This is a genomic window from Streptomyces sp. URMC 124, from assembly GCF_051386455.1.
Lineage (GTDB): Bacteria > Actinomycetota > Actinomycetes > Streptomycetales > Streptomycetaceae > Streptomyces.
The window spans coordinates 1-41,559 of sequence record NZ_JBPQTS010000049.1 but is presented as its reverse complement, the minus strand read 5'-3'; the positions used below and the strand labels follow the sequence as shown (position 1 = coordinate 41,559).

The 41,559-nt window shown below is 71.7% G+C and carries 38 protein-coding genes and 1 pseudogene; 6 read left to right on the top strand and 33 right to left on the bottom strand.

Annotated elements, in window-relative coordinates; translation table 11 throughout:
* The 12 genes and pseudogenes from ACSNOG_RS13390 to rpsD all read right to left on the bottom strand — a co-directional run.
* Positions 1–215: pseudogene (locus ACSNOG_RS13390) on the bottom strand (hypothetical protein); the annotation flags it as partial.
* A 197-nt stretch (positions 216–412) separates the two neighbouring features.
* Positions 413–868, bottom strand: coding sequence for a type II 3-dehydroquinate dehydratase (gene aroQ / locus ACSNOG_RS13385; protein ID WP_436752847.1), 456 nt, complete (start codon positions 866–868; stop codon positions 413–415).
* A gap of 14 nt (positions 869–882) precedes the next feature.
* Positions 883–1,974 carry a 3-dehydroquinate synthase gene (gene aroB, locus ACSNOG_RS13380; protein ID WP_436752846.1) on the bottom strand — a complete coding sequence of 364 codons (1,092 nt, stop codon included), beginning with the start codon at positions 1,972–1,974 and terminating at the stop codon, positions 883–885.
* Between the two features lie 7 nt (positions 1,975–1,981).
* Positions 1,982–2,527 carry a shikimate kinase gene (locus tag ACSNOG_RS13375; RefSeq protein ID WP_436752845.1) on the bottom strand — a complete coding sequence of 182 codons (546 nt, stop codon included), beginning with the start codon at positions 2,525–2,527 and terminating at the stop codon, positions 1,982–1,984.
* Positions 2,524–3,708, bottom strand: a complete 1,185-nt coding sequence (gene aroC, locus ACSNOG_RS13370; RefSeq protein WP_436752844.1) for a chorismate synthase — start codon at positions 3,706–3,708, stop codon at positions 2,524–2,526. The genes ACSNOG_RS13375 and aroC overlap by 4 nt, the downstream gene beginning before the upstream one ends.
* Before the next feature lie 195 nt (positions 3,709–3,903).
* The gene (locus ACSNOG_RS13365; protein WP_436752843.1) at positions 3,904–4,746 is read right to left on the bottom strand and encodes a shikimate dehydrogenase; all 843 of its coding nucleotides are present in this window, start codon (positions 4,744–4,746) and stop codon (positions 3,904–3,906) included.
* Positions 4,746–6,434, bottom strand: coding sequence for an endolytic transglycosylase MltG (gene mltG, locus ACSNOG_RS13360; RefSeq protein ID WP_436752842.1), 1,689 nt, complete (start codon positions 6,432–6,434; stop codon positions 4,746–4,748). Before mltG ends, ACSNOG_RS13365 begins: the two co-directional genes overlap by 1 nt.
* A 130-nt stretch (positions 6,435–6,564) precedes the next feature.
* On the bottom strand, positions 6,565–7,035 hold the full coding sequence (gene ruvX, locus ACSNOG_RS13355; protein ID WP_179084534.1) for a Holliday junction resolvase RuvX: 471 nt from the start codon (positions 7,033–7,035) through the stop codon (positions 6,565–6,567).
* Entirely contained in the window at positions 7,035–9,704 is a 2,670-nt protein-coding gene (gene alaS, locus ACSNOG_RS13350) for an alanine--tRNA ligase (RefSeq protein WP_436752841.1), read from the bottom strand. The genes ruvX and alaS overlap by 1 nt, the downstream gene beginning before the upstream one ends.
* Positions 9,704–10,033, bottom strand: a complete 330-nt coding sequence (locus ACSNOG_RS13345) for a DUF6167 family protein (protein WP_168091323.1) — start codon at positions 10,031–10,033, stop codon at positions 9,704–9,706. The genes alaS and ACSNOG_RS13345 overlap by 1 nt, the downstream gene beginning before the upstream one ends.
* Positions 10,034–10,040: 7 nt before the next feature.
* Positions 10,041–10,481 carry a DUF948 domain-containing protein gene (locus tag ACSNOG_RS13340; protein WP_436752840.1) on the bottom strand — a complete coding sequence of 147 codons (441 nt, stop codon included), beginning with the start codon at positions 10,479–10,481 and terminating at the stop codon, positions 10,041–10,043.
* A gap of 214 nt (positions 10,482–10,695) precedes the next feature.
* Positions 10,696–11,310: a 30S ribosomal protein S4 gene (gene rpsD, locus ACSNOG_RS13335; protein ID WP_436752839.1), complete on the bottom strand. Its 615-nt coding sequence runs from the start codon at positions 11,308–11,310 to the stop codon at positions 10,696–10,698.
* Between the two features lie 188 nt (positions 11,311–11,498).
* On the opposite strand from rpsD, the gene ACSNOG_RS13330 reads away from it, so the two are divergent.
* Entirely contained in the window at positions 11,499–12,212 is a 714-nt protein-coding gene (locus ACSNOG_RS13330; protein ID WP_436752848.1) for a DUF2470 domain-containing protein, read from the top strand.
* A gap of 115 nt (positions 12,213–12,327) precedes the next feature.
* Here the strand turns inward: ACSNOG_RS13330 and ACSNOG_RS13325 are convergent, their stop codons facing one another.
* From ACSNOG_RS13325 to ACSNOG_RS13310, 4 genes are all read right to left on the bottom strand, one after another.
* On the bottom strand, positions 12,328–13,686 hold the full coding sequence (locus tag ACSNOG_RS13325; RefSeq protein ID WP_436752838.1) for a replication-associated recombination protein A: 1,359 nt from the start codon (positions 13,684–13,686) through the stop codon (positions 12,328–12,330).
* 84 nt (positions 13,687–13,770) lie between these two features.
* Positions 13,771–14,433 carry a vitamin K epoxide reductase family protein gene (locus ACSNOG_RS13320; RefSeq protein ID WP_436752837.1) on the bottom strand — a complete coding sequence of 221 codons (663 nt, stop codon included), beginning with the start codon at positions 14,431–14,433 and terminating at the stop codon, positions 13,771–13,773.
* Between the two features lie 59 nt (positions 14,434–14,492).
* Positions 14,493–15,755 carry a histidine--tRNA ligase gene (hisS, locus tag ACSNOG_RS13315; RefSeq protein WP_436752836.1) on the bottom strand — a complete coding sequence of 421 codons (1,263 nt, stop codon included), beginning with the start codon at positions 15,753–15,755 and terminating at the stop codon, positions 14,493–14,495.
* 10 nt (positions 15,756–15,765) lie between these two features.
* The gene (locus ACSNOG_RS13310) at positions 15,766–16,488 is read right to left on the bottom strand and encodes an MBL fold metallo-hydrolase (protein ID WP_436752835.1); all 723 of its coding nucleotides are present in this window, start codon (positions 16,486–16,488) and stop codon (positions 15,766–15,768) included.
* Positions 16,489–16,673: 185 nt separating this feature from the next.
* On the opposite strand from ACSNOG_RS13310, the gene ACSNOG_RS13305 reads away from it, so the two are divergent.
* Together ACSNOG_RS13305 and ACSNOG_RS13300 are read left to right on the top strand one after the other, a co-directional pair.
* Positions 16,674–17,495 (top strand): peptidylprolyl isomerase, encoded by an 822-nt coding sequence (locus ACSNOG_RS13305; protein WP_436752834.1) that lies wholly within the window; start codon positions 16,674–16,676, stop codon positions 17,493–17,495.
* A 253-nt stretch (positions 17,496–17,748) separates the two neighbouring features.
* Positions 17,749–18,978, top strand: coding sequence for a DUF349 domain-containing protein (locus ACSNOG_RS13300; protein WP_436752833.1), 1,230 nt, complete (start codon positions 17,749–17,751; stop codon positions 18,976–18,978).
* Between the two features lie 63 nt (positions 18,979–19,041).
* On the opposite strand, the gene ACSNOG_RS13295 is transcribed toward ACSNOG_RS13300, so the two are convergent.
* From ACSNOG_RS13295 to ACSNOG_RS13240, 12 genes are all read right to left on the bottom strand, one after another.
* Positions 19,042–21,558: a RelA/SpoT family protein gene (locus ACSNOG_RS13295; RefSeq protein ID WP_436752832.1), complete on the bottom strand. Its 2,517-nt coding sequence runs from the start codon at positions 21,556–21,558 to the stop codon at positions 19,042–19,044.
* 190 nt (positions 21,559–21,748) lie between these two features.
* A complete protein-coding gene (locus tag ACSNOG_RS13290; RefSeq protein WP_436752831.1) occupies positions 21,749–22,315 on the bottom strand; it encodes an adenine phosphoribosyltransferase in 567 nt (188 codons plus the stop codon).
* On the bottom strand, positions 22,312–23,427 hold the full coding sequence (gene secF, locus ACSNOG_RS13285; RefSeq protein ID WP_436752830.1) for a protein translocase subunit SecF: 1,116 nt from the start codon (positions 23,425–23,427) through the stop codon (positions 22,312–22,314). The genes ACSNOG_RS13290 and secF overlap by 4 nt, the downstream gene beginning before the upstream one ends.
* Position 23,428: 1 nt before the next feature.
* On the bottom strand, positions 23,429–25,276 hold the full coding sequence (gene secD / locus ACSNOG_RS13280; protein ID WP_436752829.1) for a protein translocase subunit SecD: 1,848 nt from the start codon (positions 25,274–25,276) through the stop codon (positions 23,429–23,431).
* A 147-nt stretch (positions 25,277–25,423) separates the two neighbouring features.
* Complete coding sequence (gene yajC, locus ACSNOG_RS13275; RefSeq protein ID WP_436752828.1) at positions 25,424–25,924, bottom strand: preprotein translocase subunit YajC; 501 nt, start codon at positions 25,922–25,924, stop codon at positions 25,424–25,426.
* Positions 25,925–26,086: 162 nt separating this feature from the next.
* Positions 26,087–27,178: a Holliday junction branch migration DNA helicase RuvB gene (gene ruvB, locus ACSNOG_RS13270; RefSeq protein WP_436752827.1), complete on the bottom strand. Its 1,092-nt coding sequence runs from the start codon at positions 27,176–27,178 to the stop codon at positions 26,087–26,089.
* Positions 27,179–27,239: 61 nt separating this feature from the next.
* Positions 27,240–27,857, bottom strand: coding sequence for a Holliday junction branch migration protein RuvA (gene ruvA, locus ACSNOG_RS13265; protein WP_436752826.1), 618 nt, complete (start codon positions 27,855–27,857; stop codon positions 27,240–27,242).
* The gene (gene ruvC / locus ACSNOG_RS13260; protein ID WP_436752825.1) at positions 27,854–28,405 is read right to left on the bottom strand and encodes a crossover junction endodeoxyribonuclease RuvC; all 552 of its coding nucleotides are present in this window, start codon (positions 28,403–28,405) and stop codon (positions 27,854–27,856) included. The genes ruvA and ruvC overlap by 4 nt, the downstream gene beginning before the upstream one ends.
* 198 nt (positions 28,406–28,603) lie before the next feature.
* On the bottom strand, positions 28,604–29,356 hold the full coding sequence (locus tag ACSNOG_RS13255; RefSeq protein WP_436752824.1) for a YebC/PmpR family DNA-binding transcriptional regulator: 753 nt from the start codon (positions 29,354–29,356) through the stop codon (positions 28,604–28,606).
* 64 nt (positions 29,357–29,420) lie between these two features.
* Positions 29,421–30,011, bottom strand: a complete 591-nt coding sequence (gene pdxT, locus ACSNOG_RS13250) for a pyridoxal 5'-phosphate synthase glutaminase subunit PdxT (RefSeq protein ID WP_436752823.1) — start codon at positions 30,009–30,011, stop codon at positions 29,421–29,423.
* An 80-nt stretch (positions 30,012–30,091) separates the two neighbouring features.
* Complete coding sequence (pdxS, locus tag ACSNOG_RS13245) at positions 30,092–31,006, bottom strand: pyridoxal 5'-phosphate synthase lyase subunit PdxS (RefSeq protein ID WP_106675732.1); 915 nt, start codon at positions 31,004–31,006, stop codon at positions 30,092–30,094.
* Positions 31,007–31,112: 106 nt separating this feature from the next.
* Positions 31,113–31,655 (bottom strand): hypothetical protein, encoded by a 543-nt coding sequence (locus tag ACSNOG_RS13240; protein ID WP_436752822.1) that lies wholly within the window; start codon positions 31,653–31,655, stop codon positions 31,113–31,115.
* 297 nt (positions 31,656–31,952) lie between these two features.
* Between ACSNOG_RS13240 and ACSNOG_RS13235 the strand changes: the two genes are divergently transcribed.
* Positions 31,953–32,636, top strand: coding sequence for a VC0807 family protein (locus ACSNOG_RS13235; RefSeq protein WP_436752821.1), 684 nt, complete (start codon positions 31,953–31,955; stop codon positions 32,634–32,636).
* Between the two features lie 12 nt (positions 32,637–32,648).
* Here the strand turns inward: ACSNOG_RS13235 and ACSNOG_RS13230 are convergent, their stop codons facing one another.
* From ACSNOG_RS13230 to pgsA, 3 genes are read right to left on the bottom strand one after another with little or no spacing between them, the layout of a single operon-like run.
* The gene (locus ACSNOG_RS13230; RefSeq protein WP_436752820.1) at positions 32,649–33,809 is read right to left on the bottom strand and encodes a glycosyltransferase family 4 protein; all 1,161 of its coding nucleotides are present in this window, start codon (positions 33,807–33,809) and stop codon (positions 32,649–32,651) included.
* A complete protein-coding gene (locus tag ACSNOG_RS13225) occupies positions 33,806–34,819 on the bottom strand; it encodes a phosphatidylinositol mannoside acyltransferase (RefSeq protein ID WP_436752819.1) in 1,014 nt (337 codons plus the stop codon). Before ACSNOG_RS13225 ends, ACSNOG_RS13230 begins: the two co-directional genes overlap by 4 nt.
* Positions 34,816–35,499: a phosphatidylinositol phosphate synthase gene (gene pgsA, locus ACSNOG_RS13220; protein ID WP_436752818.1), complete on the bottom strand. Its 684-nt coding sequence runs from the start codon at positions 35,497–35,499 to the stop codon at positions 34,816–34,818. The genes ACSNOG_RS13225 and pgsA overlap by 4 nt, the downstream gene beginning before the upstream one ends.
* Positions 35,500–35,744: 245 nt before the next feature.
* On the opposite strand from pgsA, the gene ACSNOG_RS13215 reads away from it, so the two are divergent.
* Positions 35,745–37,952: an elongation factor G-like protein EF-G2 gene (locus ACSNOG_RS13215; protein ID WP_436752817.1), complete on the top strand. Its 2,208-nt coding sequence runs from the start codon at positions 35,745–35,747 to the stop codon at positions 37,950–37,952.
* A 105-nt stretch (positions 37,953–38,057) separates the two neighbouring features.
* Positions 38,058–39,779, top strand: a complete 1,722-nt coding sequence (locus tag ACSNOG_RS13210) for a hypothetical protein (protein WP_436752816.1) — start codon at positions 38,058–38,060, stop codon at positions 39,777–39,779.
* 63 nt (positions 39,780–39,842) lie between these two features.
* Here the strand turns inward: ACSNOG_RS13210 and ACSNOG_RS13205 are convergent, their stop codons facing one another.
* A complete protein-coding gene (locus ACSNOG_RS13205; RefSeq protein WP_436752815.1) occupies positions 39,843–41,087 on the bottom strand; it encodes a hypothetical protein in 1,245 nt (414 codons plus the stop codon).
* Positions 41,087–41,559 (bottom strand): polysaccharide deacetylase family protein (locus ACSNOG_RS13200; RefSeq protein ID WP_436752814.1); only part of this gene is annotated, 473 nt, incomplete at its 5' end. The genes ACSNOG_RS13205 and ACSNOG_RS13200, both read right to left, overlap by 1 nt.

Here is a 41,559-nt window from a genome sequence, read left to right as displayed (position 1 = left end):
GTCTTCCCGGCGCCGGCCGGGCCGATGAGGAGCACGGCCACGAGCGCGTGGGCGGGATCGACGGGCTGTGCGGCGGGGACCGACGGAAGGGGTGGTACGGGCTGGGGCCCCACCGGCGGACCGGCCGGAGGGTGGCCCGGCGGGTGGCCGTTCAGCCGGCTGCCCGGCCCCTGCCCAGGGGGCGGTGGCAGCGGCGCTCCCACTGCGTGCTGCATCCGGTGGCACTCCGTCTCGTGCGGGCGACTGGCGCGTGGTGAAGGGCCGCGAGGCCGGCCAGGAGGGGAGAGTACCGGAGAGTACCGGGCCCGCCCCCTTGCCCCGGCCGCCGTGGGGTGAACGGCCGGGGAAGGCGGGAAGTGCCCGAAGTGGGCGGTATGGACCGGGAACCGGGCCCGTACGCCCGGCCGCGGCGTCAGCCGGCCGAGACCGGGAGTTCCTCGGCCAGGGCCCGCAGCGCGAGCCGGTAGGAGCCGATGCCGAAGCCCGCGACGGTGCCGCTGGCGACGGCCGCGATCACGGAGGTGTGCCGGAACTCCTCCCGGGCGTACGGGTTGGAGATGTGCACCTCGATGAGCGGCGCGGTGCGCTGGGCGGCCGCGTCGCGCATGGCATACGAATAGTGCGTGAACGCACCGGGGTTGATGACCACGGGGACCGACCCGTCGGCGGCCTCGTGCAGCCAGCGGACGAGCTCGCCCTCGTCGTTGGTCTCGCGCACCTCGACGGCGAAGCCGAGCTCCGCGCCGAGCCGGGCGCACTCCTCGACCAGGCCCTTGTAGGACGTCGAACCGTAGACGTCGGGCTCGCGGGAGCCGAGACGGCCGAGGTTGGGGCCGTTGAGGACGAGGACCTTGCGGAGATCGCTCATGCCGCTCACGCCGCTCACGCCGCGATCTCGGCGTGTGCGGCCAGCAGCATCGCCGGGTCCGGGCCCTCCAGGATCGTCGGCTTGGCCAGACCGTCCAGGACGATGAAGCGCAGCAGGTCGCCGCGGGACTTCTTGTCGACCTTCATGGTCTCCACCAGCCTGGGCCACTGGTCGCCCCGGTAGGTGACGGGCAGGCCCACGGACGTCAGGATCGCCCGGTGCCGGTCGGCCGTCGCGTCGTCGAGGCGGCCGGCGATGCGGCCGAGCTCGGCGGCGAAGACCATGCCCACGGCGACCGCCGCGCCGTGGCGCCAGTTGTAGCGCTCGTTCTTCTCGATGGCGTGGGCGAGGGTGTGGCCGTAGTTGAGGATCTCGCGCCGGCCGGACTCCTTGAGGTCGCCGGAGACGACCTCCGCCTTGACCCGGATCGAGCGCTCGATGAGCTCGGCGGTGTGGGGCCCGGAGGGGGTGCGGGCGGCCTCGGGGTCCGCCTCGATCAGGTCGAGGATGGCCGGGTCGGCGATGAAGCCGGCCTTGATGATCTCGGCGAGACCGCTGACGTAGTCGTTGACCGGCAGCGACTCCAGCGCGGCCAGGTCGCACAGCACGCCGGCCGGCGGGTGGAAGGCGCCGACGAGGTTCTTGCCCTCGGCGGTGTTGATGCCGGTCTTGCCACCGACGGCGGCGTCGACCATGCCCAGCACCGTGGTGGGCACCGCGATCCAGCGCACGCCGCGCAGCCACGTCGCCGCGACGAAGCCGGCGAGGTCCGTGGTGGCGCCGCCGCCCACGCCGACGATGACGTCGGTGCGGGTGAAGTTGGTCTGGCCCAGCGCCTTCCAGCAGTAGGCCGCGACCTCGACGGTCTTGGACTCCTCCGCGTTGGGCAGCTGGATCGCGATGGCCTCGTAGCCCTGCGCGGCCAGGTCCTGGCGGACGGCCTCACCGGTCTCGGCGAGGGCCTCGGGGTGGAGCACGGCGACCCGCTTGGCCTTGGTGCCGATGAGGCCGGGCAGCTCGCCCAGCAGCTGTCGCCCGACCAGGACCTCGTACGGGTCGGTGCCCGCGCTGCCGGCGACCTGGATGCGGGTGGGGGCGTCGGTCATGCGTTCCTCACTGCGTGGTGTCCTGTGTTCGGTCGCCCGGCTGCGGTGCCAGGCCGAGGGCCGCCAGCACCGCGTCGGCGACCTCGTCCGGCGTGCGGCCGCCGGTGGCGACGGTGGCCCGGGCGACCTCCGTGTAGAGCGGGCGGCGGGCCTCCATCAGCTCGCGCCAGCGCTGCCGCGGGTTGACCGCGAGCAGCGGGCGCGGGGCGTCGAGGCCGACGCGCCGTACGGCGTCGGCCAGCTCGACGTCGAGGAAGACCACCGGCAGCCCCGCGAGGAGGGCACGGGTCCCGTCGTCCATGATCGCGCCGCCGCCGAGGGCGAGCACGCCCGGGTGCCCGGCGACGGCGGCGCGCACGGCCTGCCGCTCCAGCTCGCGGAAGTGCGGCTCGCCCTCGTCGATGAAGATCTCCGGGATGGGCTTGCCGGCGGTCCGCTCGATGTCCGCGTCGGTGTCGCGGTAGCCGGTGCCCAGCCGCTGGGCGAGCAGGGCGCCGATGGTGGACTTGCCGGCGCCCGGCGGGCCCACCAGCACGACGAGGGGCGTGGTCACTTGATGGCCAGGTTCTCGAGGTAGCCCTGGACGTTGCGGCGGGTCTCCGCGACGTTGTCGCCGCCGAACTTCTCCGCCACGGCGTCGGCCAGGACGAGGGCGACCATCGCCTCGGCCACGATGCCGGCCGCCGGGACCGCACAGACGTCGGAGCGCTGGTGGTGGGCCTGGGCCGCCTCGCCGGTGGTGACGTCGACCGTGCGCAGGGCGCGCGGCACGGTGGCGATCGGCTTCATCGCCGCGCGGACGCGCAGCAGCTCGCCCGTGGACAGGCCGCCCTCGGTGCCGCCGGAGCGGCCGGAGGTGCGGCGGATGCCGTCCTCGGTGGAGACGATCTCGTCGTGGGCCTTCGAGCCCGGCACCCGGGCCAGCTCGAAGCCGTCGCCGACCTCGACGCCCTTGATGGCCTGAATGCCCATCAGGGCGGCGGCCAGGCGGGCGTCCAGGCGGCGGTCCCAGTGCACGTGCGAGCCCAGACCGACGGGGACGCCGTAGGCCAGGACCTCGACCACGCCACCGAGGGTGTCGCCGTCCTTGTGGGCCTGGTCGATCTCCGCGACCATCGCCTTGCTCGCCGCCTCGTCCAGGCAGCGCACCGGGTCGGCGTCCAGCTTCTCCACGTCCGACGGCTTCGGGTAGACACCCAGCGGAGCCTTGGCCGCCGCCAGCTCGATGACGTGGGAGACGATCTCGATGCCCGCGGTCTCCTTCAGGTAGGAGCGGGCGACGGCGCCGAGCGCGACGCGGGCGGCCGTCTCACGCGCGGAGGCGCGCTCCAGGATCGGGCGCGCCTCGTCGATCCCGTACTTCTGCATGCCCGCCAGATCGGCGTGGCCCGGACGGGGACGGGTCAGCGGCGCGTTGCGCGCCATCGACGCCAGCTCCTGCGGATCCACCGGATCGGCCGCCATGACCTTCTCCCACTTCGGCCACTCGGTGTTGCCCACCATGACCGCGACCGGGGAACCCATCGTCAGTCCGTGACGCACACCTCCGAGGAAGGTGACCTCGTCCCGCTCGAACTTCATGCGCGCGCCACGGCCATAACCGAGCCGCCGCCGGGCCAGGTGGTCCGCCACCATCTCCGTGGTGACCGGGACACCGGCGGGCAGACCCTCCAGCGTCGCCACGAGTGCCGGACCATGCGACTCACCGGCAGTCAGCCAGCGCAACCTGCTCAACGGGACTCCTCTTGCTCGCGCGCCTCGGATCTTGCGGCGTCCGGGTGCGCGGCCCCGGCCCGCCACTCCTGATCCTCCCATGCCGCGGGGGCCGGACCGGCCTCCGGTCCGCGTTGGGGAAGGGACTGCGTCAGGTTCCGGTCAGGAGCGGGGCGGGTTTCCGCCGGCTTCCCGCCGGCTTTCCGCCGGCTTTCCTCAGCCGCGGGCGGCGAGGGCGGCCTCGCCGGCGGCGCGCATGGCGGCCAGCGGGCCCCGGGAGCAGCCGGTCATCCGCTCGACCTGGAGCACCGCCTGGTGGACCAGCAGGTCCAGCCCGCCGAGGACCGCGCCGCCGCGCGCCGACCAGGCCGCGGCCAGCGGAGTGGGCCAGGGCTCGTAGAGCACGTCGAAGAGGGCGCCGGGGCGCTCGGGGACGGCACCGGCGAGCGCGTCGGTCGCCCCGGCCGGGGTGGTGGCGATGACGAGCGGGGCGGCCAGGGCCTCGGCGGCGCGCGACCAGTCCGCGGTGCGGACGGCCACGCCGAGCCGCTCGCCCCACTCGCGCATCTCGGCGGCGCGGGCCTCGCTGCGGACGTAGACGATGACCTCGCCGCTGCAGATGCCGGCCAGGGCCGCGAGGGCCGAGGAGGCGGTGGCGCCCGCGCCCAGCACCGCGGCGGAGGCGGTCCGCGTCACCCCGCGCTCGCGCAGGGCCGCGGCGATGCCGGGGATGTCGGTGTTGTCGCCGAGACGGCGTCCGTCCTCCGTGAAGACCACGGTGTTGACGGCCTCGACGGAGGCGGCCGTGTCACTGACCTCGTCGAGCAGCGGGATCACCGCCCGCTTGAGCGGCATGGTCAGGGACAGCCCCGCCCAGCTGCCGTCCAGCCCGCCGAGGAAGCCGGGCAGCGCGGCCTCGTCCACCTCGAAGCGGTCGTAGGTCCACTCCCCCAGGCCCAGCTCCGCGTACGCGGCGCGGTGCAGGACCGGGGAGAGCGAGTGGGCGATCGGCGATCCGAGCACCGCCGCACGCCGGCGGTGCTCCTGCGACTGGCTCATCACGGCTTCCGGCTCTTGTTGAACTCGTCCACGAGCTTCTGGTGCTCCTGCAGGTTCTTGGTGAACGTCGTCTTCTCGTTGATCGAGACGAAGTAGTACCAGTCGCCCGGCTCGGGATCCATCGCGGCCTTCAGCGCCTGTTCGCCCGGGTTGCCGATGGGGCCGGGGGGCAGGCCCTTGTAGAAGTACGTGTTGTACGGGTTGTCCAGGGCCCGCAGCTGCTTGGGGCTGAGGTCCAGCTTGCTCTGGTTCTTCACGTAGTTGTACGTCGAGTCGAACTCCAGCTTGCCGTTCGTCTCGGTGTTGGTGGGCTTGAGGCGGTTGTAGATGACCCGCGACATCTTGCGGAAGTCGTCGTGCGTCATGCCCTCGGCGTTGACCAGGCTGGCCACGGTGATCAGCTGCAGCGGGGACTTCAGGCCCAGCTCCCGGGCCTTGCCCTCCAGGTCCTGCTTGGCGTAGTTCTCCTTGGCCCGCGCGACCATCTGCTTGAGGATGGTCTCCGGCTTGGTGCCCTTGCCCGCGCTGTACTGCGAGGGGAAGAGGAAGCCCTCCAGCGGGTCCTTGATCTTGGGGTCGGTGTTCGCCCACTCGGGCAGCCCGAGGTCCTTCACCTGGCTCTTGGCGATGCCCTGGGTCGTGCCCGCCGCCAGCCCGAGCTTCTCGTCGATCGCACCGTAGATCTGGACGGCACGGCGGCCCTCGGCGATGGTCAGAAAGTTGGCCGCGTTGGTCATCATCTGGACCGCCGCGGCGCCGGACATCTCCTTGCGCAGGGTGTACGTGCCGGCCTGGATGGCCCCGCCCTTGGGGTTCTTGCCCGCGGCCTCGGTGAAGGCGCCGACGCTCTTGACGACGCCGGCCTCCTGCAGCACCTGGCCCATCTTGGTGAGGCTCGCCTTTTGGGGGATCTCGACCTTGACCTCGCCGGAGCCCTCGCCCGAGTAGTCGGGGGCGGCGGCGAAGTGCGTCTGCCAGTAGTCGTAGGCGAAGTAGCCGCCCCCGCCCACGACGCCGAGCAGGGCCACGGCGACCACCAGGCAGGCGGTGCCGCTGCGGCGCTTGTTCTTCTTGGGCTTCTTGCCCTTGCCGCGCCGGTCGCGGCCGCGGGAGCGCTCCTCGCGGGGCTCGTCGTCCTCGGCCTCGTCGCCGGCGGCGGGCTCGTCGTCCCGCTCGCCCGGGCGTGCCGTGGCGGGGGGCAGGTCGTCGAAGAGGGAGATCTTCTCCTCGTCGGGCTCGGACCACTCCTGCTGCGGCTGGTAGGCCTGGTGCTGCGGCTGCTGCTGCGCCGGGTGGGCCTGCTGCTGGGGCACCTGGGGCTGCTGATGCCCCTGCTGGCCGTGCGGCTGCTGACCGTGCTGCTGCGGATGCTGCTGGTGTTGCTGATGCTGTTGCTGCGGGTGCTGGGGCTGCTGCGGGTGCTGGGGCTGCTGCTGATAGCCGTCGGGCGTGCCGTAGTAGTCGCCCTGGCCACCGCCGTACGTGCCGCCGCCGCCCTGCTGCCCGTACTGCTGCTGACCACCCTGCGACTGCGAGGGGTCCCAGCCGTACTGCTGCTGGTCATGACCGTACTGAGGCTGCTGCGACTGCTGCGGATGCTGCTGCTGTCCGCTGTAGCCCTGGTCCCCGTACAGCGGGTCGTCAGGATGCCACGGTTGGGAGCCGGAGCCCCGGCCGTACTCAGTCATCGATCCCCTAGAGCCGCGCAGCGGCAGCAGGTGGGCGCTCCGAGGAGCGCGGTTCCCAGTCGCCCGGCCGTCGTCGGAGACGTCAGCCGGGCGGCTGCCATGTTCAGCGCGGAACGTTACCGTACTGCGATCAGATGACCACTTCGACGGTCTCGCCCGGGGGCCTGCCGGAGACCTTCTCGGTCTCCAGCGCGTTCTGCAGAATGACGACCGCGGCCGCCTGATCGACGACGGAGCGCCCCTTCTTCGAACTGACGCCCGAAGCGCGCAGGCCCTGCGTGGCCGTCACCGTCGTCATCCGCTCGTCGACGAGGCGCACCGGTACGGGTGCCACACGGCGCGCCATCTCCTTGGCGAAGGTGCGCACCTTGGCCGCGGCCGGCCCCTCCCCTCCTTTGAGGGAACGGGGCAGGCCGACGACGACCTCGATCGGCTCGTACTCCGCGACGATCTCCACGAGCCGCTTGTGGGCCTTGGGGATGTCACGTCCCGGCACGGTCTCCACCGGGGTGGCGAGGATCCCGTCGGGGTCGCACGAGGCGACCCCGATCCGGGCGTCCCCGACGTCGACGGAGAGACGTCTTCCTCGGCGCACGGGGATCAGGCCGCCTCGGCCACGAGACGCTCGACGGCGGCCATGGCCTCGTCGACGGCCTCGGGGTTCTGGCCGCCGCCCTGGGCGACGTCCGGCTTGCCGCCGCCACCGCCACCAAGGGTCTTGGCGGCCGTACGGACCAGGTCACCGGCCTTGAGGCCGCGCTCGCGGGCGGCCTCGTTGGTGGCGATGACCGTCAGCGGACGGCCGCCCGCCACCGTGAACAGGGCCACCACGGCGGCCCGGCCGCCCTGGATGCGGCCGCGCACGTCGAGGACGAGCTTGCGCAGGTCGTCGGCGCCGGTGCCGTCCGGCACCCGGCCGGTGACCAGGGCCGTGCCGTGCACGTCCTTGGCGCCCTCGGCCAGGCCCGCGGCGGCCTGCAGGACCTTCTCGGCGCGGAAGCGCTCGATCTCCTTCTCGGCGTCCTTGAGCTTGGCGAGCATCCCGGAGATCTTCTCCGGCAGCTCCTCCGGGCGGCCCTTGACGAGCTCCTGGAGCTGGGCGACGACCGTGTGCTCCTTGGCCAGGAAGTTGTAGGCGTCGGCGCCGACGAGGGCCTCGACGCGGCGCACGCCCGAACCGATGGACGACTCGCCCAGCAGCTTCACCAGACCCAGCTGGGCGGTGTTGGCGACGTGCGTACCGCCGCACAGCTCCTTGGAGAAGTCGCCGATGGTCACGACGCGTACGCGCTCGCCGTACTTCTCGCCGAACTCGGCGATCGCGCCGGACTTCTTGGCCTCGTCCAGGCTCATGACCTCGGCGTGGACGTCGAGCTCGTGGGAGAGGACCTCGTTGATGCGCTGCTCGACGTCGGTGAGGACCGAGCCGGGCACGGCGGTCGGCGAGCCGAAGTCGAAGCGGAAGCGGCCCGGGGAGTTCTCCGAACCGGCCTGGGCGGCCGTCGGGCCGAGCGCGTCGCGCAGGGCCTGGTGGGTGAGGTGGGTGGCCGAGTGGGCGCGGGCGATGGCGCGGCGGCGCTTGACGTCGATCGCGGCGTAGGCGGAGGCACCGACGGTGACCTCGCCGACCTGGACGACACCCTTGTGGACGTGGACGCCCGGCACGGGCTTCTGCACGTCGCGGATCTCGATCACGGCACCGGTGTCGAGCTTGATGCGGCCGGTGTCGGCCAGCTGGCCGCCGCCCTCGGCGTAGAAGGGGGTGCGGTCGAGGATGACCTCGACGTCGTCGCCCTCGGAGGCGGCCGGCGAGGGCAGGCCGTCGACGAGGAGGCCGACGATCGTGGACTCGTTCTCGGTGCCGGTGTAGCCGGTGAAGTCCGTCGCGCCGGCGGTGTCGGCGACCTCGCGGTAGGCGGACAGGTCGGCGTGACCGGTCTTCTTGGCCTTGGCGTCGGCCTTGGCGCGCTCCCGCTGCTCCTTCATCAGGCGGCGGAAACCGTCCTCGTCCACGGAGAGGCCCTGCTCGGCGGCCATCTCCAGGGTGAGGTCGATCGGGAAGCCCCAGGTGTCGTGGAGCAGGAACGCCTTGTCGCCGGCCAGGACCTTGCCGCCGGCGGCCTTGGTCTCCGTCACGGCGGTGTCGAGGATGTTGGTGCCCGCCTTCAGCGTCTTGAGGAAGGCGGCCTCCTCGGCCAGGGCGACCGTCTCGATGCGCTTGCGGTCGGTCTCCAGCTCCGGGTACTGCTGACCCATCGTCTTGATGACGACGTCGAGCAGCTCGGAGACGACGGGGCCGGTGGCACCCATCAGGCGCATGTTGCGGATGGCGCGGCGCATGATGCGGCGCAGGACGTAGCCGCGGCCCTCGTTGCCGGGGGTGACGCCGTCGCCGATGAGCATCGTGGAGGTGCGCATGTGGTCGGCGACCACGCGCAGCGAGACGTCCGTCTCGTGGGCGGCGCCGTAGCGGACGCCCGTCAGCTCCGTGGCCTTGTCCATGACGACGCGCAGGGTGTCGGTCTCGTACATGTTCTGCACGCCCTGCAGGATCATGGCGAGGCGCTCGAGGCCGAGACCGGTGTCGATGTTCTTCGACGGCAGCTCCCCGAGGATCGGGAAGTCCTCCTTGCCGTCGCCGGCACCGCGCTCGTACTGCATGAAGACCAGGTTCCAGATCTCCACGTAGCGCTCGTCGTTGACGGCGGGGCCGCCCTCGGCGCCGAACTCCGGGCCCCGGTCGTAATTGATCTCGGAGCAGGGGCCGCACGGGCCGGGCACGCCCATGGACCAGTAGTTGTCCTTCTTGCCCAGGCGCTGGATCCGCTCGGCGGGCACGCCGACGACGTCGCGCCAGATGCGCTCGGCCTCGTCGTCCTCGAGGTAGACGGTGATCCAGAGCTTCTCCGGCTCCAGGCCGTAGCCGCCGTCCGCCACGGGAGTCGTGAGCAGCTCCCAGGCGAGCTTGATGGCGCCTTCCTTGAAGTAGTCGCCGAAGGAGAAGTTGCCGCACATCTGGAAGAACGTGCCGTGGCGGGTGGTCTTGCCGACCTCTTCGATGTCCGGCGTGCGGACGCACTTCTGCACGCTGGTGGCGCGCGCGAAGGGCGGCTTGACCTCGCCGAGGAAGTACGGCTTGAAGGGCACCATGCCCGCGGGGACCAGCAGCAGGGTCGGGTCGTCCGCGATGAGCGACGCCGACGGCACGACGGTGTGCCCACGCTCCTCGAAGAAGCGCAGCCAGCGCCTGCGGATTTCAGCCGACTCCATCAGTGGTCCTCTTTCCGGGTGTACGAGTGGTAGGTGTGCTGGGGGTCGATGGCGACGAGGTGGCGCTGACCGGGGAGCGCGCGGTGCTCGGGGGCGGGCGGCGCGGCCGTGAGGCCGAGCGCGTCCTTGAGCGCCGCTTCCCGGTGCGCCATGCCGTCGCGCACGTCCAGCGCGAAGAGCTTGACCTTGCGCCCGGCGATGACCGCGCGGTCGGCGGCCTGCAGGGCCAGGCTCTCCGGAGTGAGCTTGGCGAGCTTCCGGTTGACCTTGGTGGTGGCCCACACACCGGCTGCTACACCGGTCGTGAACCAGAAGGTGCGGCGGAACATTCCTGGGTCAACCCTTCCCACGGGTGCGGCGCCCGGCACGTGCGGACGGCAGGGGGCGGCCGCCGGCCTTGCCGACGAAGACGGAGCCCTCCGGCTCGGGAGCGGCCTTGCGGCCCATCGCCCGCCGCACGCCGTAGCCGAAGGCCGCGACCTTGACCAGCGGGCCGCCGAAGGCGGAGGAGACGGTCGAGGAGAGCGCCGAGGCGTTCGCCGTGACCTCCTGGACGTCCGCGGCGATCGAGTCGACGCGGGCGAGCTGGGTGTGCGCGGAGCGGACCGTCGCCGAGGCGTCGGCGAGGAGCGGCACGGCCTGGTCCGTGACGTCCGCGACCAGTCTGGTGGCCGCCTTGAGCGTCTGCGCGAGCCGCACCAGCACCAAGGCGATGAAGGACACCAGAATGGCCCAGAAGACGGCCACGAGGATCCCGGCCACCTCTCCACCGGACACGATGCACCCGCTCCCTAGCTGGTCTTCGTCGCTGTCTGTACCTGCCCGGCTGTATTTCTGGGCAGGTACTGACCTTATCGCGCCGGGCATCGGGGCCCGCACCGCATTTGCCCCTGCGCCCCGGCCGGTGAAACGCGGCAGCCCGCCGCCCCGCCGGCCGCGAGGACCGGGGAGACAGCGGGCTGAGCGTGAAGGAAGGCCTGCGCCTGCTGGATCAGCGGGCGTAGTACTCGACGACGAGCTGCTCGTCGCAGATGACCGGAACTTCCTTGCGGTTGGGCAGGCGGTCCAGGCGGAAGGCCAGGGCGCCCAGGTTGACCTGCAGGTAGCGCGGGGTCTCACCGTCGGCGGCGAAGCCACCGGCGCGGGCGGTCTCGAACAGCGGCTTGCTGCGGCTGCGCTCGCGGACCATCACGACGTCGTTCGGGGCGACGCGGAAGGACGGCTTGTCGACCTTGCCACCGTTGACCTCGATGTGGCCGTGGACGACCATCTGGCGGGCCTGGTAGATGGTGCGGGCGATGCCCGAACGCAGGACGAGGGCGTCGAGGCGGCGCTCGAGCTCGACCACCAGGGCCTCACCGGTCTTGCCCTCGGCCTTGCGGGCGCGGTCGTAGGCGCGGACCATCTGGCGCTCGCTGATGTCGTACTGGGCGCGCAGACGCTGCTTCTCGAGCAGACGGACCTTGTAGTCGCTGTTCTGCTTGCGGCCACGGCCGTGCTCACCCGGCGGGTAGGGGCGGGCCTCGAAGTACTTGACGGCCTTCGGGGTCAGCGCAATGCCGAGCGCACGAGACTTCTTGACCTTGGGACGCGACTGGTTAGGCACGTTCTCCAGACCTCCGAAATAGGTTAGGTTAGGCTTACCTTACTCAAGGAGATCGCATGTCTCGCCCGGGGAACACCAGTCACATCACGGACAGCACGCAGAAGACCGACGCTCTCGATGGCGCCGACGTGACGGAGGTCCGATCAGATCGTGGTCAGCCGCGTCCCAGCGGACTTGAAATCGCGCGGATGCCGTCAGCAGCCGAGCGCACACGAACTCTCGTACAGAGTACATGCTCCGCGGTGCTGCTGATCCCGGGGGCCGCCGTCACCCGCCCCGACCAGCTGATGCCCGAGGCGCGCAGCGTCGGCCCCGACGGCGAGATCTTCCTCGTCTTCCCCTCCGACAGCCCGGCCGTGCGCGCCGCGACCCACGCCCAGGACGACGAGCTGGCCGCCGTCCTGGAGCTCACCGACGTGGCACCGGTCTCCGTGCCCAACCGCATCCGCGGCCGCGCCTGGGTCTCCGGCTGGGTCACCTGCGTGCCCGGCGTGACCGAGCCCGGCCGGATGATGGTGCGCCTGGAAGTCGGCGAGGCGAGCGTCGACGACCTGTGGGGCGCCGAGGACGTGGAGCCCGAGGACTTCGCCCGGGCCCACCCGGACCCCCTGGTCTGCCACGAGGCGGAGCTGCTGCAGCACCTGCATTCCGGCCACGGCGACCAGGTGCGCGGGCTGTACACGCTCCTCGGCGAGCGGGCCGAGGACGTGCGCCGCGCGGGCGACCGGGCGGTGCCGCTGGCGCTGGACCGCTTCGGGCTGCGCGTGCGGTTCACCCGCGCGGGCGGCGGGACGCCGGCGGACCGCTCCTTCGACGCGCGCTTCGAATTCCCCGAACCGGTCCGCGACGTGGTCGGCCTGCGCCGGGCGATGCACACGTTGTTCGAAGCCGCGGCTGAATGACACCGAGCGGGGGATTGCGCGCCGTCGCGCGGGTTTCAAGGTGCCGGGCAGGCGCCTTGAAACCGCCGCACCGGCCGGACGCCGAACGGACCCGTCCGGCGGTGCCGAAACCTGATCAGCTCTCCTGCTCGCCGCGCAAGCGCGAGCGCACCCGCTCCACCACGTCCGCGTAGCGGGCCTCCGCCCCGTACCGCGTCGGCGCGTAGTACTGCTTGCCCCGGACGGCATCCGGCGCGTACTGCTGTGCCGCAATGCCGCCGGGCAGATCGTGCGGATACACATACCCCTGCGCGTGCCCCAGCTTCTCCGCGCCCTTGTAGTGCCCGTCCCGCAGGTGCGGCGGCACCGGCCCGGCGAGGCCCGCCCGGACGTCCGCGAGGGCGGCGTCGATGGCCAGATACGCCGCATTGGACTTCGGGGCCAGCGCCAGCGCGATGGCCACCTGGCTCAGGGTGATCCTCGCCTCGGGGAAGCCGATCAGCGCGACGGCCTGCGCGCCGGCGACCGCCGTCTGCAGGGCCGTCGGGTCGGCCAGGCCGATGTCCTCGCTCGCGGAGATCATCAGCCGGCGCGCGATGAACCTGGGGTCCTCGCCCGCTTCGATCATGCGGGCCAGATAGTGCAGCGTGGCGTCGACGTCGGAGCCGCGGATCGACTTGATCAAGGCACTCGCGACGTCGTAGTGCTGATCGCCGTCGCGGTCGTACTTCACCGCCGCCCGGTCGACAGACTCCTCAAGCGTCTGCAGGCTGATCTCGGCCTCGCCCTTGGCGATGGCCGAGCCCGCGCCGGCCTCCAGGGCGGTCAGCGCACGGCGGGCGTCGCCGCCGGCGATCCGCAGCAGATGGGCTTCAGCGTCCTCCGGCAGGCTCACCGCGCCGCCGAGCCCGCGCTCGTCGGTGAGGGCGCGGTGCAGCAGCCCCCGCAGGTCGTCGTCGGTGAGGGCCTGCAGGGTCAGCAGCAGGGAGCGGGACAGCAGCGGGGAGATGATCGAGAAATAGGGGTTCTCCGTGGTGGCCGCGATGAGCGTGACCCAGCGGTTCTCCACGGCGGGCAGCAGGGAGTCCTGCTGGGCCTTGCTGAAGCGGTGGATCTCGTCCAGGAAGAGCACCGTCTCCTTGCCGTACCCGCCGGAGGCACGGCGCGCGCCGTCGATGACGGCCCGCACTTCCTTGACGCCGGCGGTGATCGCGGAGAGCTCCACGAAGCGCTTGTTGGTGGCCTGGCTGACGACGTACGCCAAAGTCGTCTTGCCGATGCCGGGCGGGCCCCAGAGGATCACCGACGAGGGCCCGGCCGGGCCGCCGCTGCCCTCCCCCACCAGCCTGCGCAGGGGGCTGCCGGGCTTGAGCAGGTGCCCCTGCCCCACGACCTCGTCGAGGGTGCGGGGGCGCATGCGCACGGCCAGGGGACTGCTCGCCGGGTCTTTCTCCTGGCGGTCCTCTGCGGCGGCGGTGAACAGGTCTGGCTCCACGTTCGAAACCCTATGCCACGCCACTGACAAGGCCGCCGGACCCGTGGTCCGGCGGCCTTGATCAAGCCAGGTGTGCGGCGGGGATCAGGCGGTGCCGCCCGTCCAGAAGTCCCACCAGCGGGTGAGGATCAGCATGCCGATGATGCCGATCCACAGCACCGGCACCACCCAGTGGAACTCCAGGACCGCGCGGCGCAGGCCCTCCGGCACCGGGATGAAGCGGTGGCGGATGTTCTGCACGGTCACGTAGCAGAACATGACGATCGTGGCGACCCAGGCCAGGCAGCACCACAGGCACAGCGACCCGATGACGTACAGCGACTGGTACTGGAGCCAGGTGACGAAGCCGACGCCGAAGAGACAGCCGGCCTCCATGCCCAGCCAGTACCACCGCGGGAGGCGGGCGCCCGAGAGCAGCGCCAGCCCGATCGCGATGATGATGCCGTAGCAGACGAGCCCCAGCATCGGGTTGGGGAACCCGAAGGCGTGAGCCTGCTCGCTCTCCATGATGTTGCCGCAGGAGACGATCGGGTTGAGGCTGCACCCGGGGGTGAAGGTCTTCCCGACCGCCCTCGCCTCGAGGATCTTGTTCTTGTCGATCGTGATGACCCAGGCGGCGAGCAGCCCCAGCGCACCCGTGATGACGAGCAGCAGCGCGAAGGCGCGGCTGCTGCCGGCGGCGCCCGTCACGGGGCCGTCCCGCTCCTCGCCGTCGGTGTCGGAGCGGTCGAGTGCCGAAGTGGTCATATCGCCGTTGATCCCATCAGTCGGTCCCTGGCGCCCATTCTGCACCAGGGAACGGGCAATCAGCCCTGCTTGGCCAGGACTTCACCCACGACGGAGGCCAGCGCGACGGACGTCTGCTCGCCGCTCTCCAGGTCCTTGAGCTGCACGATTCCCTCGGCCAGGTCGCGCTCGCCCGCGATCACCGCGAAGCGGGCACCGGAACGATTGGCCGACTTCATCGCGTTCTTCAGGCCCTTGCCGCCGAACGCGAAGTCGGTGGCGACGCCGTTGCGGCGCAGCTCGGTGACCACGCCGAAGAGGACCTTGCGGGCCTCCTCGCCCAGCGGGACCGCGTAGACGTCGGTCGGCGAGGGCAGGTCGAGGGCGATGCCCTCGGCCTCCAGGGCGAGGACCGTGCGGTCCACGCCGAGCGCCCAGCCGACGGACGGCAGCGCGGGGCCGCCGATCATCTCGGACAGGCCGTCGTACCGGCCGCCGCCGCCCACCGCGGACTGCGAGCCGAGGCCGTCGTGGACGAACTCGAAGGTGGTGCGGGTGTAGTAGTCGAGGCCGCGCACCAGCTTGGGGTCGTCCTCGAAGTCGACGCCCGCGGCGGTCAGCAGCTCGCGCACCTGCTCGTGGTAGGCCTTGCAGGCCTCGCACAGGTGGTCGCGGAAGAGCGGCGCGCCCACCAGCTGCTTCTGGACGTCCTCGCGCTTGTCGTCCAGGACGCGCAGCGGGTTGATCTCGATGCGGCGGCGGGTGTCCTCGTCCAGCTCCAAGCCGCGCAGGAAGTCCTGCAGGGCGGCACGGTAGACGGGGCGGCACTCCTTGTCGCCGAGGGAGTTCAGCAGGAGGCGGAAGTTCGCCAGGCCCAGCGACTTGTACGCGTCGACGGCCAGGATGATCAGCTCGGCGTCCAGCGCCGGGTCCTCGGCGCCGATGGCTTCCGCGCCGACCTGCGAGAAGTGGCGGTAGCGGCCCTTCTGCGGGCGCTCGTAGCGGTAGTACGAGCCGGAGTACCAGAGCTTGACGGGCAGGTTGCCGTCCTTGTGGAGGTTGCCCTCCAGTGCCGCGCGCAGCACGGAGGCGGTGCCCTCGGGGCGCAGGGCGAGCTGGTCGCCGCCGCGCGTGGTGAGGGTGTACATCTCCTTGGTCACGATGTCGGTCGACTCGCCGACGCCGCGGGAGAACAGCTCGACCTGCTCGAAGCCGGGGGTCTCGACGTAGCCGTAGCCGGCGCGCTTGAGCGGGGCCGCGATGGCCTCGCGGACCGCGAGGTAGACGGCGGAGGTGGGGGGCTTGAGGTCGTAGGTGCCCTTGGGGGCCTTGAACGTACTCACGGGAAAATCGTCACATTCCTCTTCGCGGAGCGGCGGTAGGGCCGCCTCCGGAGCCGCGCAGCGTGTCCGCCACTTCCCGAAGGTACGGGTTGGTGGCGCGCTCGCGGCCGATGCTGGTCTGGGGGCCGTGGCCGGAGAGGACCACCGTCGAGTCGTCCAGGGGCAGGCACACGCGTGCCAGCGACCGGAGCATCTCGGCGTGGTCACCGCCCGGCAGGTCGGTGCGTCCGATGGAGCCGGCGAACAGCAGGTCGCCCGAGAAGAACACCGAGGGGATCTCGGAGGTCTCGGGCATCCGGAAGGTCACCGACCCCTGGGTATGGCCGGGCGCGTGCGCGACGGTGAACTCCAGCCCCGCGAGGTCGAGGCGGGAGCCGTCGGTCAGCTCCTTGACGTCGTCGGGCTCCCCGACCGTCAGCTCGCCCATGAGCTGCTGACCGATGGAGCGGCCGAGGGCCTTCTCCGGGTCGCTCATCATGTAGCGGTCGGCGGGGTGGATCCAGGCCGGGACGTCGTGGGCGCCGCACACGGGGACGACCGAGGCGACATGGTCGATGTGGCCATGGGTGAGGACGACGGCGACGGGCTTGAGCCGATGCTTCTTGAGCGCCTCCTCGACCCCGGGGGCCGCCTGGTGGCCCGGGTCGATGATCACGCACTCCTCGCCGGCGGCGGGGGCGACCAGGTAGCAATTGGTCCCCCAGGCCCCGGCGGGGAACCCGGCAATCAGCACGTTCGTCCTTAATGATCGACCAGCAGAAATTCATCAGCGGTGCGGCCGGGGCGCCCCACGGGATCACCGGCTGCGAACAAGAGCCTACCGGCGGCACTCCCGCGGCCGCGAACCCGTATACGGTACGGGCACACCAGCAACACAGGGCTCATGACATGGACAAGTCGGTATGAGGAGTAGACCCGGTGGTCAGTAACGAGCAGCGGCGGCGGCAGCTCGCCCGGGAGAAGTTCGAGCGGCAGCAGCAGCGTCGCGAGGAGGCCCGGCGCAAGGGCCGCCGGCGGAACGCGGTGATCGCCGCCGCCCTCGCGGTGGTGCTGGCGGCGGGCGCGGGCGCGTACGCCACGGGCGCGCTGTCCGGTGACGGCAAGAAGGACAGCACCGACGCCGCGGCCCCGGACGCCTCCAAGGCCCCCTCCAAGGGTCCCGACCCGTGCGCCAAGCCCGCCCCGGGCTCCCCCGGCACGAAGACGTGGAAGTCGGAGCCGGAGGTGAGCATCGACAAGTCCGCGTCGTACGCGATGGACTTGAAGACCACCTGCGGCACGATCGACGTCAAGCTCGACGCCGCGAACGCCCCGCACACGGTCAACTCGTTCAACTTCCTGGCCGGCGAGGGCTACTTCGACCACACCAAGTGCCACCGCCTGACCACCAGCGGCATCTACGTGCTGCAGTGCGGCGACCCCAAGGGCCTGGGCAACGGCGGACCGGGCTACACCCTGCCCGACGAGAACCTCAAGGACTCCAGGCTCAAGGGGAACGTCTACCCCGCGGGCACGGTCGCGATGGCCAACACCGGCCAGCCGCACACCGGCGGCAGCCAGTTCTTCCTCGTCTACCAGGACAGCCCGCTGCCGCCCACGTACACGCCCTTCGGCACGATCGGTGCAGAGGGCATGAAGACGCTCAAGAAGATCGCCGGTGCGGGCGAGTCGTGGGGGGCCGGCGACGGCGCCCCGAACGCGACGGTGGTCATCGACAAGGCGGCGGTCGCCAAGTCCTGAGGCCGTCCCGGCGCTCCGATCAGGCCTCCGGCGCCCGGCCGTTGCCCGCGGAGCGAAATTTCGGTCGCGCGGGATACGGACAGCCAGGGCGCCGGTCGCCTATGTTGGCGTTGTGTAGGGTGCCTGATCCGACGGCTATCCGCACCCGAATGATCAAGCCGTCGGACCGGCCAGGGCGCGGCCCTGCCCGGAACAACTGTGGACGATGCGCGAGGGCCGCACGCCGGCCTCGGCATCATGTGGAGGAGGCGCTGTGAGCAGCGACCCATGGGGCCGCGTCGACGAGACGGGGACCGTGTACGTGCGTACTGCCGACGGAGAGCAGGTCGTCGGATCGTGGCAGGCCGGGTCTCCCGAGGAGGCCCTTGCTTACTTCGAGCGCAAGTACGAGGGCCTGGTCGTCGAGATCGGCCTCCTCGAGAAGCGGGTCAAGACCACCGACCTGTCGGCCAAGGACGCGACGGCCGCGATCGACCACCTGCGCACGCAGGTCGACGAGCACCACGCCGTCGGTGACCTCGACGCGCTGCGCGTCCGGCTCGACAAGCTCGTCGCGACGGTCGAGGCGCGCCGCGAGGAGCGCAAGGCCGCCAAGGCCAAGCAGGCCGACGAGGCCCGTACGGCCAAGGAGGCGCTGGTCGCCGAGGCCGAGGAGCTGGCGGCGAGCGAGCAGTGGCGCTCGGCCGGCGAGCGGCTGCGCGCCCTGGTCGACACCTGGAAGGGCCTTCCGCGCCTGGACCGCAAGGCCGACGACGAGCTGTGGCACCGCTTCTCGCACGCCCGCTCGGCGTTCTCCAAGCGGCGCAAGGCGCACTTCGCCTCCCTCGACGCCCAGCGCGAGGACGCCCGCAAGGCGAAGGAGAAGCTCGTCGCCGAGGCCGAGTCGCTCTCCGGCTCCACCGACTGGGGCCCGACGGCCGCGCGTTACCGCGAGCTGATGGCGGAGTGGAAGGCCGTCGGCCGTGCCCAGCGCGAGGCGGAGGACGACCTGTGGAGCCGCTTCCGCGGCGCGCAGGACGTCTTCTTCCAGGCCCGCAGCGAGGTCTTCGCCGAGCGCGACGCCGAGCAGCAGGTCAACCTGACGCACAAGGAGGAGCTCGCGGTCGAGGCCGAGAAGCTGCTGCCCGTCACCGACCTGAAGGCGGCCCGCGCGGCGTTCCGTTCGATCAACGAGCGCTGGGAGGCCATCGGCCACGTGCCGCGGGACGCCCGCCCGAAGATCGAGGGCCGGATGCACGCGGTGGAGCGCGCCATCCAGGAGGCCGAGGAGGCCGAGTGGCGGCGTACGAACCCGGAGGCGCGGGCCCGTGCGGCCGGTCTGACGGGCCAGCTCCAGGCCGCCGTCGACAAGCTGCAGGAGCAGGTCGACAAGGCGCGTGCCGCGGGCAACGACGCCAAGGCCGACAAGCTCGCCAAGGAGCTGGAAGGCCGTAAGGCCCTGCTGGACCAGGCCCTGAAGGGGCTGGAGGAGTTCGGCGGCTGAGAAACGGCCACATGAGTAAGGGGCTCCGGCAATTGCCGGAGCCCCTTACTCATGCGTGGACGCTTACGGCCGGCGGGCCGACGTCACGCGGTAGACGTCGTACACGCCCTCCACACCCCGTACGGCCTTCAGGACGTGACCGAGGTGCTTGGGGTCGCCCATCTCGAAGGTGAAGCGGGACGTGGCCACCCGGTCGCGGGATGTCTGCACGGCCGCGGACAGGATGTTGACGTGCTGGTCGGACAGGACGCGCGTGACGTCCGACAGCAGGCGGGAGCGGTCCAGCGCCTCGACCTGGATGGCGACCAGGAAGACCGAGGACTGGGTGGGCGCCCACTCGACGTCGATGATCCGTTCGGGCTGCTGCGAGAGCGACTCGACGTTGACGCAGTCGGCGCGGTGCACCGAGATGCCGTTGCCGCGGGTGACGAAGCCGATGATGGGGTCGCCGGGCACCGGTGTACAGCACCGGGCGAGCTTCACCCAGACGTCCTCGACACCCTTGACGATCACGCCGGGGTCGGCGCTGGAGCGCCGCTTGGAGCGGCCGCGGATCGGGGCGGTCTCCTCGATGTCCTCGGTGGCGGCGTCCTCGCCGCCGAGCGCCTGGACCAGCTTCTGCACGACGCCCTGCGCCGCGACGTGGCCCTCGCCGATGGCGGCGTAGAGGGAGGAGATGTCGGGGTAGCGCATCTCGTGCGCGAGGGTGACCAGGGAGTCGCCGGTGAGGATCCGCTGGATCGGCAGGTTCTGCTTGCGCATGGCGCGCGCGATGGCGTCCTTGCCCTGCTCGATGGCCTCGTCGCGGCGCTCCTTGGAGAACCAGGCCCGGATCTTGTTGCGCGCGCGGGGGGACTTGACGAAGCCCAGCCAGTCGCGGGACGGGCCGGCGCCGGGCGCCTTGGAGGTGAAGACCTCCACCAGATCGCCGTTGTCGAGGGTGGACTCCAGCGGCACGAGACGCCCGTTGACCCGGGCCCCTATCGTGCGGTGGCCGACCTCGGTGTGGACGGCGTAGGCGAAGTCGACCGGGGTGGCCCCGGCCGGGAGCGCTATGACATCGCCCTTGGGGGTGAAGACGAAGACCTCGTTGCGGGAGAGGTCGAAGCGCAGGGACTCCAGGAACTCGCCCGGGTCCTCGGTCTCCTTCTGCCAGTCCAGCAGCTGCCGCAGCCAGGCCATGTCATTGACGGTGTCCTGGTTCTTGCCGGCGTTCTTGGGCACGTCGGTGCGGACCTTGGAGGCTCCGGCGACGGCCTCCTGCTTGTACTTCCAGTGCGCGGCGATGCCGTACTCGGCGCGGCGGTGCATGTCGAAGGTGCGGATCTGCAGCTCGACGGGCTTGCCGCTGGGCCCTATGACCGTCGTGTGCAGCGACTGGTACATGTTGAACTTGGGCATCGCGATGTAGTCCTTGAACCGCCCCGGGACCGGATTCCACCGGGCGTGGACGGTGCCGAGCGCCGCGTAACAGTCGCGGACGGTGTCGACGAGGACGCGGATGCCCACCAGGTCGTAGATCTCGGCGAAGTCGCGGCCCCGCACGATCATCTTCTGGTAGACGCTGTAGTAGTGCTTCGGGCGGCCGGTGACGGTGGCCTTGATGCGGGCGGCGCGCAGGTCGGCCTGGACCTCGTCGGTCACGACGGCCAGGTACTCGTCGCGCTTGGGGGCCCGCTCGGCGACGAGGCGGACGATCTCGTCGTACATCTTGGGGTAGAGGATCGCGAAGGCGAGGTCCTCCAGCTCCCACTTGATGGTGTTCATGCCCAGCCGGTGCGCCAGCGGGGCGTAGATCTCCAGGGTCTCGCGGGCCTTCTTCTCCTGCTTCTCCCGCTTGAGGTAGCGCATGGTGCGCATGTTGTGCAGGCGGTCGGCGAGCTTGATGACCAGGACGCGCGGGTCCTTGGCCATGGCGACGACCATCTTGCGGACGGTCTCGGCCTGCGCGGCCTCGCCGAACTGCACGCGGTCGAGCTTGGTGACGCCGTCCACCAGCAGGGCGACCTGGTCGCCGAAGTCGCGGCGCAGGTCGTCCAGGCCGTACTCGGTGTCCTCGACGGTGTCGTGCAGCAGGCCGGCCATCAGCGTGGCCGGATCCATGCCGAGCTCGGCGAGGATCGTCGTCACCGCGAGGGGGTGGGTGATGTACGGATCGCCGCTCTTGCGCTTCTGGCCGCGGTGCCAGCGCTCGGCGACCTGGTAGGCGCGCTCGATCTGGCGCAGGGTCGTCGCGTCGGCCTTCGGATCGTTTCCGCGCACGATGCGCAGGAGCGGTTCGAGGACGGGGTTGTACGGGCTGGAGCGCTGGACGCCGAGGCGGGCGAGGCGGGCCCGGACGCGGCTGGAGGAGCCGGGGCGGGGAGCGCCGGCCGGGGGCGTGGGCCGTCCGGGTGACGTGCCCGCGACGGCCGGGAGCTGGCTCTTCGGGCCGCTGCCGGCCCCGGCGCCGGCCGGCGGCCGGGGCGTGGACTCAGGCGCGCTCTGCGGGCGGCCCTTGGGCGTACCCGTGGCCGCCGCGGCCTCGGGAGACGGCTTGTCCTGCTGTGCGGCGGTGAGCGGCTGGGCCTCGTCTGGCAAGAGCACTCCTCATGCGGGGTCCGGCCCCCCGATAGGTCCGGACAACCATGGTATCGACCCCGGCGGCGGGGCTGCCGCGCGCCCGGCTGTGCTCAGAAGAACGCGAGGCGGGCCCCGGGGTCTTCCCCGGGGCCCGCCTCGCGTGGTGCGGTGTGTGCCCGCTCTGCCCTGCATCGCAGGTCAGAGCACGTCAGACCGTGATCAGCGCCTCCAGCGGGGCGTCGCCGAGGGCGTCCGCGATCCGCTCGCGGCCGGGCAGGAAACCCAGCTCCATGAGCACCACGACACCGGCGACCTCGGCGCCGGCCCGGCGGATCAGCCGGAGCGAGGCCTCGGCGGTGCCGCCGGTGGCCAGCACGTCGTCGATGACGAGGACGCGGTCGCCGGGGCCGACGGCGTCGGCGTGCATCTCGATCTCGGCGGTGCCGTACTCCAGCTCGTAGGCCTGGGCCAGCGTGGCTCCGGGGAGCTTGCCGGCCTTGCGCACCGGCACGAAGCCGAGGCCCGCGCGGACGGCGGCCGGGGCGCCGAGGATGAAGCCCCGGGCCTCCAGGCCGACGACCTTGGTGGCGCCGTGGCGCTTGCACAGCGCGGCGAGCTCGTCGGTCAGGGCGGCGAACGCCGTGGCGTCGGCGAGCAGGGGGGTGATGTCCTTGAACATCACGCCCGGCTTCGGATAGTCCGGCACGTCGTGGATGTGCCCCAGGAGCAGGTCACGCAGCTTCTCGTCGGCCGTGCCGACGCCCGTGGCGCTCATCGGCGCTTGCCCTGGGGACGGCTGCCGCGGGAGCGCGCAGCCGACTGGCGGGGGGCGACGACGCCGCCCGCGGCGTCCTCCGGCTCCTCGTCCTCGCCGCCGGGGACCTCATCGCGCGGGTCCTCGCCGGACTCGCCCTTGGCGGCCTGGGCGGCGCGCTTGGCGCGCACCCGCTTGGCCAGGGCCTTCATCTGCGGGTCGCGCTCCTTGAAGTCGGCGACCAGCGGGGTGGCGATGAAGATCGAGGAGTAGGCGCCGGCCGCGAGGCCGACGAACAGGGCGAGCGAGATGTCGTTGAGCATGCCCGCGCCGAGGAAGCCGCCGCCGATGAACAGCAGGCCCGCGACCGGCAGCAGCGCGACCACCGTGGTGTTGATCGAGCGCACCAGCGTGCCGTTGAGGCTGCGGTTGGCGATCTCGCTGTACGTGAAGCGGGTCTGCTTCGTGATGTCCTTCGAGCTCTCCTTCAGACCGTCGAAGACGACGACGGTGTCGTAGAGGGAGTAACCGAGGATGGTGAGCAGGCCGATCACGGTGCCCGGGGTGACCTCGAAGCCGACCAGCGCGTAGACGCCGACGGTGATGGTGAGGTCGTGGATCAGGGCCACCAGCGCGGCGAGCGCCATGCGCCACTCGAAGGCGATCGCCAGGTAGATCACCACGAGGATCATGAAGACCGCGAGGCCGGTCCACGCCTTGTTGGCGATCTGGTCGCCCCAGCTGGGGCCGACGATGTCGGTGTTGACCTTGTCCGTGGAGACGCCGAGCTTCTTGGCGAGCGCCTCCTGGGTGGCGCGCGACTGCTCGGTGGTGACGTCGCTGACCTGGATGCGCAGCGGGCCGTTGCCGAGCTTCTGGGCGATCGCGGTGTGGCCGGAGGCCTCTTCCGCGATCTCCCGGGCGGACTCGGCCGAGACCGAGGTGCTGGGCGTGGTGAAGACCGCGCCGCCGGAGAACTCGATGCCCATGTTCAGGCCGCGCACCGCCAGGCCGACGATGGCCGTGATGGTGATGAGGATCGAGATGCCGTACCAGATCTTCCGCTTGCCCACGAAGTCGTAGCCGACCTCGCCGCGGTAGAGCCGGGCGCCGAGATTGCCGAGCTTGGACATCTCACGCCTCCTTGGGGTCGACGGGGGCGGAGGGGCGGCGGCGGGAGGCCCGCAGCGGCGGCTTCACGCCGAGCCGCTTGGGGTCGAGCCCGGACCACGGGTGGCCGCTGGCGAAGAACTTGCGCCGGGCGAGGAGCGTCATCAACGGCTTGGTGAAGAAGAAGACCACGACGACGTCGAGGAGGGTGGTCAGGCCGAGCGTGAACGCGAAGCCCTGCACCTTGCCGACGGTGACGACGAAGAGCACCGCGGCGGCCAGGAAGGAGACGAAGTCGGAGACCAGGATCGTGCGCCGGGCGCGCGGCCAGCCGCGCTCGACGGCCGGGCGCAGGGTGCGCCCCTCGCGGATCTCGTCGCGGATGCGCTCGAAGTAGACGATGAAGGAGTCGGCGGTGATGCCGATCGCGACGATCGCACCGCAGACGGCCGGCAGGTTCAGCGCGAAGCCGATGGCCTGGCCGAGCAGCACCATGATCGTGTACGTGAGGATCGCCGAGGCCAGGAGGCTGGCGAGGGCGACGAGCGCGAGACCGCGGTAGTACGCGACCAGGTAGACGATCACCAGGCCGAGGCCGATGGCGCCGGCGAGCAGACCGGCGCGCAGCTGCTCACCGCCGAGCGCGGCGGTGACCGTCTGCTCGGTGACGACCTCGAAGGACAGCGGCAGGGCGCCGTAGGACAGCACGTTGGCGAGGTCCTGGGCGCTGGCCTGGGTGAAGCCGCCGGAGATCTCCGCCTGGCCGCCCGTGATCGAGGTGGAGACGGAGGGGTCGGAGACGACCTCGCCGTCCAGGACGATCGCGAACTGGTTCTGCGGGGACTGCTTGCCCGCGAGCTGGCCGGTGACGTTGGCGAACTTCTTCGAGCCGCTGGAGTCGAACTTCAGCTGGACGAGCCAGCCGCGGCCCTGCTGGCTGTCGAAGACGGCGTCGGCGCCGGTGACGCCAGTGCCCTCGACGGAGACCGGGCCGAGGATCTCCTTGGCCGAGCCGTCCTTCTTGCAGGCCACGATGACGTCGGTGCCCAGCGCGCCGGCCGCGGCCTCGCTCGCCTTGGAGCGGCCCTCGGGGGTGGTGCAGTCCAGGGCGTCGAGCTTCTTCTGCAGCGCGGCGACGTCGGCCGGGGAGGGCGTGGGCTCCTTGGACTTGTCGTCCTTCTTGCCCTCGTCCTTCTTCGCGTCGCCGTTCTTCCCGTCCTTCGCCTTGTCGTCCTTGGCGACGGCCGAGGCGGACGGGGTGGCGTCGGCCTTGACGGCGTCGGTGACCGGGCGGCCCTGCTGGCGCGGGCTCGCGCTGGAGGAGGGGTTCGCCGAGGACGAGGCGGAGGCGGAAGGCGAGCCGGACGGCTTGGTCTTGCCGTCCTTGTCCTTGGCGTCCTTGTCCTTGGCGTCCTTGTCCTTGCCGGGGGACGAGGCGTTGGGAGTGGGCTCGGTCCTGGCACCGGGGGCCATGGACAGCACGGGGCGGAAGCCGAGCTTGGCGGTGGTTCCGACCTGCTGGCGGGCCTGCTTCGCGTTCGTCCCCTTGGGGATGTTCACGATGATGTGGTTGTCGCCCTGCGTCTGGACCTCGGCCTCGGTGACGCCCAGACCGTTGACACGCCGCTCGATGATGCCGACCGCGGTGTTCATGTTGGTCGGGTTGATCGCATTGGGCTTGCCGGGCTCGTTCTTGGCCTCCAGCGTGAAGCTGGTGCCGCCCGCGAGGTCGATGCCCAGCCGCGGCGTGGTGCGCCCTGAGGCGAACATCCCCCCGGTGAGCGCCACCATGGCGATCAGGATCAGGGCCAGGACCCTGCCCGGCCTGCCCTGGCCGCCCGGGGACCTGCGGCCCTTCTTCGGTGCTGCCACCTTGTCGTTTCTCCCTGTCCAACCGCCCGGTTCCGTGCGTTCGCCGGACGGCCACGAATGTAGTGGGGACCTGCCCCCCGCCGGAGCCTAGACCGTCAGGGAACCGCGGCGCACTGCTCCAGCAGTGCGCCGCGGTTCCCCGAGGAACTACTTCGCGTCGGCGTCGCCGTCCTGCTTGCCGTCCCGCTTGGCGTCCTTGGCGTCGTCGGCGGCCGGCTCGGCGGCCTTGGCCTCCGGCTCGGCGGCCTTCTCGGCCTCGGCGGCCTCGCCCTTGCCCAGGTCGATCTTCTTGTCGGCCGGGGCCTCGGTCTCGGTCAGCGACGAGGCGTCGTCCGGGACGACAGGGGTCTCGGACTCGTGCGGCTCGACGCCGTGGACGATGCGGTTGTACTCGGCGTCCTCCAGGACGGCGCCGATGGCGTTCTTCGCGTAGATCGCGTGGACGCCCGGGGCCACCTCGAGGAGGACCGTGTCGTCGTTGACCTCCTTGACGGTGGCGTACATGCCGCCGATCGTCCGCACACCGGTGCCCGGCTGCATCTGGTCGCGCATCTGCGCCGCCTGGCGCTGCTTGTTCTTGGCCGATCGCGTCATCAGGAACATGGCCCCGATGAGCACGATGAACGGCAGGAGAGTCACGATATTCACGGGACGGGGTTTCCTTCACACGACCGCGGGGGTGCGGCCTTCTACGGGGGTGGTATGCCGCGCCGGTACCGGACGGCATCGGCGGAGTCTAAGCGAGTCCGCGCCTATGGAACAACGCCCAGCATGGCACCGTGGTTCCTGACCGGACCAGCCCCCGCGCCGTCACCCGCCGAAGAGGCCCTGCTGGGGCGGGGTGCCCGCCGGACCCGCCGAACCGGCCTCGCGTACGAGGCCGAGGTGCTCCCACGCGGCCGGGGTCGCGATGCGGCCCCTGGGCGTACGGGCCAGCAGCCCCTCGCGGACGAGGAACGGCTCGGCGACCTCCTCGACCGTCTCGCGCTCCTCGCCGACGGCCACCGCCAGGGTGGACAGGCCCACCGGGCCGCCGCCGAAGAGCTTGAGCAGGGCGGTCAGCACGGCGCGGTCCAGCCGGTCGAGGCCGCGGGCGTCGACCTCGTAGACGTCGAGGGCCTGGGCGGCGATCTCGCGGGTGATCACCCCGTCGGCCTTGACCTGGGCGTAGTCGCGGACGCGGCGCAGCAGGCGGTTGGCGATGCGGGGCGTGCCCCGGGAACGGCCGGCGATCTCGGCGGCGCCCTCGTCCTCTATCTCCACGTCCAGCAGCCGGGCCGAACGGTGCACGACGCGCTGCAGCTCGGCGGGGGCGTAGAACTCCATGTGGCCGGTGAAGCCGAAGCGGTCGCGCAGCGGGGGCGGGAGCAGGCCGGCCCGGGTGGTGGCGCCGACGAGGGTGAAGGGCGGCAGCTCCAGGGGGATGGCGGTGGCGCCGGGGCCCTTGCCGACGATCACGTCGACGCGGAAGTCCTCCATGGCCATGTAGAGCATCTCCTCGGCCGGCCGCGACATGCGGTGGATCTCGTCGAGGAAGAGGACCTCTCCCTCGGTGAGGGAGGAGAGGATCGCCGCGAGGTCGCCGGCGTGCTGGATGGCGGGGCCGGAGGTGATGCGGATGGGGGCGCCCATCTCGGCCGCGATGATCATCGAGAGGGTGGTCTTGCCGAGGCCGGGGGCGCCGGAGAGCAGCACGTGGTCGGCGGTGGCGCCGCGGGCCCGGGCGGCCTTGAGGACGAGGTCGAGCTGCTCGCGCACGCGCTCCTGCCCGACGAACTCGCCGAGGTCCTTGGGGCGCAGCGCGGCTTCGACGGCCCGGTCCTCGCCGTCGGCGGCGGTGGCGACGAGGCGGTCGCCGGCGGGGGGTGTCTCCGCGTATGCGGATTCGTCGTCCCAGTTCACGGGGTGGACCTCACGGTTGGGTGATGGTTTACGGGCAGGCGTTCCGCGGGGCGGAGCGGGCTCACCGCGCCCGGTTCAGCGTCTGCAGCGCGGCCCGGAGCAGCTGGCCGACCTGCGGCGTGCCGCCCTCGGCGAGCACCGCTTCGGCCTTGGGCTCCACCGAGGCCACGGCCTCGTCGGCCTCGCGCGTGGCATACCCCAGCCCGACGAGCGCGGCATGCAGCTGATCGCGCCACCCCGGGGCCGCGGGCGCCGCGGCCGGCGCGGCCGAGCCGACCGGCTTGCCGAGCCGGTCCTTCAGCTCCAGCAGCAGCTTCTGCGCACCCTTCTTGCCGATGCCGGGCACGGCGGTCAGGGCCTTCTCGTCACCGGAGGCGAAGGCGCGCCGCAGGGCGTCGGGGCTGTGCACGGCCAGCATGGCCTGGGCGAGCCGGGGCCCCACCCCGCTCGCGGTCTGCAGGAGTTCGAAGGTCTGGCGCTCGTCGTCGTCGGCGAAGCCGTAGAGCGTCAGGGAGTCCTCGCGGACGACGAGGGAGGTGGCGAGGCGCGCCTGCTGGCCGATGCGCAGGCTCGCGAGGGTGCCGGGCGTGCACTGGACGGCCATGCCGATGCCGCCGACCTCGACGACCGCGGTGTCGGGGGCGAGGGCGGCGACGGGGCCGGAGACGAAGGCGATCATCGGGTGCCCTTCGGGAGGCGGAGGGGTGCGGTGGTGCCGCGCTGGGCGGCGGCGAGCTGCTGCAGGCGGCCGGCCGCCGGGGCGCGCCAGATGTGGCAGATGGCCAGGGCCAGGGCGTCTGCGGCGTCGGCCGGCTTCGGCGGTGCGTCGAGCCTCAGGAGGCGGGTGACCATGGCACCGACCTGGGCCTTGTCCGCCCGGCCGGAGCCGGTGACGGCGGCCTTGACCTCGCTGGGGGTGTGCAGGGCGACGGGCAGGCCGCGGCGGGCGGCGCACAGCATGGCGACGGCGCTGGCCTGGGCGGTGCCCATGACCGTGCGGACGTTGTGCTGGCTGAAGACGCGCTCCACTGCGACGAATCCGGGCCGGTGCTCGTCGAGCCACTGCTCGATGCCGCGCTCTATGAGGACCAGGCGGTCGGCGGTGTCGGCCTCGGCGGGGGTGCGCACGACGCCCACGCCGACCATGCGCAGCGGGCGGCCCGCCGTGCCCTCCACCACGCCGACGCCGCAGCGCGTCAGCCCCGGGTCCACACCCAGCACCCGCATGCGCCCCACCCCTCCTTGCGGCTGAACCGCCGCCGCTCTCGCGGACTGGCTGCTCACCCTTGGGGTTCCTCAAGTGGTGGTGCCGGCCCGTGGCAGCGATCTTCAACGTCTGCCTCAGGCTATCCGCTGCCACTGACAACGCGACGGGCCGACGGGACCGTGTCCCGCCGGCCCGTCGGCCGACCGCAGTCGGAAGCCTTACGCGTCGACCTTCGCCATGACCTCGTCCGAGACGTCGAAGTTGGCGAAGACGTTCTGGACGTCGTCGCTGTCCTCGAGCGCGTCGATCAGCTTGAAGATCTTGCGGGCGCCCTCTTCGTCGAGCTCCACCTGCATGGTGGGGACGAAGTTGGCCTCGGCCGAGTCGTAGTCGATGCCTTCGCTCTGGAGGGCGGTGCGGACCGCGACGAGGTCGGTGGCCTCGCTGAGGACCTCGAAGGACTCGCCGAGGTCGTTGACTTCCTCCGCACCGGCGTCCAGCACGGCGCCGAGCACGTCGTCCTCGGTGAGCTCGCCCTTGGGGACGATCACGACGCCCTTGCGGTTGAACAGGTAGGACACCGAGCCCGGGTCGGCCATGGAGCCGCCGTTGCGGGTCATGGCGACGCGCACGTCGGAGGCGGCGCGGTTGCGGTTGTCGGTGAGGCACTCGATGAGGACCGCGACGCCGTTCGGGCCGTAGCCCTCGTACATGATCGTCTCGTAGTCGGCGCCGCCGGCCTCAAGGCCACCGCCGCGCTTGACCGCGGAGTCGATGTTCTTGTTCGGGACGGACTGCTTCTTCGCCTTCTGGATGGCGTCGTAGAGGGTCGGGTTGCCCTCGATGTCGACGCCGCCCATGCGGGCCGCGACCTCGATGTTCTTGATGAGCTTCGCGAAGAGCTTGCCGCGCTTGGCGTCGATCACGGCCTTCTTGTGCTTCGTCGTAGCCCATTTAGAGTGGCCGGACATCCGCCTGTCTCCTTCGCGTAACCAAATTCTGAGAACGAACGACTGAGATCCTACCGGGGCCCGGCTACCGGGCTGCGCGCACCATGTCCACGAAGTAGGCGTGGACCCGGTGGTCGCCGGTGAGCTCCGGGTGGAAGGACGTCGCCAGCACGTTGCCCTGGCGCACCGCGACGGTGTGGCCGTCGTGGGTGGCGACGATCTCGGCCGCGGCGCCGACGGACTCGACCCAGGGGGCGCGGATGAAGACGCCCTCGACGGGGCCGCCTTCGATGCCCGCCATCTCGACGGCCGCCTCGAAGGACTCGTTCTGCCGGCCGAAGGCGTTGCGGCGGACGATCATGTCGATGCCGCCGAGCGTCTCCTGGTCCTCCCGCCCGTCCAGCAGCTTGTCGGCCAGCATGATCATGCCGGCGCAGGTGCCGTAGACGGGCATCCCGGCGCGGACGCGCTCGCGCAGCGGCTCCAGCAGGCCGAAGACGACGGCGAGCTTGGACATGGTGGTGGACTCGCCGCCGGGTATCACCAGGCCGTCGACCTCGGCGAGCTCCTCGGGGCGGCGGACCGGGCGGGCGAGCGCGTCGGCGGCGGCGAGGGCGATGAGGTGCTCGCGGACGTCGCCCTGGAGGGCGAGGACGCCGATGGTGGGGGTGGACACGGGGGTTCTCCGTCTCGGGTCTGGACGACAGGAGGCGGGCCGCTGTGTTGCGCGGGCCGCCCTACCGGTGAAGCGGTGTGTTACCAGCCGCGGTTGGCGTAGCGCTCGGCCTCGGGCAGGGTGTCGCAGTTGATGCCGACCATGGCCTCGCCGAGGTTGCGGGAGGCGTCCGCGATGACCTTCGGGTCGTCGTAGAAGGTGGTGGCCTTCACGATGGCGGCGGCGCGCTTGGCCGGGTCGCCCGACTTGAAGATGCCGGAGCCGACGAAGACGCCCTCGGCGCCGAGCTGGCGCATCAGCGCGGCGTCGGCCGGGGTGGCCACGCCACCGGCGGAGAAGAGGACGACCGGCAGCTTGCCGAGCTCGGCGACCTCCTTGACGAGCTCGTACGGGGCGCGCAGCTCCTTGGCGGCGGCGAACAGCTCGTTGTTGTCGAAGCCGCGCAGCTTGGCGATCTCGTTCTTGATCTGGCGCAGGTGGCGCACGGCCTCCACGACGTTGCCGGTGCCGGCCTCGCCCTTGGAGCGGATCATGGCCGCGCCCTCGGCGATGCGGCGCAGGGCCTCGCCCAGGTTGGTGGCACCGCAGACGAAGGGGGTGGTGAAGGCCCACTTGTCGGAGTGGTTGATCTCGTCGGCCGGGGTGAGGACCTCGGACTCGTCGATGTAGTCGACGCCGAGGGACTGCAGGACCTGGGCCTCGACGAAGTGGCCGATGCGGGACTTGGCCATGACCGGGATGGAGACGGCCCCGATGATCTCCTCGATCATGTTGGGGTCGGACATCCGGGCCACGCCGCCGTCCTTGCGGATGTCGGCCGGCACCCGCTCGAGGGCCATGACCGCGACCGCGCCCGCGTCCTCGGCGATCTTCGCCTGCTCGGCGTTGACGACGTCCATGATCACGCCGCCCTTGAGCTGCTCGGCCATGCCGCGCTTGACGCGGGCGGTACCGGTCTCGGGGGTGGTGGACGTGCTGGGGACCGTGCTGGACACGTTGTGACCTCACTATCAAGGGCGGTGATGCTGCGCCCCTCATACAACCGATCCGGCTTTCCCCGGAAAAAGAGCCAATCCGAGGCCGGTGGCTTGTCCGGGTGGGTCAGTGGCTCGCCCGGGCCTCCAGGACGGCGGGCGGTTCGTCGTCCATTTCGAAGGCCATCGGGAAGGGCGCGTGGCCCGCGAGCCGGAACCAGCGCACCACGCGGTGCTTGCGTACGGCGCGGGCGGCGCGGACCGCGTCGTTGTGGAAGCGGCGGGCCATCGGCACCCGCCGGACCGCTTCGGACAGCTCGGTCAGGGACTCCTCGCCGCCGGGGGCCTCCCGGACGACCTCGACCTGCGGCACCTCCGCGAAGACCGCCCGCAGGGCCTGGCTCAGCTCGCTCTCGGCGACCTCGCGCTGCTCCTCCTCGGCCTGCCGTGCCGCGTGCGCGGCCTGGTAGAGCACGATCGAGGCGGCCGGGTCGAGGACTCCGGCCGTGCCCAGCTCCTGGGCGACCGACGCGCGGCGCAGGAGCTGGGCGTCCAGCGCGGCGCGGGCGGCGTCGATGCGGCTGTGCAGGCGATCCAGCCGGCCCGCGGTCCAGCTCAGGTAGACGCCGATGACGACCAGGGCGACGACGATCCAGATCAGTGTGGTCACGCCGGGCCACGTTACCGCTCGTGGCGGGGGCCGCCGTCCTGCCCGGGCGTGCGCGGCTGCGCACGCTCCACCTGCGGGTGGAGACGGGTGGAGACAGGCGGGGAAGGGCCTGCAGATCTCCACCCCCGCTCCGATCCTTCTCCACCCGGCCGGCGCCTAGCGTCGTTGCAGGACACCGAAGTCGCAGCACGCCGAGGACCGGCCGGACCAGCCGGCACACCGGCAGACCGACCGACCGCAGACCGGCAGACCGACCGGCAGACCAGCGGACCGGCGAAGGACCGGGGAGGAAGCCCCATGACACCGCAGCTGACATCACAGATGACACCCCGGACCCGGCGAGCGCTGCTCGTCCCGATGGCCGTCACGATCGCGCTGCCGCTCGCGCTGTATTACGTGCTGCGGGCGCAGGGGGTCGCACAATGGCAGGCCCTGTTGATCAGCGGAGCGATACCGGCTGCGCACGCGATCGTGACGGCCGTCCGCCGGCGGCACCTCGCCCTCTTCGACCTGCTCGTCGTCGCCCTGCTGGCCGTCTCGGCGGCCACCTCGCTGATCAGCGGGGATCCGCGGGTGCTGCTGCTGAAGGACGCCGCGATACCGGCCGTGCTGGGCCTGTGGATCGCGGGCACCCTGCTGCTCGCCCGTCCCTTCGCCTTCCATTTCGGCGCGCATCTGCGCCGCGGCGGCGGCGAGGCGGAGGCCGAGCACGCCTGGCGGGACATACCCGCCTACCGGCAGGCGCTGCGGAGCCTCACCCTGCTGTGGGGCGGGGCGCAGTTGCTCGACGCGGCACTGAGCACGGTGGCGGCGCTGACCCTGCCGGTCGACGCGGTCCCGGTGATCGGCCGGATCCAGTCCTTCGCCCTGCTGGGCCTGGTGATCGCGATCACCGTACGGCGCAGCCGCCGCTTCCGCGCCCGCCACGGGATATCCCTGTTCGGGACGGCGGGTGCTGCGGTCCCGGCGCCCGCGGGGTGATCCGCCGGAAGGCTAGTCGCGCGCCAGGCCGAAGCGGGCGCGCAGGCCCGTGCGTTCGTCGGCGGCGACCGAGGCCGCGCCGGCGGTGACCGTCTCGTAGACGGCCAGGATGTCGGCGCCCACGCGGGACCAGTCGAAGCGGCGCACGTGGGCGCTGCCGCGCTCGCTCAGGCCGGTCCTCAGCTCCTGGTCGCCCAGCAGCCGCACGGCCGCGGCGGCGAGCGCACCGGCGTCCTCGTTGGCGAACAGCTCCCCGGCCGAGCCCTGGTCGAGGACCTGGGCGAAGGCGTCCAGGTCGCTGGCGAGGACGGGAGCGCCCGCCGACATCGCCTCGACCAGGATGATGCCGAAGGACTCCCCGCCCGTATTGGGGGCGACGTAGACGTCGACGCTGCGCAGCAGCCGCGCCTTGTCCTCGTCGCTGACCATGCCGAGGAACTCGACGCGCTCGCGCATCTCCCGGGGCAGGCCCGCCACGGCCTCCTCCTCGTCGCCCCGGCCGGCGACCAGCAGCCGGGCGCCGGGGCACTCGGCGAAGATCTTCGGCAGGGCGCGCATCAGCACCGGCAGGCCCTTGCGCGGCTCGTCGATGCGGCCGATGAAGCCGATCGTCCCGCCCTGCCACTCCTGCTTCGGCTCGGCGCGGGCGAAGAAGTCCACGTCGACCCCGTTGGGGATGACCACGGCGTCGCCGCCGAGGTGCTCGACCAGCGTCCTGCGGGCGTACTCGCTCACCGCGATGCGGGCGCTGATCTTCTCCAGGGCGGGCTGGAGGATCGGATAGGCCGCGATCATCGCGCGGGAGCGCGGATTGGAGGTGTGGAAGGTCGCCACGATCGGGCCCTGCGCGGCCCAGCAGGTCAGCAGACCCAGGGACGGGGAGGTGGGCTCGTGGATGTGGATGACGTCGAAGTCGCCGTCGTGCAGCCAGCGCCGCACCCGTGCGGCCGACAGGAAGCCGAAGTTCAGCCGGGCCACGGAGCCGTTGTACGGGACCGGGACGGCCCGTCCCGCCGAGACCACGAAGGGCGGCAGAGGCGTCTCGTCGTCCGCCGGTGCCAGCACCGACACCTCGTGGCCCAGCCGGATGAGGTGCTCGGCCAGGTCGCGGATGTGGAACTGCACGCCGCCGGGCACGTCCCACGAATACGGACAGACGATCCCGATCCTCACGCCTCGGCCCTCCGGTCGCTCTCGGCCCTGCCCGCGCCCTCGTCCGGCGTGCCCTGCGGGTCCCGCGGCTCCCGGGCCGGCCCGCCGGCCGCCGCGTCCGCCGCCCCGGAGGGCCGGTCCGGGCGCGGGTCGAGGTCGGCGAGCCACAGGCGCTGGAGCATGTGCCAGTCCTGCGGGTGCTCGGCGATGCCGGAGGCGAACGCGTCGGCCAGGCGCTGCGTCATCACCGAGGCCTTCTCCGCGCGCGTGCCCTCCCCTGGCACCTCGATCGGGGCGTGCACGCGCCCCTGCATCACCGGCGAGCGGTCGTACCAGAGCGTCACCGGGATCAGCAGCGCCCCGGTCTGCACGGCCAGCATCGCGGGCCCGGCCGGCATCTTCGCGGCCTCGCCGAAGAACGTCACCTCTATCCCCGAGGAGGACAGGTCACGGTCGGCCACCAGGCACACCAGGCCCCCGGCGCGCAGCCGGCGCGCCAGCGTGCCGAAGGCGCTGCCGCCCGCGTGGGGCAGTACCTCCATGCCCAGCCCCTCGCGGTAGGCCACGAAGCGGTCGTAGAGCGTCTCCGGCTTCAGCCGCTCGGCCACGGTGGTGAAGGGCACCCCCAGGCGCGTGGTCACCCACGCCCCGGCGAGGTCGTAGTTGCCCATGTGGGGCAGCGCGATCACCACGCCGCGCCCGCTCGCCAGGCCCTCCTCCAGGTGGTGCAGGTCCTGCGGGGCGAAGGCCGTGCGGATGCGCTCCTCGCTCCACGCCGGCAGCCGGAAGGACTCCATCCAGTAGCGCATGTACGAGCGCATGCCCGCCCGGGACAGCCGCGCCAGACGCTCCGGGGACGCCTCCGGCAGCACGCGCGCCAGATTGGCCTCCAGCCGCAGCACCCCCTTGCCGCGCCGCCGCCACGCCGCGTCGGCGATCTGCTGCCCCAGCCGGACGGCCACCGGCTCCGGCAGCTTCTTGACCGCGGCCCAGCCGAGCCCGTACAGCGCGTCGGTCAGCTGCTCCTTCACCCGTTGCCACCGCCCTGCGCCGCGGACGCCCCGGCCGCCGCCTCCGCCTCCGCCTCCGCCTCGGCGGACTCACGGCGCACCGTCACCACCCGCTGGATCAGGGTGACCATGCTGCCCACGGCCACGATCCACAGCGCCACCGGCAGCAGGTACTGGATGCCCGGCACGCCGAACTTGTGCAGGCCCGCGAAACCGCACGCCACCAGCGAGATGACCAGCCGCTCGGCACGTTCCACCAGGCCGTTCACGTTCACCGGCAGGCCGATGCTCTCACCGCGCGCCTTGGTGTACGAGACGACCTGGCCGCTGGCGAGACAGAAGATCGACACCGCGCACAGCACGTTGTCGTCACCGCCGCCCGCGTACCACAGGGCGAGCCCGCCGAAGATCGCCGAATCGGCGACCCGGTCGAGCGTGGAGTCCAGGAAGGCCCCCCAGCGGCTGGAGCGGCCCAGCTGGCGGGCCATGTTGCCGTCCACCAGGTCCGAGAAGACGAACAGGGTGATGACGACCGTGCCCCAGAAGAACTCCCCCTGGGGGTAGAAGACCAGTGCGCCCGCCACCACGCCACCGGTACCGATGAGGGTCACCGCGTCGGGGCTGACGCCGAGGCGGATGAGCAGGGCGGCGAACGGCGTGAGAACACGCGTGAAGAACGCACGCGCGTACTTGTTCAGCATGGCCTTCCCGAAGGGGTGTCGTATCGGGCCGCGTGGTCAGGAGGCCACCGGCTGGCCCATCGTAGCCAGGCGCCCCCGGGCAGCCGCGCACGCACCGCTCGCAGCAGGCGCACCGCCGCCCCCACCGCTTGCGGGCCCGCCCCTCGCGGGGCGTACGGATGCGCCTCCGTGTGCGACGTATGGACGCAGCGTTACCGCAGTGGAAAGCTCGATGTACCGCAGGTGTCGACCGGGAGGCGGGACACATGGGCGAAAAGACGGGCACGTACCCAGGGGCCGCGGGCAGAGCAGTATCGGCCGACCGGCCGAGCCACGTACGCAATGTGGTGCTGGTCGGCCACAGCGGCTCAGGAAAGACCACGCTGGTGGAGGCCCTCGCGCTGACCACGGGCGCGGTCAACCGGGCCGGCCGCGTCGAGGACGGCGGCACGCTGTCGGACTACGACGAGATCGAGCACCGCCAGCAGCGCTCGGTCCAGCTGTCGCTGGCCCCCGTCGAATGGGCCGGCATCAAGATCAACCTACTGGACACCCCCGGCTACGCCGACTTCGTCGGGGAACTCAGGGCCGGTCTGCGCGCGGCGGACGCGGCCCTCTTCGTCGTCTCGGCCGCCGAGGGCGCCGAGAACATCAACGGCGCCACCCGCATGGTCTGGGAGGAGTGCGCGGCCGTCGGCATGCCCCGCGCCATCGTCATCACCCATCTGGAGTCGGCCCGCTCCGACTTCGAGGAAATGACGCAGACCTGCCGCGCGGCCTTCGGCGGGGACTCCCCTGACGGCGTGCTCCCGCTCTACCTGCCGCTGCACGGACCCGAGGGCCCCGACGGGCACCGCCCCGTCGCCGGCCTCATCGGCCTGCTCTCCCAGCGCGTCTTCGACTACTCCTCCGGCGAGCGGACCGAGGCCGCACCCGGCCCCGAGCACCTGCCCCTCATCGAGGAGGCCCGCAACCGGCTCATCGAGGGCATCATCGCCGAGAGCGAGGACGAGACCCTCATGGACCGCTACCTCGGCGGCGAGGAGATCGACGTCAAGACCCTCGTCGAGGACCTGGAGCGCGCCGTCGCACGCGGCACCTTCCACCCCGTCCTCGCCGCGGCCCCCGCCACCGAGGGCGCCAAGGCGGGCCTGGGCACCGTCGAGCTCCTGGAGCTCATCACCGGCGGCTTCCCCACCCCCCTCGAACGCGAGGTCCCGGTCGTCACCACCCCCGACGGCCGCCCCCACGCGCCCGTGACCTGCGACCCCGCGGGCCCGCTCGCCGCCGAAGTGATCAAGACCTCCTCCGACCCCTACGTCGGCAGGATCTCCCTCGTCCGCGTCTTCTCCGGCACCCTGCGCCCCGACGAGACCGTCCACGTCTCCGGCCACGGCCTGGAGGACCGCGGCCACGAGAGCCACGACGTCGACGAACGCATCGGCGCCCTCTCCTCGCCCTTCGGCAAACAGCAGCGCCCCCTCCCCCAGGCCATCGCCGGGGACATCGCCTGCGTCGCCAAGCTCAGCCGCGCCGAGACCGGCGACACGCTCTCCGCCAAGGGCGACCCCCTGCTCATGGAGCCCTGGCAGATGCCCGACCCGCTCCTGCCCGTCGCGATCCAGGCACACAGCAAGCCCGACGAGGACAAGCTCTCCCAGGGCCTGGCCCGCCTCGTCGCCGAAGACCCCACCATGCGCCTGGAGCAGAACCCGCACACCCACCAGGTGGTCCTCTGGTGCCTGGGCGAAGCCCACCGCGACGTCGCCCTGGAACGCCTGCGCTCCCGCTACGGCGTGCAGGTCGACGTCGTCCCCCACAAGGTGTCGCTCCGCGAGACCTTCGGCACCAAGGCGGCCGGCCGCGGCCGGCACGTCAAACAGTCCGGAGGCCACGGCCAGTACGCCATCTGCGAGATCGAGGTCGAACCGCTGCCCGGCGGCTCCGGCATCGAATTCGTCGACAAGGTCGTCGGCGGCGCCGTCCCCCGCCAGTTCATCCCCTCCGTGGAGAAGGGCGTCCGCGCCCAGGCCGCCCGCGGCGTCGCCGCCGGCTATCCCCTGGTCGACATCCGGGTCACCCTCCTCGACGGCAAGGCGCACTCGGTGGACTCCTCCGACGCCGCCTTCCAGACCGCCGGCGCCCTCGCCCTGCGAGAAGCCGCGGCCGAGGCGAAGATCCACCTCCTGGAGCCCGTCGCCGAGATCGAGGTCCTGGTCTCCGACGACTACGTCGGCCCCGTGATGAGCGACCTGTCCGGGCGGCGCGGCCGCGTCATCGGAACCGAGCAGTCCGGCGCGGGCCGCACCCTGGTGCGCGCCGAGGTGCCCGAGATCGAGATCGGCCGCTACGCCGTCGACCTGCGCTCCCTGTCACACGGCACCGGCCGCTTCACCCGCTCCTACGCCCGCCACGAACCGATGCCCCCTCAGGTCGCCGAGCGGCTACGGGAATCGGCCGGATCCGGAGGGTAACGGGCGCAATCCGCCCGCCTCGCACCATCCGGGGCGGGCGGCCTTCACGATCTCTGCGACAGCCGGCACCCCGCGCCGATACGCTTGAGCCGCGGACCAACACGTATGACGCGGGCGGTCGTCGGCATCCGTCGAAGGCCGCAGCACCGGACATGCGCGGCATTGGGGGCAGCAGTGGCAGCAGGGGACCCGTTCGACTTCAGCCCCGGGGCGCAGATCCCGCTCTCGGGCTCCTCGGGACAGACCGCGGCGACACAGGCGCTCGCCTCCGCCGCCTACCGCGACGGACCGGTCGACCAGCTCCTCAAGGCCAATTCCGACTGGGCCAAGTCCGAAGTCAAGCCGCCGCGCATATCGCTCTTCGAACCCAACCTCGGCGAGGCCTTCGCCCGCGCCGTCCAGCTGCGCGTGCTCGGCGGCGGCCGCAAACCCCTCATCCAGTCCTTCGGCCTCGACCCGCAGCCCGTCGTCGAGCACTGCCTCGCCGCCAACCGCATCCGCAAGCAGCGCGACGCCAAACTCACCCTCATCATGGGCGTCTGCGGCCTGCTCTTCCTCCCCGGCGTCCTGCTGTGGCTCGGCGTCTTCCAGCTCCGCCGCACCATCGCCGGCGCCCAGAACAAGCGCGCCGGCGCCCTCGGCACCGCCCTCCTCGTCGCCCTCGGCATCCTCGCCGCCATCCTCCTGGTGAAGCTGCCCTTCCAGGGCTTCTGGGCCTTCTACCTGCGCGCCATGCTCATCGCCCCGCTCATCGGCGGCTTCTGGGCCAAGACCGTCTGCGAGCGCACCGCCAAGGACCTCCGCGACCGCTGGACCGGCCTGCTCTCCGGCGGAGGCGTCGGCGCCAAGATCCCCGAAGCCGTCCCCAAGAACCCCGGCGAGACCGCCGCCGAACGGCTCCGCCAGTCCCTGGAGCGCCTCGCCGCCGAACAGCAGAGCAACGTCGCCTTCTACGCCGGCACCAAGGGCATACTCGGCATGGGCACCCGCTGGGGCAGCTGGCACCTCGCCGAAGAGCTCGTCCCGCTCGAACCCGGCAAGGAGATCAACCCCTTCCGCAGCTGGGACGTCGTCCGCGCCATCCACGACCAGCTCCACCTCCTGGAGCGCAGCCCCCTGCACACCGGCGGCTTCCCCACCCCCTCCGTCGAGCACTGGGTCGTCTCCGACGTCGGCGAGGGCGCCGGCGCCGTCTCCCGCCCCGAAGGCACCGACGGCTTCCAGATAAGGGGCGCCGAGCTCCAGAAGATCTGCAACGAGCAGCAGTTCGGCGCCGGCAGCCGGCACTACCTCGGCGTCCAGTTCGTCCTCTGGGACGGCCAGCTCGTCATCACCCTCCTCATCACCGTCACCGTCCTGCACAAGACGCTGCGCATCGAGGTCACCGGCCACGCCCTCGGCCCGGTCAACGGCATCTTCATGGGCAAGCCCTCCGCCCGCACCAAGACCACCCCCAAGACCATCAAGTTCTGGGAGACCAGGACGAGGACGCTCTCCATCCTCCCGCCCCGCGAGATCGTCCGCCTCGCCGCCCGCGCACCCCTCACCTGGTACCCGCCCCTCCTGGAGTACTGGGGCGGCAAGCTCGTCCTGCCCGAGCCCTTCGGCCTCCGCCACGCCTGGGCCGACAAGCCCTGGCGCCACCGCTTCATGGCCGACGACGCCCTGCGCGCCACCACCCCCGTGCTGCGCGTCGTCCACGAGGCCGCCCTGCGCGTCCTCAAGGAACACGGCGTCAACACCGACCGCTTCAACAGCCGCGCCATGTCCCTCAGCGGCGCCGTCCAGGACGCCAAGCCGGGCGCGGCGGACGTCTACAACGCCTGACCGGGCGCCGGGGCAGGCAACAGCCCCGGCGCCCGGTCTCACACCTGCGTCACCCGCCGCACCTCAGCGGAAGATCCCGGTGTGGCCCAGCGAATACCGGCCCGGCTGCGGATACACCGCGAGACCGTGCGGCCCCGCCCCCACCGGGATCTTGGCGATCTGATGCCCGTCCCGGGTGTCGATGGCGTACACCTCCGAGTCGTAACGCCCCGACAGCCACAGCACATTGCCGTCCGCCGACACCCCGCCCATGTCCGGACTCCCGCCCTCCGGCAGCTCCCACTTCTTCACCAGCTTGCGGCTCGGCAGATCCAGCACCGAGATCGAACCCTCGCCCCGGTTGGAGATGTACATCGACTTCGAGTCCCGGCTCACGTACAACCCGTGCGCGCCCTTGCCCGTCGGCATCAGCCACGGCTCGGTGAACTTGTCACCGTCCAGCACCCACACCCCGTCCGCCATCATGTCCGCGACGTACCAGGTCCTGCCGTCCGAAGAGATCTTCACGTCCTGCGGCATCGCCCCCTCGAACGGCAGCTTCTGCTGGCCGATCACCTTCATCTTCGCCGTGTCGACCTTCAGCAGCTCCCCCGAGAACTCGCACGAGACGATGAAGTACCTCCCGTCCGGCGAGAAGTCCGCGTGGTTCACCCCCTTGCACGAGACCGGCTCCGTCTTCTTCCGCTTCATCGTCTGGGCGTCCCGGAACACCAGCTCCCGGTCCATCGACGCCATCACCACCGCGTACTTGCCGTCCGGCGTGAAATAGAGGTTGTACGGATCGTGGACGTCTACCGTCCGCCCCTTCTTCCCCGTCGCCGGATCGATCGCCGTCAGCGTGTGACCACGGTCGTTGTTCACCCACAGCGTCTTCATGTCCCACGACGGCACCACGTGCTGCGGCTGGTTCCCCACCGGGATCGTCTCGATCACCTTGTACGTCTTCGGATCGATCACGCTCACCGTGTTCGACTCCGTGTTGGGCACGTACACCCGCGACGGGAAGTCCTTCACCACCGGCGACAGCTGATTGGGCCGGTCCGCCGCGTACAGGTCGTGCGGATCCAGCAGCGGCGGCATCCCCGGCAGGCCCGCCGCCGGCGCGGCACCCCGCCGCTCCTGCTGCTCCTGCTGCTGCCCGCTGTCCTTGTGCGGCGCACGGTCGGCGGCCTCCGTACCGGAATCCCCACCGCAGCCGGAGGCCAGCAGGGCACAGGCGGCGGCGAACAGCACGGCACGGTGCACACGGTGCGTCCCGCGCAGACGCGGCCGCCTCAGAGAGCTCGAGAACGAGGAGAACTGGTTCATCAGGTCAGCAGCTCCGTTGTCGTCACCGCGCGCAGACCGCGGCGGTGCAGGCCGTCGAGGATCGCGGGCAGCGCGGCCACCGTGCCCGCGTGCCCGAAGTGCAGGCTCACCACCGACCCGGGCCGCACCGCGCCCAGCACGGTGCGCCGGACCGCCTCCGGCCCGGGATCGGTGAAGTCCAAGGAGTCCACGTCGTAGGAGAGAACGTGCGGATAGCCGGCCTGCCGGGCCAGCCGGACCACCTGCTCGGTGGCGCGCCGCGCCCGCGAGGGCCGGAACCAGCGGCCGATCCCGCCCGTCAGCCGCCGCAGCCGCTCCGCGCACTGCGTGATCTCCGCGGAGGCCGCGGCCGCGGGCATCGCACAGATGTCGAGGTGGCGCATCGTGTGGTTGCCCAGCTCGTGACCGCCGTCGAGGATCCGCCGCGCGAGCTGCGGCTGGGCGTCCAGCCAGGTCCCCACGGCGAGCACGG

What these genes read in the sequence shown, in the direction of transcription:
- aroQ (WP_436752847.1), bottom strand. Translation starts at nt 868, where the DNA reads ATGAGCGATCTCCGCAAGGTCCTCGTCCTCAACGGCCCCAACCTCGGC.
- aroB (WP_436752846.1), bottom strand. Translation starts at nt 1,974, where the DNA reads ATGACCGACGCCCCCACCCGCATCCAGGTCGCCGGCAGCGCGGGCACC.
- ACSNOG_RS13365 (WP_436752843.1), bottom strand. Translation starts at nt 4,746, where the DNA reads ATGAGCCAGTCGCAGGAGCACCGCCGGCGTGCGGCGGTGCTCGGATCG.
- mltG (WP_436752842.1), bottom strand. Translation starts at nt 6,434, where the DNA reads ATGACTGAGTACGGCCGGGGCTCCGGCTCCCAACCGTGGCATCCTGAC.
- alaS (WP_436752841.1), bottom strand. Translation starts at nt 9,704, where the DNA reads ATGGAGTCGGCTGAAATCCGCAGGCGCTGGCTGCGCTTCTTCGAGGAG.
- ACSNOG_RS13345 (WP_168091323.1), bottom strand. Translation starts at nt 10,033, where the DNA reads ATGTTCCGCCGCACCTTCTGGTTCACGACCGGTGTAGCAGCCGGTGTG.
- ACSNOG_RS13330 (WP_436752848.1), top strand. Translation starts at nt 11,499, where the DNA reads ATGCCGTCAGCAGCCGAGCGCACACGAACTCTCGTACAGAGTACATGC.
- ACSNOG_RS13320 (WP_436752837.1), bottom strand. Translation starts at nt 14,433, where the DNA reads ATGACCACTTCGGCACTCGACCGCTCCGACACCGACGGCGAGGAGCGG.
- ACSNOG_RS13290 (WP_436752831.1), bottom strand. Translation starts at nt 22,315, where the DNA reads ATGAGCGCCACGGGCGTCGGCACGGCCGACGAGAAGCTGCGTGACCTG.
- secF (WP_436752830.1), bottom strand. Translation starts at nt 23,427, where the DNA reads ATGTCCAAGCTCGGCAATCTCGGCGCCCGGCTCTACCGCGGCGAGGTC.
- ruvA (WP_436752826.1), bottom strand. Translation starts at nt 27,857, where the DNA reads ATGATCGCCTTCGTCTCCGGCCCCGTCGCCGCCCTCGCCCCCGACACC.
- ruvC (WP_436752825.1), bottom strand. Translation starts at nt 28,405, where the DNA reads ATGCGGGTGCTGGGTGTGGACCCGGGGCTGACGCGCTGCGGCGTCGGC.
- ACSNOG_RS13255 (WP_436752824.1), bottom strand. Translation starts at nt 29,356, where the DNA reads ATGTCCGGCCACTCTAAATGGGCTACGACGAAGCACAAGAAGGCCGTG.
- ACSNOG_RS13235 (WP_436752821.1), top strand. Translation starts at nt 31,953, where the DNA reads ATGACACCGCAGCTGACATCACAGATGACACCCCGGACCCGGCGAGCG.
- pgsA (WP_436752818.1), bottom strand. Translation starts at nt 35,499, where the DNA reads ATGCTGAACAAGTACGCGCGTGCGTTCTTCACGCGTGTTCTCACGCCG.
- ACSNOG_RS13215 (WP_436752817.1), top strand. Translation starts at nt 35,745, where the DNA reads ATGGGCGAAAAGACGGGCACGTACCCAGGGGCCGCGGGCAGAGCAGTA.
- ACSNOG_RS13210 (WP_436752816.1), top strand. Translation starts at nt 38,058, where the DNA reads ATGACGCGGGCGGTCGTCGGCATCCGTCGAAGGCCGCAGCACCGGACA.
- ACSNOG_RS13205 (WP_436752815.1), bottom strand. Translation starts at nt 41,087, where the DNA reads ATGAACCAGTTCTCCTCGTTCTCGAGCTCTCTGAGGCGGCCGCGTCTG.